We start from the raw sequence: 57,671 nt of genomic DNA on the forward strand, positions 1-57,671 counted from the left end.
AACTCAAATGGTACCTACACTTATACTCCTGTTGCAAACTATAATGGCCCTGATAGCTTTACTATCACCATTAGCGATGGCAATGGCGGTATAACTACAGTGACTATTAATATCACTGTAACAGCTGTAAATGACGCTCCAACCGGTACTGACCAAAATATTACAACTCCTGAAGATGTAACTTATAATGGTAGTGTAGTAGGTAGTGATGTGGACGGTGATGTGCTGACTTACAGCAAGGGAACTGATCCAGCGCACGGTACAGCTACCGTTAATGTAGACGGTACATATACCTATACACCAAATGCCGATTACAATGGCCCTGATAGCTTCACTATTCAAATTAGCGATGGCAATGGTGGTACAGCAACAGTAACCATCAATATCACTGTGACAGCAGTGAATGATGCTCCAACCGGTACTGATCAGAATATTACTATAAATGAGGATACACCATATAATGGTAGTGTAGTAGGTAGTGATGTAGATGGCGATGCCCTGACTTACAGCAAGGGAACCGATCCAGCGTACGGTACAGCTGCCGTTAATGTAGATGGTACATATACCTACACACCAAATGCCGATTACAATGGCCCTGATAGTTTCACTATAACCATTAGTGATGGTAATGGCGGTACAGCAACAGTCACCATCAATATCACTATAACATCAATAAATGATGCTCCAACTGGTACCGATCAGAATATTACTACAAATGAGGATACACCATATAATGGCAGTGTAGTGGGAAGTGATGTGGATGGTGACGCACTGACTTACAACAAGGGGACCGATCCGGTACACGGTATAGCTACCGTTAATGCAGATGGTACATATACCTACACTCCGAATGCCGATTACAATGGCCCTGATAGTTTCACTATCACGATCAATGATGGAAATGGCGGTACAGCAACAGTCACCATCAATATTACTGTAACAGCAGTAAACGATACTCCAACTGGAACGGACCAGAATATTACAACTCCTGAAGATGTAGCTTACAATGGCAGTGTAGTAGGAAGTGATGTAGATGGTGATGCCCTGACTTATAACAAGGGGACCGATCCGGTACACGGCATAGCTACTGTAAACGCCGATGGTACTTACACTTACATACCAGCAACCAACTACAGTGGTCCTGATAGTTTCACTATCACCATTAGTGATGGTAATGGCGGTACAGCAACAGTAACAATCAATATTACTGTAACAGCAGCGAACGATGCTCCAACCGGCACAGACCAGAATATTACAACTCCTGAAGATGTAGCTTATAATGGTAGTGTAGTAGGCGGTGATGTAGACGGTGATGCACTGACTTACAGCAAAGCAACCGATCCAGCGCACGGTACGGCTGCCGTTAACGTAGACGGTACATATACCTACACTCCGAATGCTGACTACAATGGCCCTGATAGTTTCACTATCACCATCAATGATGGTAATGGCGGTACAGCAACAGTCATCATCAATATTACTGTAACAACAGTAAACGATACTCCAACTGGAACAGATCAGAATATTACAACTCCTGAAGATGTAGCTTACAATGGCAGTGTAGTAGGAAGTGATGTGGATGGTGATGCACTAACTTATAACAAGGGGACCGATCCGGTACACGGCATAGCTACTGTAAACGCCGATGGTACTTACACTTACATTCCAGCAACCAACTACAATGGCCCTGATAGTTTCACTATCACCATTAGCGATGGCAATGGAGGCACAGCAACAGTAACAATCAATATTACTGTAACACCAGCAAACGATGCTCCAACTGGTACCGATCAGAATATTACTACAAATGAGGATACACCATATAATGGCAGTGTAGTAGGTAGTGACGCTGATGGCGACGCCCTCACTTACGCCAAAGCAACCGATCCATCTCACGGCACCGTTATTGTAAACTCAAACGGAACATACACTTACATACCGAATGCCGACTACAATGGCCCTGATAGTTTCACTATCACCATCGACGACGGTAATGGTGGCGCTGTAATCATCACCATCAACATCACTGTAACTCCTGTTAACGACGCGCCAACCGCGTTCAACCAGATCGTTACCACTCCTGAAGACACCCAATACGCTGGTAGTGTCATCGGCACCGATGCAGACGGCGACGCCCTGACTTACAGCAAGGCAAGCGATCCTGCTCACGGTACAGCCATTGTCAATGCAGACGGTACATTTACTTACTCACCAAATGCAAACTACAATGGCCCGGACCTGTTTACAATCCAATTAAACGATAACCATGGCGGTACCACTACCGTGACTATCACCATCACTGTTACGCCGGTAAATGATGCTCCAACTGCAGCAGACCAAACCATCACCACCCCTGAAGACACCCCTTATAATGGTAGTGTAACAGGTAATGATGTAGATGGTGATGTGCTGACTTACGCTAAAGCAACTGATCCATCTCACGGCACTGTTATTGTAAACTCAAGCGGAACATACACTTACACACCAGCCACCGACTATAATGGACCTGACAGCTTCACCATCACCATCAACGATGGTAACGGTGGTACCGTAACTGTGACCGTAAACATCACCGTAGTACCCGTCAATGACGCGCCAGCCGCCACCAATCAGACCATCACAACGCCAGAAGATACTCCATACAATGGCAGTGTAACCGGCACTGACGCAGATGGTGACGCGCTGACTTACAATAAATCAACCGATCCGTTACACGGTACAGCCACTGTCAATGCAGATGGTACATATGCGTACACACCAAATGCAAACTATAATGGTGCAGACAACTTTACTATCGTGATAAATGATGGTCATGGCGGCACCACCACCATCACGGTCAACATCACGGTGACACCAGTCAACGACGCACCAACCGGTTCTGACCTAAACATTACCACTCCAAAGAATACCGCTTACACAGGTAATATAACCGGTAATGATATAGATGGAGACGTATTAACTTATTCAAAAGCTACCGACCCATCACACGGTACCGTAGTCGTAAACACCAACGGATCATTCACCTACACACCCGCCACCGGCTACGTAGGAAATGACAACTTTACCGTCGTGATCTCTGATGGCCAGACCAGTACTACTGTAACTGTCTACATCACCGTCACCCAGGTAGTCACCCACCCGGGCATCACACTGGTAAAAACTGCCGTACGCGATGGTAATGTTATCACCTACACATTCACGATCACAAACACCGGCGATGTCGCATTAACCAATGTCATCCTCGCCGACCCAATGATCAACCTGAATGCCTCCATCTCTGCCACTCTGCAGCCCGGGGAAGTAGTTACCCAAACTGCTACTTACACCCTTACGCAAACAGACAAAGAGAACGAATCAGTGACCAACACTGCCACCGTAAGTGGTGTCTCTCCCGATCTGGTGACCGTGTCTGACATCTCCGGTACTACCGCCGGTAATGATACACCAACTACCATCACTGTGCCGGGAGTGCCAAAGGCGAAAAACGATGAGTACGATACCAGGGTGAACACGCGTATCAGCTTCAACCCGGTAGATAATGATAATTTAGGTACGTCAACTTTACAAACCCTCAGTATCGTTACCCAGGTACAGCATGGTACCTTATCGTTCGATGTAAATGGTAACTGCGAATATCTCCCAGACCAGGGCTATGTTGGTGACGATACCTTCACCTATACCATCACAGATGCCGACGGCTATGTTTCCAACGTCGCTACTGTGACCATTCACATAGGTGCTGTCTATATTGCCGTGCCAACCTTATTCACGCCAAACGGCGATGGTAAGAACGACGTATTCGAAATCGTGGGCCTGGACAAATACACAGAAAATGAATTGATCATTGTAAACCGTTGGGGTAACGAAGTATACCGCCAGCATAACTATTCCAATACCTGGACCGGAGACGGATTAAGTGAAGGCACCTACTATTATTTATTACGCGTTAAGAAACAAGGCAGCGCGGAATGGGAGGTCTTCAAAGGATTCACGACCATCCTCCGCAAATTCAAGAAATGATGAAAAGAGGTTTTATATTGTTGCTATGTATAGCGTTGGGCAAATCGACATTTGCCCAACAGGAAGCACAGTTCAGCCAATATATGTTCAACGGCATTTACATCAACCCGGCGTATGCAGGATATAAAGAAGAATTATACCTGCATGCGTTCTATCGGGCGCAGTGGACCGGTATAGAAGGCGCTCCCCGGAGCTTCTCTGTTTCTGCCGATAATATTGCCAATGATGGAAATGTAGGCTGGGGGATCCAGGCAGTTGCCGACAAACTCGGTGCGCAAACCAACCAATCCCTCTATGCCAGTTATGCTTATCGTATACGCCTGAATGAAGACGGTACTTCCCGCCTCGCATTCGGTATCAGTGGTGGCCTGGTGAACCTCGCGGTAAACACTTCGCAGCTCACTACCACCGATCCTGAAGATGATATGCCTGTGGGTACGCTTACCACTACGGTTCCCGATGCCAGGGCAGGGATCTTCTATGCAGATGATAATTTCTATGCAGGCGTCTCTGTAGACAACCTCGTAGCACCGTATATCAACAAGTCGAAGTACGTTTATATTCCTACTCCGCGCCCACACTATTATGTGACTGCCGGTGCTTTGTTCAAACTGAATGACCAGCTTTCTCTCAAACCTTCTTTCTTATTGAAAGATGACAGGGGTGGACCCACCAGTTTAGACATTAATGCTTTCCTGTTGATTTCTGAAAAACTCTGGCTGGGGGGCTCTTACAGAACCAGTGTGTCTCTTTACGATAAAACATACCTGCAAAAGACGTTAGTCTCCAGGGATGCTGCTGTTGCGGCGATTGAAATATTCCCGTTGCCTACCCTCCGTATTGGTTATGCCTATGATTTTTCTATTGGCCCATTGCAGAGTTATAGCAACGGGTCTCATGAAATATCTATCGGGTTTACCATTCCTACGAACAAGGATCATGTAAATTTGCGTAAACTGGGTATCTCTTGTCCTAAAGTATTTTAGCGTAGTTCGGTATTGCGGTCTTCCTTATCCCTGAGAATAATTAATATTTACTTAGAAACAACAACTGCTTTAGCAACATATCTACCTTAGACATATAATACCCTGCTGCCTTTGCCATCGCTACCGGGTTTTCATAAATATATTTCAACTCAAGCGGACGCTTATGATCAAAATCCAGTTTCATACTCGGTGCATAAGGGCGCATCGCTATCGTAAACTGCAACATATCATATACTATTGACGCTGGTAATTGCGCACCACAGGCATTCGCACCATCGACCACCTCTTGCATAATTTCTTTAGACAATTCATAAGTAGCCTTATCAGCCAATAGCTTGTTTGCCGTGGTATTCAATACTACTGACATTCCATTGAAAGTAATATTCCACACCAGCTTTTTCCAACGCAATGTATTCAGGTCTGGTGCTTTTTTAGCAATCAACCCTGTCTTGTCAAATGCGCTTACCACCTGGTCAATAATACCAGTATCCCGGATATTGTAATTGCCTATTTCAATATCTCCATAATCCAGGTGATGCATCTGTCCAGGGCCTACCTTATTCACTGAAATCAAAGCTGTAGCACCCGCTACACCTACACCCGGAAACATAGCTGCTACATCTGCTTCCACGCCAAGGCCGTTTTGGATCAGAATAATGACGGAGTTGTCATGCAAGAGGGGCTTTACTAAAGAAGGCAATAAGCTTTCATTACTGGTTGTTTTTAAACAAACCAATATCACATCACAAACCGGCATGTCTGTCGACTGTTGATATGCGTTTACCTGGTCTAAATGAATATCACTGAATACTTCCGATATTACGTGGAGACCTTCTTCCTTTACCGTAGCATAGTCACTGTTTAATAAAAAGTGTACTTCCTCGCCTGCATTGGCTAACATGGCGCCATAAAACCCTCCAATGGCACCGGTTCCTACTATCGCATATTTCATTGTATCAATTATAATGTGGCTGCTAAGATACAATCTATTACCTTTTCTGCCTGACATCCGTTCAAACCCGCGCCCCAGGCGGCATTGAATTCTAATACAAACCAACCTGCATACTCATTGTAAGCGATATCGACCACTACAGTCGCAGGCAGTGCAAGTTTATATTTAAGTAAAAATTCCTTTAAGAACTCATAGCCACTTTCCAGGTCTGCCTTTCCTTCATATAAGGCCATATCCATTATCTCTCCTTGTAAAACATAAGCTCTCACTTCAGCCTGGATAGGAGAAATGATCTCTGAAGTCAATACTTCCTCAGCTTCTGCCAGGCCGGCTACAACTTGTTTAAAAGAATCATAATCAGGAAATACCCCCGCAGCAAATAATTTAGGAATAACCGGTTTAACAAAAAGAGGGAAGTCTGTTCTTTGTAAAAAGCCAATTGTTGCGAGTGTAATAGTACGCTTTACCCATTGTGGTTCCAATCCCGCTATTAGTGTATCATCAGGAGAAACGAGCGTTTTATTATAAATCTGTGCCAGCACCATGGCAAATGTTTGATTGCCCCATATTGCCAGTGGTTGGTTTATTAAAGATTCATCCTTTATCCAATACTTTCCCAGTCGTTTTATTTTCCCGCCCCTGGCTGTCCAGATAGCTTCCACTGATTCAAACTCTACATCCGTTTTTTCGGGAATTAATAAGATCATATCATTTCATTTCAAAAAAGAAAAACACCACCGCCACCCATTCCTTCCTTATCCCCTCCGCCGTTCCTATCGTCGAATAATCACTTCCCTGCACCGTCCCATCATCCTTTATATACCCTAATGTAGCATAACTACCACTCGTTACCTTCCCCTCCTTACTAATATACCCCACCGTGCTATAATGACTATCCTGCACCTTCCCATCTTTCACATAGCCAATCGTGTTATAACTGCCATCCTGGATCCTGCCATCACTTTTAATATATCCAACCGTCTGATAACTACTATTCTGAATTGTACCGTCACTCTTAATATAACCCTTCACGGCATAGTTACCCGCCCTGATCGTTTGTGCATGCGCACCCACGCCAAACAGCACTGCTAACAGGTATAGACATTTCCTCATTTCAACGTTATTAACTCATTCTTTATCGCAAACAACACCAACCCCGTTCTGCTCTTTATCCCAAACCGCTGAAACAAATCCTGCCTGTAATTATCTATCGTATGCGGACTCAAATTCATCTGATCCGCAATCTCCTTATACGTATACTCCGTACAGCACAACTCAAGAAACTTAATCTCGTTACTACTCAGCTTCTCAGGCGCATTATTCCCCGCCAGATGCCCCTGTATATTCCGCAGCAATTTAAACGACACCAGTTCATTGATATAGAACCCCTGTTCACTAATCGTTCTGATCGCATGCACCACATCCGTCATTTTCGACTCCTTCAGCAAATACCCACCCGCGCCATTCTTCAGCATTTTGATAATCGGCTTCTCCTCCTCAAACATACTCAGCGCCAGCACATGCACATCCGGATAATGCTCCCGCAGCCACCGGGTACTCTCAAACCCATCCATCACCGGCATACTGATATCCATCAAAATTACCTCCGGCAAAGGAAATTTAGTCAGCTTATTCTTCATATCCTCCCCATTGGAAGCATCAAATACAATCGAAATTTCCGGAAATTCGGACAGCAGGCTTATCATCCCCTGGCGGAACAGGGTGTGATCGTCAATAATGGCAATCGTCGTTTGCTTTTCAGCCATAACATTATTTAGTAAGGAATCGTTATCTTAATCGTGGTGCCGGTACCGGGTGTGGACTGAACATGGGCCTGCCCGCCAATCATGCCCGCCCGCTTCTGGATATTTTGTAATCCCATGCCTTTGTGCTGCTTCATGATTTCAGCCACATCGAACCCGCTACCATTGTCCTGTATAGACAAGGTTAATACATTACTAGCAAACGCTAAGTTAATAACAATTTCATTGGCCTGTGCATGCCGCACAATATTATTCAGGATCTCCTGGAAGAGACGGAAGGTAATTGTTGCCTTATCTGCAACGGGAGGGAGAGGGGTATCAGGATAGGTATAGGTAATCCTGAACAGGTCGGACCGTTCCAGGTACTCAAGTTCAAAGGCAATGGCATCCACAAGGCCCCTGCTCAGGAGCTCCTCGCCATGCAGTAACCGGGATAGTGCCCGCAGCTCTTTCACCGCCCTTTTGGCAAGTGCTTCCGCCGCGGCCACCTTTTCGCCGGCCTTCTCTGTATCCTGCATGTTGATAGAACCCAGGGTCATCACCGTAAGGCCCAACAACTGTCCGATATTGTCATGTAAGTCGTAACCAATGGTCTTCAGGGTCTGCTCCTGGACCTCCATCTGGGTTTTCAACAACTCTGTATCAAATGCCTGCTTCAGGCTTTCTTTTTCTTCCGCATGCTTCTTTTTCCGTCGGTTATAGAGGTTCACATATACGATCAGGAACAAGGGGGCGATCAGAAAAATTACGGTCGTTAAACCGATGAGGAATAATACTTCCTTTGGAGAAATCTGCATATAAAAGCGTATGACCAACAGGAGTACAACAACACATTCAGGATTGAAAAGGTGATATACCTGACCGATGAAGAAATAAGCGAGATCTTGTCATGCACCAGATAATCGTTGAATATATTGGTCGCCGTACTGCCAAAGTAAAATATTAGGGTTCCATTCACCCACCAAAAGGGCGCGTAGGTATTCAGAACGATATACTTTTCGTCCCGCAGGATAAGATAATAAAAATAAAGACTTGCCAGTACAAATACTACGGATTCTGTAGAAGCTGTTACGTTTACGAACTTTGCAAAATGAAGGAGTTGGCTTTCCCGTACATACATTGCCAGAAATATACAGAGCCAGAGGATCAGCATACTGCGTTTATTGGTGTATTGCAGGTATAAATAATAAAAGAAATAACTTATAAAACCACATTCTACCAAAAGGTATACATTGTATAAAGGCGCGTTGGACACTTCCGTCGTTTCCCGGATATAGATGCCGGTAAATTCAGTTATACAGGTTAGCAACAAGAAGATGATAAAATACCGCCATATGGGTGTTTTGTCTTTTGCAAGACAAAACACCCCTGTCAACAGGCAGATCAGTTCTGCGACGGTATTTACTGTAAAGTATAATTTCATGCTGTATAGTCAAATCATTGAGTAATTAACAGAGCTCCTGCAGATTGACAGTTAGCAGGCGGAGGACACAACTCACCACGGTTTTCAGCAGCAGCCAGTATAATACGGCCCTTACCTACAGTACCTCTCGGATCATTGTTGAAGTAATCCCAATGGAAAACTTCGCCATTCCTGGTGGAGTCCCTGGTAGTCACCAGCACCAGCGTGTTGCGGTTCCAATATGCTCTCTCCGGAATGTGCGTATGCGTACTGTCGTACTTGTTGTAAGTACTGTCATACGCTGCCAGGTAAAAACGGATACCGTCGCCGCCTTCTGCTTCCAGCTGATCAACGAGTGCCCTCAGTCTTGTAACACTGAACCATACGGTACGTGTGTTGGAACCCATCTTGTGCGGCTTGCCATTGATCATTGTCGTGGAGCCATCCCACGAAGATGAATCCACAGGAATTTTACCAGCACGTTTTGAATAATTTTTCACATAGATTTTTGCAAACTCAACACTGATGGTATCCTTGTCCAACAGCCCGGATGTAGGCGTGTCTTTGTGATCATCTTCCGGTATGGAAGGCGATTGTTTTGGTTGACAGGCAGTCATAGTCATAGCTACCATAGCTATGGAGATAATGGCAACAGGGATGTTCATAACATTAAATGGTTTAAGGTGTACCTAAATGTATAAAAATCTATTTTAATTTTTTTAAAAGGGCCTGCAACTACTTTCAAAAGGCAGTGGAGGGCAGCTACCTAGCCCATGAGCTGCCTTGTCCACGTACCTTTCTGAAAGTAGTGTGCAGGCTACGTTAGTACAGGTTATATCTGAGGGGGTATATAGGGATGAAAGGCCTATTTAAAGCGGATAATGTAATCCACATTTACGTTGATCGGTCTTGACTCCCGGTCGCCACCGGCTACCAGGTGTGTGTGATCGCCATCCATCGAAGTTGCACTCTCTTCTGCATTGAAGGCTGCCAGTTCATAACCATCTGCGGGGTCTATCGCATGCCTTTCGGCAGGCACACGGTAGATGGCATGTGTATGCTTCCCATTGGTGGTTGTGATAATCGGGTTTACTGGTGCACCCGTGGTAGAGATCACCTGTATGGTGCCTACCTTGAGTTTGCCGGCGCCGGTTACAAAATAACCGCGCAGGTCAGGCAGGGCAAAGGTAAGTGGAGCCCCACCGAAGTGCGTGCCGATTATGTCGAACAGTTCGCGGTAAGTATGCCTGCGCAGCGAACTGCCATCACAAGGGAACCAGCCTGCTGCCTGCAATTTAATTTGTACATCCCTGTCCGTTATATCGCCGCCAAAAGGCATGATGGTGCCTATAGGAGGGGCTGCGCCCTCAATGTCTGCTGCAGCGATGAGGAAATCGGCGTAGATATTTTCAGGCCTTGTTTCCTGGTCGCCCCCCCTGATGGTGTGCAGGTGTTCGCCGGCGGTATTTGTGTGTTCGGTATCATCCGTCCATGCAATACAGTTGTAGGCAGTAAATCCTGTGGCGCCTTTGGCCGCAGTATGGGTAGACACGGGCACACTCTCTACCTGGTGACTGTGTGCACCGGCTATAGTGGTGGTAATGCCGGGAGGAGATGTGGTGGCATAATATTCCACTGAGCCGATGTTATCGCCCGTGTTTCCCCCTTTGTTAAGGGCATGGCGGGTATCCGCATCCGGGTCCCTGTTTGTTAAGTGACTAGTACCTCTGAGAAAATATCCCCTTAAGTCCGGGACGTTAATCAATTTAAGACCATCTCCGCCAAAGTTGCCCAGTATCGTATCGGCCAGGGTAGGATGATCCGTATATGCATACGGTTTGCCATCACAATAGAGCCATCCCACAGGAATATGTGGTAACGGGCCTCCAAAGGCGGTAATAGTGCCCGCCGGCAAGATGCCGGCAGGCACTTGTGGTGCACGGCATTTTATGACGAAATATAAAGCTACGTTAATAGGAAGGGTCGCATTGTCAAATCCTGTGAGTGTGTGAAAGTGTGCGCCCGCCGGTTCAGTGGCAATTGTTTGATTACCCCTGGCCATATCATAAGTGGAGCCGCTCCATGCCCTGTGCATATTGGCAGTAAGCCTGCCACAGGTATGACTATGGGCGCCGGTGATAGAGAGGGACCATAGCGATGCCGGCAGACCGGTGGCTGTTCTTTGCAAAGAGCCGGTGTGATTGCCCGTAGCGCCCCCGGGTGCGGCCGCGACCCGGTTTTTGGCGTCTGGGTCTGTACCCCTGGCTTTATGTAATGTCCCTCTCAGAAAACGCCCGATCAGATCGGGAACGTTGAAATATGATTCATCTCCGCCGTGGGCATTGCCAATGGCGGCGTAGAGTTCTGGATATATTTGAGTAGGATATGAGTTACCATCGCAGAGTAACCAACCTTCCTGCTGTAATGCCTGCAACTGATCGCGGTTGGAGAGGTCCCCGCCAAAGGTGGCAATCGCACCTATTGGAAGTCCGCTGGATACAGTTGTAGCATTTGGTAATTTCATGTCCCGAATTGTTTTGATTGATGATACAAAGGTCATCCTAAACGATTCGGGAAAACAGGCCGGAATGTTCCCTTTTAATAGCTGTTTTTAGGGGGTGGAAAAAGTGGTTTTCGGCTTTGCGGAAATTAAGTGATTGATTTTCATGCGTATTCAGGAGGGGTTTTCAGGGTTGTCTACCAGCCACTGGGTAAGTTTGTAACGGGGGAGGACTTCGTCCATCTTTTTTTTGAGCCATTTGGACACGAGTTCGAATACGATGAAGCCAATGACAATACTGATGCCCCATTCCAGGTTGGTGTAGGTGTGTTTGGTCACAATGGTTTTGTGGGTGGTGAGGCCCCAGAGGTTGTGGATGGAGCGGGTGGTGAAGAAGTGGGAGACAAGGCGGGTAGAGATCATGCCGATCACGAAGCCTATAAAGTTGCCGATGTAGTTGGAGTAAAGGTATTCGAGGAATTTTCTTACGACTTTGAGTTTCATAAAAGTTGGCAGGGTTTGTTTGAGACAAGATAGAGAGAAAATAGCAAAAAATCGCTTTCACCTTTGGCGAAAGCGATTTTTTAAAGTGAGATTATACACTATTCCGTTTTTATACTCCTCGCAGGGTTCACTAAGGCCGCACTCACTGCCTGGAAACTGACTGTTATGATTGCTATTCCCACTGCCATTGCCCCCGCCAGCAGGAACACCCCAAAGGATATATTCACCCTGTATGCAAAATCTGCCAGCCACCGATCCATTGCATACCACGCCAGCGGCGTTCCAATCACAATCGCTATCAATACTAATGCAATAAAGTTACGTGTTAATAAGAGTACAATATTCCCCACACCTGCACCTAATATCTTACGCAGGCCGATTTCTTTTGTGCGCTGACGAATACTAAACGCCGCCAGTCCTAACAACCCCATGCATGAAATAAGAATCGCCATCGTAGTCGCTGTATTCAGTATCGCCGCCGTTTTTTGTTCCTTTGCATAGAAACCCGCTATCGTATTGTCAAAGAATTTATATTCAAACTGCTCATTGGGATATACCTTATTATAAGCGTCTGCAATTTGAGAGATATTCGCGCCATGTAGTTTAACACCCAGGTTTATCGCAAACATTTTGGATGCTGTAAAAAATGCAGGCTTAATGGCTTCATGCAGTGACTGCGAATGAAAATCTGCCACTACACCCACTATCGGACATATAGGAGATGCATCATCATTCATCCCGCTTTCTGCTATTTTTCCAATCGCATCTTCCGGATGCGCAAACCCCAGCGCCTTTGCCGCACTCTCATTGATCAAAAATTCCCTCATACTGTCAGACGCCTGCACATTCCTACCCGCCACCAGCTTTAACTGGTACAGGGGTACATAGTTTTCGTCTATCCATTGCAACTGGCAATCCGCTTTCACAGGTTCTTTGCCGCCATTATATTTCAACTCCGTTCCCCAATGCGATGCGGCAGCCGGTGTACCATTGCTCGCACTGACCAGTTCCACTCCCGGTATCCGTCGCAACATATCTGCCAGCACATCCACCTTTGACCGCTCATATGCAGGGCTGGTATTAATAGTAATGATCGCCGCACTCTTAAAACCCAGGTCGGTATGCAGCACATAATCCAGTTGTTTCTGTACCACCAGGGTACCAATGATAAATACCAGCGAAATGGTAAACTGAAACACCACCAGCGCCTTCCGCAAATATCCACGTTCCCTGGTGCTGGTTTTCAAACTGATTGCCGGAATTGTCCCTGACAATACAATAGCCGGATATATCCCCGCCAGCAATGTCGTTACCACCAGCAACCCTGATAGCATCAATATATTTTCTTTACTGAAAACGGTGGCCACTGCACCCGCAGGTACGAAATTCTGCAACACATTTAATAATGGATATACCAGTATCAGCACCAATGCCATCGCGGCCAGCGTAATCAAAAATGTCTCGCTCAGAAACTGGAGAATCAAACTTTGCCTGCTGCTGCCCAATACCTTTCTTACCCCAATCTCTTTAGATCGCCTGATAGATTGTACGGTAGAGAGGTTGACGAAATTTACCACCGCAATCAGGAGTATAAAACCCGCAATGGCCAATAAGCCATACAGCGTAGGCAGATGCACCTGCTTTGAAAAGAAGTCATTAAATCTTACATCAAAATGTAGGTCAGACAATGGTTGTAAAAAGAGGGTTTTCTGTTCGCCTTTTTGCAGGGTGATATTTTGATGCAACAGGGCGGTCATTTGTTGGTTTATCTTTTCTATCCCTGCACCTGGCTGCAGTCTGGCAAATACCTGCGTACGGGCAAAGTACCCGCCCCATTGTTTGGAATATATGCCCTTATCCGCCAGGAAACTATTCGGTACTGTGCTGATAGAAACAAAATCAGTGAACCTGAAATTCGAATTTGCCGCGTAATCTTTTACGATGCCTGCAACCGTAAGTGGCAATGAGTCTGCATAATACAGCGTCTTGCCCACTATATCCTGCAAGGGTATGTAACCGAAATATTTATATGCCTTACTTGCTGTCAATACCACCTTAAAAGGTTCTGACATTGCTTTGTCCGGCGACCCGATCAGCCATTGGTAAGTAAATACCTTAAAATATTCAGGACCTGTTACTATGATATCTGAAGGATGGTCATGAAAGTCTGCTGCCGGAAAGCGCTTCCCATTTGGTACAGCCACTTTGGTGTAAAACGCATGCAGATCAGCTATTTCCGCTATTCCGCTTATATTTCCCCTGATTGCAGCTGCAGCAGGATCGGGTGGCATGGCCATAAAGGCATGCCTGCCTTCAGGAAAGGTTATATCACCAACCACCCTGTAGATGTTCTTCTTACCCGGCTGAAAGTTCTCGTAACTCAGTTCAAACCTGCAGGTCACCCAAATGGCGATACAGGACAAAATTCCGAGTGCCAGTCCTAAAATATTGATGCCTGTGTACAGTCTATTACTGACCAGATTTCTAAAGGCGATTTTGAAATAATTCCTGATCATAAGGACAGAGATTAGCTACCATTTGTATACATGGAGTATGCCTGTTCCCTGTCGCATGATTTTAAGTGATATATGATTATTTAAAAATTGTATATGTTCGTTTTTACCGGGAATAGTGTCCGGTAGCGAACGATTAATTCAAATCAAAGATCGGTTTCCACGGTGCGGGAAACACACCCACCCGTCTCGCATACGCATTCCATATATCACTCAGTTCTTTTACCTTCTCAGGGTATAGGTCTGACAAGTCATGCAACTCACTTCTATCTTTTCGCATATTGTACAACTCCCATTTGCCTTCTCTATAATGTTCCTTATCCTTTAGCAATTCTCCTTTTGAAACCAGCTTCCAGTCGCCCAGGCGCACCGCCCTGTTCATCTCATGTTCCCAGCAAATAGCTTTTCCCCTGTCCAGGGATTTACCTTTAAACAATGGCACCAGGCTCACCCCCTCCAGCGGTATACTCCCCGTATATTTCGCTCCTGTCAGCTCCACTATCGTCGGCATTATATCGATTATATGGCCCACAAAAGGCGTTATCCTATTCTTGCCATTAATTACGCCCGGGTAATTTACAATGAGTGGGGTAGCGATGCCGCCTTCATGCACCCAATGCTTATACTCTCTAAAAGGGGTATTCGACACATTGGCCCAGAACTTTCCATAAGAAATATAGGTAGAATCAGGACCACCACTCACCCCTTTTCCTTTCTGCACCAGCTTTCCATCTCTTGTTATATGTGGAATGGTGGCATAAGAGATTTCCTCTTTTTTCAAAGGCTTCAGCGTTTCAGGATGCTGTGCCCAGTTGCCCGTAGGCCCTGTAGCACCAATGTCTTCTGCACAACCCCCATTGTCCTGCATGTACATGATCACGGTGTTATTGTCAATACCTTGTTGTTTTAGCACCGCTCTGATGGCCCCGATACCCTGGTCCATATCATCTATTATGGCTGCATATACTTCCATCCTTGCCGCCTGTACTGTTTTGTCTATCCCGTTATCCCACCCGGGGTACTCCGCCGGCGCCAACTCTGTATTATTAGATAGCAACCCTTCCTGGCGTAGTTTCCTGAACCGTGCATCCCGTATTACATCCCAGCCTTTGTCGTATTTTCCTTTATATTTTGCAATATCTGCCGGCTTTGCATGCAAAGGCCAGTGTGCCGCTGTATATGTTACATATAGAAAGAATGGCTTGCTGGCATCTCTTTCTTTGATAAACCGGATCGCCTCGTGTGTAATAGCATCTGTGTAGTAAAAGCTATCCGTCTTATATTCCGGATCTGTAAATGGAGAGATCAAATGATTGTCCCTGCACAGGGCAGCAGGATCGAAATAACTACCGGCACCCTGTATGGTGCCATAATACCTGTCAAAACCACGCTGCAACGGCCAGCTTGTCTTAGGCCCGTCGTCTTTAATATTCTGGCTCACATGCCACTTTCCGGCCAGGAATGTAGCGTACCCGGCGGACTTAGCCACCTCCGCCATCGTTGTGGCCTTAGGATTGAGGTCGCCCCTGTAACCGGGCAACTGGTAGTCCGTATCCCGCATCCAGCCCATACCCGCCTGGTGCGGATAGAGGCCGGTGAGCAAAGATGCCCTGGTAGGACAACATCTGGCCCCGTTATAAAACTGTGAAAACCGCAAACCTGTTGCCGCCAGCTGATCCAGGTTGGGTGTATGGATCTCGCTTCCATAACAGCCAATATCAGAATACCCCATATCATCACTCAGGATGACAATGATATTCGGGCGTTGCTGCGCTTTTACAGCGATTCCAAAAAATAAAAAAAGCAGGTGGGCTATACGAAGTTTCATATCAGAATGGTTAGATCGACCTTCGGAAATTACAATAATTTCTTAAGATTACTTCCTTTCCAATACTGGTTTAAAATAATCCCCTTTCAACAATAATTTCCTAAGATTAATTCCCCTTCCCAACACCCCTTTAAAAATATCTCCCTCACTTCGAACTCTTCCAATTGCATTCTTAATATTAAAATCCCTCATCTGCAATCCCCGCTTTACCTCTTCCCAATGCAGCGGCATAGACACCGTCGCTCCCGGTTTGGGCCGTAAACTATACGGCGCCGCCAGCGTAGCTTTCGGCCGGTTCTGCAAATAATCAATATACAATTTCCCTTTCCGGTTCCGGGTCATCCGCTCTATACTCGTAAATTTTGGTAACCGCTTGTGCACCTCCGTCGCGATGATCTTGCCAAACAACTGGCACTCGTCATACGTATATTTAGCACCCAGTGGAATGTAAATATGTATACCTGTAGAACCAGATGTTTTGGGATAACTTTTTATATTCCACTCATCCAGTACCCCCTTCACCGTTTGTGCCGTTTCTATCACCTGCTCAAAGGTATTCCCCTTGTCAGGATCCAGGTCTATCATACACCAGTCAGGATAATCCGGGTTATGGATCGTAGAGTTCCATGGGTTCATTTCTATTGCACCCAGGTTCGCCATATACAGCAAACCAGCAGCATCTTCCGGCACTAAAAAATTCTTATTTTCTCCTTCACTGGTCGTGTACGGATACTGTCTGATCCAGTCCGGCACCTTGCCCGTCACATCTTTCTGGTAAAAACTATGACCTTTAATCCCGTTAGGATAGCGGTTCAGCGACTGTGGTCTGTCTTTGAGATAGGGGAGAATGTAGGGTGCTACCTGGTAATAATAATTCAACAGATCCCTTTTGGTAAATCCTTCATCCGGCCAGTACACTTTACTTAAGTGAGAAAATGTGAGCTGATGCCCCGCTACCTTTTTTACCTGCGTTTCTTCTGATGGATTGAGCAGGGTTTTTAAGCTCCCTGTCACCGCGGGTTTTAACATTTTTAAAGCAGGTGCTGTTTCTTCCGCTACCTCCGCTTTTACCTCCCGGGCCGCTTTATCTGTGCGCATCCCCTCAAAACTGGGGTGCCGCATTACCCCGTCAGCAGTAATTTCTGCATAACTTACTTCGCAAACCAGTGAAGGCTTCAGCCATGTAGCCGTTGCATTTGGCGGGTTCGGTCTGAACCGCGAAGGTTTATTTATATCAGGCTCCCGTACAAACGGACAGGTGCGCCTGATCAATGGTCTGAATGCCGCCATCAGTTGCTTTTGCATGGCCTGGTTAAAGCCAGTGCCTATTTTCCCGGTATATTGTAATTTGCCGTTTTCATACACACCCACCAGCAAACTACTGAATGGTTTCGGCGAATCTTCATTCTGTGTAAAGCCGCCAATCACTACTTCATGTCTCTTATTTGTTTTTATTTTTAGCCAGTTCCGGCTGCGTTCTCCCGGTTCATAAATACTGTTCTCCTTTTTTGCAATAATACCTTCCATACCTAGTTTACCGGCAGCAGCAAGGAACTCCCCGGCCTTGGCTTCAAATGGCTCACTGTAACGGATAATGTCTATGGCCGGTAATTTTGATTTCAACAATGCATGCCGTTCTGATAATGGCAATTTCATGAGGTTGTGTCCTTCCAGCCAGAGCAGGTCAAATACATAATATACCAGGTCTCCATCGGCCTCACTCCGCCAGTTTTGCAATGACCCGAAATGAGAGATCCCCTGCTGGTTGAGCACACAGATCTCACCATCTACTACTGCATTGATGCCCCATGCTATCAGCGCATCGTATACGGGGTAAAATTTTTCATTGAAAGATTTATCATTTCTCGACAGCAGGTTGACCGTGCCTTTGTTACAGTAGGCAATGGCCCTGTACCCATCCCACTTCACTTCAAATGACCAGCCAGGTTCATCAAAAGGCTTGTTGACCAGCGTAGCCAGCATGGGTTTGATAATCTTCGGAAACGGATCTTTTTTCATAATGAGATCCCAATGCAAAAAGTGGTCCCTAACTTGTGGTGATGATATCCATGACAAAGCCCCTTTTTCTCGTTCTGCTGTCAGGCCTCTTTGCCTGTAACCAGCCCAAACGCGATGCGGGTAATCCTGCATTGCTGCTGAAAAACGTCACCCTCATTGATGGCAGTGGCGGTGCACCCATTCTCAATACAAATCTCCTGATCCGGGGCGATACCATCGCAGCTATCGGCGACAAAATGGATGCAGATGGTGCTGCCGTACTGGATCTTTCAGGCAAAACCATCATGCCCGCACTGATCAGTGCGCATACGCACATCGGTACCCTGAAAGACACTGCTAACAAAGGAGAAAATTATACCCGGGAGAACATCCTCCGTCAACTGAAGAAATATGCGGACTATGGCGTGACCAATATACAGGTGATGGGAACCGACCGCCCCATGCTCTTCCATACCGGTTTGCGTGATTCTTCGCAGAATGGCCTGTTGCCGGGTGCCCGCCTGCACTCCGCCGGATATGGTTTCGGGGTACCCAATGGTGCGCCACCTTTGGCCATGGCTATGGATAGTGTATTCAGACCCGCTTCTGCACAACAGGTGGCGGCAGAAATGGATAGTCTTGCCGAACTGAAACCCAGCCTGGTCAAGATATGGGTAGACGACTTCAACAGGAAATTTCCCAAAATGGATACCGCCATCTACCAGGCTATTATCAAAGAGGCTCACAAGCACCACCTGCGTGTAGCAGCGCACTTATACTACCTGTCAGATGCACGGTCGTTAGTAAGAGCTGGTGTAGACGTCATTGCGCACAGCATAAGGGATAGTGTGATCGATGATGCGCTTATCAAAGAAATGCGGGCAAAAGAAGTTGCTTATATTCCAACTTTGTCGCTGGATGAGTACGCCTATATCTACGCCCGCCGCCCGGAATGGATCAATGATGCATTCTTTAAAGCTTCGCTGGAACCCGGTGTGTATGAAAAAATCACTTCGCCCCAATACCAGGAGAATTTAAAGAACGCTCCTGATTATGAAAGAAACGTACATGCATTTGAAACGGCGTTGAAGAATGTAGAAAAACTCTACGCCGCAGGCATCCTCATTGCCATGGGTACAGATTCAGGTGCCACACCTGTCAGGGCACAGGGCTTTAGCGAACACCTGGAATTAGAACTGATGGTGCAGGCAGGACTCAAACCCATAGCTGCAATTACGGCTGCTACCCGCAATGCAGCCAGCGTGCTGGAAATAGACGGGGCATTTGGTACACTCGCCACAGGCAAAAGCGCAGACTTCATGATATTGAATGCAAATCCTGCAGATGATATAAAGAATACCAGGAAAATATTCGCTGTCTATAAAGCGGGGAAGCTGGTCAGCAACGGACCCTTAAATAAATAAAAAAAGAACAGCCGGTGCTAAGCCGGCTGTTTGCATTTGATCATCTGATCTCTTTTACTTATTGATCGCCTGTGTTTGTTATCAAACCAATTAGATAAAAAATTATCCCGTTGGGTTTTTTATTGTGAGTAATTCGAATAATTATCACTGCTAAGGTAGGCCGCTCCGGCGCTATAGGAAATGATCGTTCTCAACGCAAACGATGATCGTGGTCAATTGGCAGCGGACTGAATTGTGGCACAGTATTTTATATCCTTGTTTGTAATGAAGGGACTACTAATAATTACATTAATTACGCTTACAACTGATGCCATTGCCCAGGATTCAATCCCTAGAAGGAGGAGAGATTATGGTTATGATGTAGATACAGTGTCTAAACTGGACCTGATCGACATCTTCAGCAATACTTTTCACATCAGGAGCAGGAAGATACCCATGAAAGGGGACAAGAAGATCTATTATTCATTGGTACCTATTCCTACGAATATTCCCGGTGGCGGCGTGGCGCTGATTACCAGTACCAATGCGGCTTTTTATATGGGACCACGGGCTTCCACCAATTTGTCTAACGTTTCTTTTGCCCCTTCATTTTCATTCGGAGGGCGCTTCTCATTTAGTTTTCACAGTAATATCTGGCTCACGGGCAATAAGGATAATGTAACCGGTGATATGCGTTTCATCATCAACCCACAGTATACATGGGGACTTGGAAAAGGTGTACCGAATGATCAGAAGGAATTATTGTTCAGCAATTATTTCAGGTTTTATCAAACCTGGCTGCACAAGGTGGATGGCGGCAAATGGATGGCTGGTTTGGGTTACATGCTGGACTGGTACTCGTCTATCCGGTTCAAAGACAATGACAGTATATCGCTGCCGGAATTTAGTCATTATGAATATGGCACCCAGCCGGGCCGGCATTCCATGTCGTCAGGTATAGCATTTAATGTACAGAAAGATGCCCGCCAGAACTCCATCAACCCGCAGGCAGGGTATTATTTCAATACCGTATTGCGCTACAACTTTCGCTGGCTGGGCAGTAGCGACAACTGGCCTTCTTTGTACATAGATTATAGAAGGTACCTGCACTTTGGAGATCCTCATAGCCAGCATGTACTGGCATTGTGGGGCTTTTATTGGACAGCACTGAGTAATAAAACCCCATATCTCGATTTGCCCAGTATAGGCTGGGATCCTACTACACATAGTGGCAGGGGAATTCCACAAAACCGGTACAGGGGTAAGGGATTATGGGACCTGGAAGCAGAATATCGACGGGATATTACACGCAATGGTTTCCTGGGTTTTGTGGTTTTTGCCAATGTGAATGCAGTGACAAAGCTGGATAAGTATCGGTTTACCAGTCCGCATCCGGCTGTGGGAACAGGCTTGAGAGTGAAGTTCAATAAGCGCTCTAATACCAACATTGCATTTGACTATGGCATCAGCAGTACAGGTGGACGTTTCACCATGATGCTGGGCGAGGCTTTCTGATTATTCTCCTCCTGATTGTTGCAGCATTTCTGCAAATGCAATCGCCGCTTTTTTTCTATAAGCATTGGCTGGCCAGGAAATGGTGGCCTGTCTGCTCATTTCTTTCCCTGTAATCATCACTGCCTGCACCGCAGTTTGTCCTACCAGCGAAGCCGTGGTCAGGACGGTATACCAGCGCCCTGTTGCCACCAGTTGTAATAAGATACTGATGTCGCTCAGCTCCATTTTGATATCAGGGTAAATCTTATTTTTCTCAAATACTTTGTCGAGGAAACTCCGGGTGTTAAAGCCTTTGGAAGGCATGAGCAGCGGCAGACTTTCCACTTCTTTGATATCAACGCTCCTGCGGGCCGCAAGCGGATCATTGATGGGAACGATCAGGGACAGGCGGGATTCAAACAGGGTTTGTGAAATGAGCACATCATTTTTTTGCGCCGGTGTAAAAGAGAGTACAAAATCCAGTTGTACCTGGCGAAGTTTTTCTAACAGGTCCAGCGAAGTACCCGAGGCCATTACAATTTTTATTTGTGGATAGCGGGCAGAAAACGCTATCAGCGTGCGGGTAACGAGGGCCTGTAGTCCATAAGTGACCCCGATGGCGAGTTCGCCCGTTTCCAGGTCCTGCAGGTCTTCGAGCAGGTGCTGGCCGTCTTCTGCATGCTGAATGCTCTGGCGGGCGTAGGGCAGAAAGAGTCTGCCAGCCTCTGTGAGCATCACTTTTTTGCCAATTCTGTCAAAAAGTGGGGTGTTCAGTTCCTCTTCCAGCTGTTTTACCTGCTGAGAAAGGGTACTTTGACTGATATAAAGCATACTTGCAGCTTCCGTAAAGTTTAGGATTTCTGCAGTTTTCACGAAATAGCGCAATTGACGGAGTTCCATGAGGCGAAGGTAGGTCATCGATCGGTTTTATCAATGATAACCATAGAAAAATACCATGTTTACTAATCGAAGCGGCGTTATAAATTTGTGTAATAAATACGAGGAATTATGCAAGCGGTAGCAGACCCCGGGGTATTCAGAATGCGCCCTGAAAGACAGAAAGCGGTGAAAGGTTGTTTACGTTACACACGTATCAAGTTCGGTATCTTTTTGTCAGGTTTGTCGGTTTTTGCACAGCTTTATTTGTTTCAGCCTATGCTGACATTATTGTGCAAAGAGTTCAACATCACGCCTGCCCATAGTAGTCTGGCAGTATCTGCCTGCACCGTGGGCATGGCCGCAGGATTGTTTTTATTCGCTTTTAAAGCCGACAGGTTTCCAAGAAAAAAACTGATGGTGAGTTCCATGATCATCTCTACCTTACTCACCCTGATATCAGCAGCTGTCAGAAATTTTGAATTGCTCATTGTGATCAATTTCCTGAAAGGGATGGTATTGTCAGGTGTTTCTGCGGTGGCACTGGCTTATTTGTCAGAAGAAGTACATATCAGTTCACTGGGGCTATCAATCAGTTTATACCTGGCCGGTAATACCATGGGGGGCATGATGGGCCGTGTGGGTGCCACCTTAATGTCTGGCTGGTGGGGATGGCAGTGGGCTACCGTAGGTATTGGTGCGGGTAGTTTGCTGTTAGGGTTAGTATTTGCACAGGTGTTCCCTGAATCCAGGCATTTTTCCCCTGCTAAGGTACAGACCAGGCGTAAGCTGGAACATATGGGACAGTTTCTCCGTGATCCATTGATCGTGCGGTTATATTTTGTAGCAGCGTTGATCATGGGAGCGTTTGTGAGTGTCTACAATTATTTAGGTTTCCGCCTCGAAGCAGCGCCATTTTCATTGCCCCATTACCTGATCGCATTTATCTTCCTGATGTATACCACAGGGGTAGCGGGTTCATTGGTAACGGGTAAATGGTCTGACAGGCATCCGGCCGATAAAATTCTCCGTGTGTTCATGTTGCTGCTGGTACCTGGTTTATTGTTCTTACTGACCAAAAGCGTCGGCTTGATAATTATAGGATTGGGCATTTTTACTTTTGCTTTTTTTGGTGCACATACGATGGCGAGCAGGATGGTATCACAACAGGCGAAGCAAGGGAAGAGCACGGCAACTTCATTGTACTGGTTGTTCTATTACCTGGGATCCAGTCTGGTGGGCAGTACTACGGGTATTGCGTTGCAAAAATGGAACTGGGAAGTGTTCATCGGCGTATTATTTTTGCTGGTGCTGGGCTCCCTCTTACTAGTAAGACCTAAAAAATGAATATTATCTACATATTAAATATTTAATACTCTTTCTTTTTTAATTGTTTTTTGTTATATTTGTTACCCTCCCTATTTATTTGGGGAAGTGAGCAGTAAGGCTTTGTGAATGCAAAGGATGCTGACGATGAGTTAATTGTAAGATATAATTTTACAGTAATAGATATCAAGCCTTCTGATGCTTCAGGAGGCTTTTGTATTTTTTGTAACCAAACCAAGAAGTGTATGTTGGAAATTGTAGAAGTAACAAAGGACGATGTAAAAAGACTGGAGCAGGTAAAAGGCCTCTTCAGGGAGTATGCTAACTGGCTGAGTGTAGACCTGAGTTTTCAGCGTTTTGAAGAAGAATTGAGTAACCTGCCGGAACCTGCTTATGTAGCGCCAGAGGGTGCACTGTTTTTGGCGCTGGTAGATGGACAGCCTGCAGGCTGCGTAGGCGTAAGGGCTTTTGAAAATTCAACCTGCGAAATGAAACGCCTCTTTGTAAGAGATGCTTACAAAGGTCATGGAGTAGGAAAAGCGCTGGCAGCAAGTGCCATCGAAGCTGGCCGCAGACTGGGATATAAACGTATCTTGCTTGATACCCTCGCGCACATGCGCCGTGCAATCGACCTTTACACCGGACTGGGATTCAGACCAATCGCCGCTTATTACGACAATCCGATCAGCGATGCGGTTTACCTGTCTATGAGTCTTGAACCAGAAAGTGAGAGTGCAGGTAATGCAGCTTAATTAAGGCTGCCATTTATATTGTAACACCAGTGGTAATACATGCTCAATGATTGCCAGGTGACCGTTATGTGATATTTACGCGCTGAAGCGTACCCACCCCCTTGTGTTTTCCAATTATTGAAATTTTATGACTGACGTACCGCTTAAAAGAGGGTATAGCCTTAGTGCTATAAGGGCACTATATGATCTCCAAAAGGTCACTTCTATATCGATTTGATATTGAAGTGACCTCTTGATGACCTTTTAGTGATCCCCTGGCACTAAGGGATTGCTATAGCTGTCAGGAACGTGGCAGGTGATAGCCGTTGTGATAATGTGCTGAAATAAGCTTATTCCCGGCCTTTTCTTCAAAGCGCTGACGTGCTGCATCCCAATGTAGTTTTAAGCCCGTTTTATAGGCTATATTGCCCATTTGCGCCACTTTTGCCACATGTGCGCCTACCTGTATCGGGGCATGCAGGTCTTCCAGTTTCCGGGATTTGATGACTTCGAGGAAATTGGTCGCATGTTTATCCAGTCCGTTATCAACTTTTTCCCTGCGGGGTACTGCCGGCATTTTCTCTTTGCCGTCTTCTTTTTCAGGTACTACTTCCCAGCCGCCCCTGTCTAAAACCAGGGTGCCGTTATTGCCGATGAAGGCAATGCCATGGTCCCTGTTATAAGGGCCGCCATTGATACCGGTGGCGTGTTCCCACTGGATATTGAAGCCGTCGAACTGGTAAACGGTGGTGAGGGTATCCGGTGTTTCTGCTGCATCGTCCGGGTAAGCGAATTTGCCCCCGGCTGCCATGATGGATTGCGGATCGGTGGCTTTCATGCCAAGCAATGCGTAGTCCAGCAGGTGTACCCCCCAGTCGGTCATCAGGCCACCGGCATAATCCCAATACCAGCGGAAGTTGAAATGAAACCGGTTAGGGTTAAAGGGCCGTTTCTCCGCAGGGCCTAGCCAACTGGTGTAATCCACGCCAGCCGGTGGTTCGCTGTCTGGTTTTACAGGAATGGAATGCATCCAGCCCATATAAGCCCAGGCTTTGACAAGGCGGATCTGGCCCAGCGCACCGCTATGTACAAAAGCGATGGCGTCGTTAAAGTGCTGCATGCTGCGCTGCCACTGGCCTACCTGTACCACACGTTTGGTACGTTCCTGGGCTTCGACCATGGCGCGGATTTCGGAAATAGAGTTGCCGATCGGCTTTTCAACATACACGTCTTTACCGGCAGATACTGCATCTGTCATTTGCAGGCAATGCCAGTGATCCGGTGTACCGATGATGACTGCATCGATGTCTTTGTTGTCGAGCAACTGCCTGTAGTCGCCGTAGGTTTTGACCTGAATGCCTTTGGCAGCCAGTTCACCGGCTCTTTTGTCCAGTACATTCTTGTCTACATCACAAAGGGCAACGCAGTTGGCGGCCGGGTTTTTCAATATGGCTGTCAGGTCAGCCCAGCCCATGCCATTGATGCCGATGGCAGCGATGTTAATGCGATCACTGGGGGCCATGGCGCGCAATGTGGATGGGAGGGAAGCGGCTAGTCCGGCACCCGCTGCAAGGGTCGACGCGGAACGAATGAATTTTCTGCGGGTTATGTTCATAAATGTGGAAATTGAGACGGTATACAAGATATAAAAATATCTTACAGGATGGTATTTAAAACACCGCCGTCTGCACGTAATGCAGCGCCATTTGTAGCAATGGATAATGGAGATGCCAGGTAGGCGGCCAGTTGCGCCATCTCAGAAGGGTTTAAAAATCTTCCGAGTAACGAACCAGGATTGGTCGCATTGAAAATATTTTCTTTTAACTGGTCTGCGGGTATATGCTGCGCAGCGGCAATTTGTTCTACCGCACTTTTTACCCCATCGGAATAGGTTGGGCCACCCAATATTGTGTTTACGGTTACCTGGGTGCCTTTTGTCAGTTGCGCCAGCCCGCGGCTGATCGATAACATGGCCGTTTTAGTCATGCCGTAATGAATCATATTCGCCGGGATATTTACCCCCGATTCACTGCTGATGAAAATAATCCGACCCCATTTCTTTTCCAGCATAAATGGCATCAAGGCACGTGATAACCGTACACTACTCATCACATTTACATTGAAAAAATGTAGCCAGTCCTCATCCGTCAGATCAAAGAATGATTGCAGGTCAAAGATGCCCACATTATTCACCAGTATATCTACCGGCGGTATTTCATTCACTATGGTCGCAATATCGCCTGCAATGCCCGAAACCATACCCAGTGAGCGTAACTGTGCGACCGCCTGGTCTAATTTTTCCTTATTTCGCCCATTGATAATCACCGCAGCACCTTCCTGCAGCAACTGCTCCGCTATGGCAAAACCGATCCCCTGCGAAGACCCGCTGATGAAAGCAGTCTTCCCTTTTAATTGTAAATCCATGTATGTAAGTTGATTTAAGTGAGTATTTCCAGTTGCATGTCTATTTGCTTTGCCAGGATGGTATTGTCAGGATACATGCGCCTTGTTACATTCATCCCGTTCCAGAGCGTGATGAGATAACGGCCTAATATTGCAGGATCTGTCTGGTTCCTGATCGTGCCACTTTTTTGTGCAGCCGCAATGGTTTCGGTGAACATGGCTTCTACTTCTTTCAATATAGTGACCGCTTCTCCTTCCAGTTCTGCATCCAGGTTTGCCATTTCCACAACGGTATTGACGATGATGCAGCCCTGCATATGGGTGTGCTGATCGGCAGCAGCTATACTGCGAAAGAAATCTTTAATGAGGTCTAATGGTACTGGCGCTTTTTTTAGCTCCGTTTTAAATGCCGCAAAAGCCTCCCGGCGCTGTTGTATCGCTTTGCTGAACAGCTCTTTTTTACCTCCTTTGAAGGCATTGTAGAAGCTCCCGGCGCCTATGCCGATGGCCTGCAGGATATCAGGGAGTGAAGTGGCTGTATATCCTTTATTCCAGAATACCTGCTGTGCTTTGGTCAGTGCTTCCTTGTTATCGTAAATGGTCGGTCTGCCTCTCATTTGTATTTTTGTAGTAATCATTACAAAAATAGGGAATCCTTATTAAAACAACAAACCCCATCAATTGATGGGGTTTGTTTTATGAGGTAAACCTAATTTTAGAAATCTTCAGATTCTTCTTCTTCTTCACCGGCGCTGGTACCAAAGTTCATCATAGTACCCAGCAGGTCGCTGAACCTTGTTTCATTTTCCACCACCTTCTTACTGATTAAGGAATAAGAAGCCAGGCCATGCAGCACAAATTCCATCAGCAGCAGTTGCTCCTGTTTGTTTGCCTGCGGGAAGCGGACTTTGATCAGCTCTTTCAGCCCATCTACTTTTGACAGGGCGGTTTCGTACTGCTTATCGCTCACGTCCTGCAGCAGCTGTACGGCATTGCCTTTATCGAACCACTGGATCACCTGCCGGTATGGGTTTTCGGCCTGCTGTACCTGTTTGCTGCGCTTCTTGAACGAATCCGGGTTTGGGAAGTAGGTAGCAAAGAGCGTACGGATAGATTTGTCCAGGAGGTTCACTGCTACCTGCAGCGGCCCTTCCTGTTCGCCTTCGTATACCAGTTCAATCTTGCCGGTGATGGCAGGAATAATACCCTGCAAGTCGGCAATGCGGACAAAGGTGGATTTTTCGCCATTGATGATGGCCCTGCGTTCGCCGGCGCTCACCGCATTTTCGTACGCAGCGATGGTGAGACGGGCAGAGACACCGGATTTTTTATCTACATATTCGCTGTTGCGCGCTTCAAAAGCTACCTGTTCGATCATGCGCTTGATCATATCACTGATCTGTACATGTGATTGTTCTGCATGTACATTGGCTTCCTGTTCCGTGATGAGCAGGGAGTTCTCCACGCTCTTGGGATAGTGGGTAATGATCTGGCTTTCGATACGGTCTTTCAGCGGCGTTACGATAGAACCGCGATTGGTGTAGTCTTCCGGGTTTGCGGTGAAGATAAAGAGGATATCCAGTGGCATACGTACTTTGAAACCACGGATCTGTATATCGCCTTCCTGCAGAATGTTGAACAGGGAAACCTGTATACGTGCCTGCAGGTCGGGGAGTTCGTTGATGACAAAGATGCCGCGGTTAGAGCGGGGAATGATACCGAAGTGGATCACTCTTTCATCTGCGTAGTTCAGTTTCAGGTTAGCCGCTTTGATAGGATCGATGTCACCTACCAGGTCGGCTACAGATACATCCGGTGTAGCGAGTTTCTCGCCATAGCGGGCTTCTGCCGGCAGCCAGGAGATGGGGGTGGCATCACCGAGTTCAGCGACCATATCCCTGGCGTATTTGGAAAGGGGGTCGAAGGGGCTGTCGTTCACTTCAGAACCTTCCACAATGGGTATGTATTCATCCAGCAGGGAGATCATCTGGCGGGCCATACGGGTTTTTGCCTGACCGCGCAGACCGAGGAAGAGGATATTGTGCCTGGACAGTAATGCTCTTTCTGTGTCGGGGATAACGGTATCTTCGTAACCGATGATACCTGGGAAAGTGATCTCTTTTTGTTGTAACTTTTTAATCAGGTTTTGCCTGATCTCTTCTTTTACTGATTTAGGTTTATATCCACTCTTCTTTAACTCACCTAGCGTTCTGATGTTAATATTCATTAATTGATAAGATTTACTGATTACAATTGAGTTTACAGCACTTTTCTTTTCCCGTTTTCGAAGTCGAAGAAGAGGAACTGGCCTAGTTTGTCAAGACCGGAGAAGAATGCTTTCCCGTTGTTGGTTTCGGTGAATTCAGTCACGAACTTTTGCAACCACGGGTCAGTGGCTACCATGAAGGTAGTAATGGGAATTTTCAGCTTTTTGCATTGTGCCGCGAGGTTCAGTGTGCGGTTCAGAATTTTGCGGTCCAGGCCAAAGCTGTTTTTGTAATACTGTTTGCCGACTTTGAGACAGGTAGGTTTCCCATCGGTGATCATGAAGATCTGTTTGTTGGGATTCCGGCGTCTGCGCAGGATGTCCATGGCCAGTTCCAGGCCTGCCACCGTATTGGTGTGGTAAGGTCCTACCTGCAGGTATGGAAGGTCTTTGATCTCTATCTGCCAGGCGTCGTTGCCGAAGACGATAATATCCAGCGTGTCCTTGGGGTAGCGGGTGGTAATGAGTTCACTCAGTGCCATGGCTACCTTTTTGGCGGGGGTGATGCGGTCTTCGCCGTAGAGGATCATGGAGTGGGAGATGTCTATCATCAGGGCGGTAGACGTTTGTGTTTTGAAATCCGTTTCCTGTATTTCCAGGTCGTCCTGATGTATGGAAAAGCTCTCGACACCATGATTGATCTGGGCGTTGCGGATAGACGCTGTCATATCGATCTGCTCCAGTGCGTCACCAAACTGGTAAGGCCGGGAGTCGGCATTCAGTTCATCGCCCTGCCCGGATTTACGGGTGTTATGGTTGCCCACGTTTGACTTTTTCAGCTTGCCAAATATTTCTTCGAGGGCACGTTTGCGGATGTTCTGTTCGGTTTTTCCGGTAATCTGAATACTGCCGTTTTCTTCGTTTTCGCGGATGTATCCTTTTTCCCTGAGTTCCTGTATGAAGTCTCCGATACCGTATTCATCGTTGGTCAGCTGGTATTCTTTGTCCAGTTCAGTCAGCCATTGCAGTGCTTCGCTGACGTCGCCGCTGGTGTAAGTCAGCAGTTGGGTAAACACGTCCAGTAGTTTCTCAAATGGCGATTTTCCCTGCTCGTCGGGTTCAAATTTGGAAAAATGTAAGCCTCTCATAATAGTTCTAAATTAGTGATTTTAGTTGACAGTCAAAGACAGCATTAGGATGTACGGGATTTTTTTAATTTTATGTTTATGTTAAGATCGATATTTCCTGCATTGGTCCTCATTTTCCATTGCACCATTTCCACGGCCCAGACTGTAAAAACAACCCGCGGTTACATTAAAGGCATCGAAGAGCAGGGCATCTTCGTTTTCAAGGGAATTCCCTATGCCAGCGCAGCGCGCTTCAAGGCGCCTACTCCCAGACCCGCCTGGAAAGATACTCTTTCGTGTACAGCATTTGGTCCCATAGCCCCGCAGTGGAATGGGAAAGTAGTGGGCGAAGAAGATTGTCTGCGGCTGAACCTGTATACCCCAGGTTTGAAAGGAAAAAAGCCGGTAGTAGTATGGGTACACGGCGGCGGTATGACAGGCGGCACCGGCATGTGGATGAACGGTCATGCCTTTGCAGATCATGACAGTATTGTTACAATTACCATCAATTATAGACTAGGCGCCCTGGGATTTCTTTATTTAAAAGACATTCCCGGGTATGAGACTGCGCCGAACAATGCAGTGCTGGACCTGGTCGCTTCCCTGCAGTGGATAAGGGAAAACGTTGCTGCATTTGGTGGCGATCCCAATAAAGTAACTGTGATGGGTGAATCGGCAGGTGCAAAACTAAGCAGCGTACTGCTCGTGACACCTGCTGCCAAAGGTAAATACCGGCAACTGGTGCTGGAAAGCGGTGGCGTAAACTGTATCAGGGATACTACTACGGCCATTGCTATCCGTCAGCGCCTGATGGATACATTGAAGATCACTGATCCCAGGCAATTCCTGACCTTATCAGTCAGCGATATTATTGCTGCACAGGCAAAGGTGTTAAAAGGTGCATCCGGTACAAACTACTTTGGGCCGATGGCCGATGACAGGATCGTGTACGGCGATGCGTACAACTGGCTGAAAAAGCATCCTGTCAAAAATGTAAGGGTCTTACTCGGCAGCAATAAAGCCGAAGCATTGGTATTTATGAACCTGGACAAGCGCCTCTACGATGAGGATAGACAGGCACTCAGGGATTGGTTTGGGAAAAACGGCGACCTGGTACAGGTGCCACCGGATACTGCTGGCAAAGTGCAAACCCTGAGCCGTATCATGTACCAGCTGCATACTTACCGGCTGGCAAATGTACTTGGTGCGCAAAAAGCCAATGTATGGCTGTACTCATTCGAACAGCCCCCTGCTACTCATGGTCAGGAGCTGGCATACATATGGCGCAGCCGGCAGGCGCTGGAAAATCCTGCGCTGCAGGTAACTATCCATCGGGACTGGGTGAACTTTATCAAAGGAAAAAATCCATGGACAAAATACGACAGTCGTAAGCTGGGAATGATTTACGGGGAACCTACCCATGAAGATAAGATCCCCGGTTATGAAGATCCGAACTATCCCGCGATGGGCTTTTTGCTGGATTGATTCGCTAATATAATTGCAGTTACCAGCTGCGCATTGACCAGTTCTGCCGGGTGTGGGGTATGGGGAAGTACACCCAAACCTGCATCCGGCAGTAGTTTATAGGTTTGCAGGGTTTCTTCAAAAGAGACCATCCGATCGCGGTCGCCCAATAAAATCAATGTAGGCGTGGAGATGTTTTTAAAATCATCTGGCTGTAATGGATTCTCTGCACCCATTGCAAGCATCATCTGCGCCGTTCGTTCCACCACCACTTTCCAGTCAGTAGGCGCGTGCATTTTTTCCAGCGCCTGCGCAAACCCCGGTACTTTCACCAGCATTGTTTCGGGTTGCAGTAGCTGCGTTTCCTTTTCTGCTGTAGCCGGATCCCAGTGAAATTTGGTGCCGAGGGTAATAATCCTGTCCACCAGTTCCGGATGATTTTTAGCCAGATAAAGCGCCACATACCCACCCATACTGGCGCCAAAAATTGTGAGATTTTCCAGTTGCTGCTCACGGATATAATCCGCTACTGCTGCAGCAAAAAAAGAAATAGAAAATGGACCGGCTGGTAGCGGTTGCCCGCCATGTCCCGGAAAGTCATACAGGTGAATGGTGTAGTGTGCTGACAGCGCTTCGGCAATAGCCTGTAGCTGGTGAGATGCGCCAATGGCGCCGTGGAGTAATAATAATTGGGGCTTTTTCATACCCGCAAATATAAAGAAAAGGCCGGAATGCCTACCCAATAAGCATCCCAGCCTTTGCTGTTTATTTGTAACACGAGACTATTAGTAGCGATAACCACCGTGATAATGATGATGATGATATCCATGGGGAGGACCGTAACCAGGGCCACGCTCTACCAGGCAGCTACTTAAGCTGATGGTGCCAATAAACAATGTTGCGATGAGGAAATATTTTAAATTTTTCATGATGATTAGGTTTGAATAAACTGTGATCAATAACTGTTGTTTAAGTTGGCGTCTGCAGGCGTTTTTTAAACTTCTGATATAGTAAATGAGAAAAGTATGCCAGAGTCAGAATCGGATTGTTATTTACTGTTAAAATGCCTGTAACCCGCTGTGGATGAATGATCACCGTCATAGTTTACACCGGTTTTTTCAGATAGGTTTGTTGTTATGATGCAAATTCCTTTCAATTTAATGGCAAAACCTGCGGGTGCAACCTGCAATCTGCAATGTTCCTATTGTTATTACCTGGAAAAGGGCACACCTTATATGGATGATACAGTGCTGGAAGCATACATCCGGAATTATATCCGGGAGCAACCCAGCCAGCAGGTAGATTTCGTGTGGCAGGGTGGTGAAGCGACCCTGCGGGGAATTCCTTTTTATAAAAAGGCATTGCAGTTACAAAAGCAATACGGAAATGGAAAGGTGATTACGAATTCGTTTCAGACGAATGGTACGTTGTTGACTGACGACTGGTGTCGTTTTTTTAGAGAGAATAATTTCCTGGTAGGGATTTCTATTGATGGTCCGGCAGAAGTGCACGATCCTTATAGAGTGAATAAGGGCGGAAAGCCGACTTTTAAGCAGGTGATGCGGGGATTACAGTTGTTATTGAAGTACAGAGTAGAATTTAATACACTGACCGTTGTGCATGATTTGAATGTGCAAAAACCTTTAGAGGTATACCGGTTTTTGAAACGGGAAGGAAGTGAGTATATGCAGTTTATTCCGCTTGTTGGCAAAAAAGAAGCGGTACATCCGCTGGAATTTGGGCGCTTTATGACCAGCATCTTTGACGAGTGGGTAAAGAGAGATGTGGGGCGGTATTTCGTGCCTGTTTTTGACGCGGCATTGGCAAATGAAGTGGGTGTACCGGCAGGGAGTTGTGTGTTCAACGATTATTGCGGACAATCGATTGTGATTGAGCATAACGGTGATGTATATGCCTGCGATCATTTTGTGGGGCCGCAATATAAAATCGGGAATGTACTGACAGGGAGTTTGCAGGAGATGATGCGTTCAGAAAAGCAGCAGACGTTTGGGGTGAATAAGTTCAGGCAGCTGGCCGCAGCCTGTGGCTCCTGTGACGTGTATAAATATTGCAGAGGAGAATGCCCGAAGAACAGGCAGCCAGATGGTCTGAATTACCTTTGTGAAGGTTACAGGCTGTTCTTCAGGCATATCCGTCCATATTTGCAGTTTATGGCCAATGAGCTGGCCCAGCGGCGGTCTCCGGCGAATGTAATGCGTTATGCTTCAACAAATTTTCCGCCTTTGAACTGAGGTGGCAGCAGGCTGATTTGGTGACTGATAGTTTCAGCAATATGTCTGCCCTGTTCGCTCAGGTGTGATTCGTCGTAAGTAGGTGCACCTTCCGTATCAGTTTGCTGCATTTCAAATCCTGCAGGGATCTGATCACTGAAATGCTTGTTTGGGGTGACATGGTAGACGATGGAATGATTGCGTTGTTCAAATTCCAGGTCCAGCATGAACTGTTGTCCATCTAAGTTGATTGTGATTTGCCTGGTCATATGATTGAGTTTATGGTTGTAGGGCAAAAGGCAGGCCATATGTCAGCAATTCTACAGCAGGAATGGCCTGTATTTTTATAGTAAAGTAATTACTATGAAAAAACTGTTACTCTTTGCATGCTTATACATTTCCCATACTTTATCTGCTCAAACGTTATCTTTCCCCGGGGCGGAAGGTTTTGGCCGTTTTGCCACCGGCGGACGGGGAGGAGATGTGTACATTGTGACCAACCTGAACGATAGCGGCAGCGGGTCTTTTCGTGATGCCGTGAGCCAGCCCAACCGGATTGTGGTGTTTGAAGTGGGCGGGATTATTCATATCAGTTCCCGGATTGTGGTGTCTCAAAACATCACCATTGCGGGGCAGACTGCCCCCGGAGATGGGATTGTGATTTATGGGAATGGGGTGTCTTATTCCAATGCCAGTAATACCATCACACGGTATCTGCGCGTGCGGATGGGGGTGAATGGAGATAGTGGAAAAGATGCGCTGGGAATTGCCAATGGCATCAATATGATTTTTGATCACGTTTCTGTGAGCTGGGGCAGGGATGAGAATTTTTCAATCAGCTGGGATAATAAAAACTACGAGCCGGGGAATATTACTATTCAGTATTCTATTATCGGACAGGGATTGTGGAGCCACTCCTGTGGAGGTTTGATCCAGACAAATGGGGGGGTGTCACTGTACCGCAATTTGTATATTGACAACAAAACACGGAATCCAAAAGTAAAGGGGAAGAATGAGTTTGTCAATAATATCGTCTACAACTGGGGCGATGGGGGAGCATATATATTGGGCGATTCAGAAGGCGCTTCTGCAGCGAATATTATCAACAATTTCTTTATTGCGGGGCCGACGGTCAATAATCATACAGCTCCTTTTATCAGGGGGAATCTCAATTTCAGTACGTATGGTGCAGGGAATTATTATGATAGTACGCTGGATGGTACATTGAGTGGCAGATTGCTGGAGCAGTTTGACTACGGCGTGGGCGATAGGGCGGTGAACTGGATGACGGTGCCGTTTGCATATCCGATTCAGCCGGATAGCGGGAATGTGGTGAGTGCACAGCAGGCTTATAATATTGTATTGCAGGGCGCAGGGGCGAATATTCCCAGACGGGATCAGGTGGATTCTATTATGATCAGTGAACTGGCGTCGCTGGGAACGGGTGGAATTACGATTGGTACATTTACGAATGAGAATCTGTTACCTACAGGCGGACCGGGTGTGGTGAATGGCGGCGTGGCGCAGGCGGATACGGATAGAGATGGGATGCCGGATGCGTGGGAACTGAGGTATGGATTGAATCCTGATAGTGCGGCAGATGGGAAGACGCTGAATGCGGATGGGTATACGAATTTAGAGCATTATATTAATGGGTTGGCAGATGGGGGACTGATGGCAGCGAAGAAGGTAGCAGATGAGGGTTTTAAGGTATTCCCCAACCCGGCTACCAATTCAGTGACTGTGCAGGTTGGAGAAAATACCCCTTATCGGGTGGACGTGATCAATATGAATGGAAAAATTTTAAGAAGTACGAATAGTACAGGGCCGATATTTAATATCAGCACCGCCGATCTGCCTTCGGGTAATTACTTTTTAAGAGTGGGTACCCGGGTAAGGAAGATCGTCGTAGTACATTAATGCCTGTTTTTTTCGAAATGCTCCCACAGGTATTTAGATACTTTCCGGATCAGGTTTGCCGCTTCGTTATCGTCTGTCCAGCTTTGGTCGGCGATATTTTTGGTGCCGATATAGAAAGCGTATTCCCCATGTGGGGCATTCACATATACGACTTCGGACCTGGATGCGTCTATGGCGCCGGACTTATGGGCTGCCTGTACATAGGGTGGAATGGCGGAGATAGCGCCTTCGTCGTAGTAAGGATGGGTCATGAGCCGATACATTCTTTCGGAGGCGGATTTGCTGATGACTACTCCATCGCGGATTTTGATCATCAGGGTGGTTATTTCACGGGGTGTGGTCATGCCCCAGCCGTAGATTTTCCATATTTCCTGGCGGCCGGCGGTACGGGAGTTTACCCTTGTTACATGCAGACCGTATTGTTCCATGAGCTGGTTAATACGTTCGCCACCACCCGCGAGGGCCTGGTTCCAGAGCGAAGCGGTGTTGTCACTGTACGACATCATGAGGGCGAGGAGCACGCTGAGGTCTGTGTCTGTACTGTCTTTGAAGTACTGCATAATACCTGAGCCGCCGTATTTGATACTGTCCCTGTATACGAGTGGCTGGTGGTATTGTAGTTCTCCCTTTTCTATCTTGTCGAATACCCCTACCAGTATGGGCACCTTGACGATGCTGGCGGTAGGGAAGATGCTGTCGGCATTGATTTCGGCGTAGTGGCCGGTTTTCAGGTTGCGAACATAGATACCTACGTCTCCGTGAAAACCGGAGATCACATCGCGAAGGCCCTTTTCCAGTTTTAGATCATGCTGGGCAAAGGCAAGGGATGGGAGCAAAAGTGCAAGTAAGAGGAACTTCATGCCCTTAAGATAAAAAATCCTGCTGAATTATTCCCCATTACCGTTTGAAGTCAGCACCTCACTCATATAATCAAAAAACGGCCGCATTGCCTTAAATGTCTTATTCGCTTCTTCCAGAAAGGATGCTTCCATCACGGCTTCGTCCGGAAATTTCCTGATCAGCAGGTATTGCTTATAGCGCAACAGGTCGATGGCTTCATGATCGGCAGGATAGCCTTTAGGGGCTGTTTTTAACTGTTCGCCCTGCAGGGTGCCAAAAGAAGACGTAAATACCTTACTATGAATAATTTTCTGCAAAGGTGCCGGGTCAAAAGCAATATCATCCCTGATCAGTTTCAGATCGGCCGGCACAGGGCCAAAGAAGCCACCTGCTACAAAGCTGTTCCCCTTTTCGATATGAAAATAATACCCACCCCTGCGCTGTTTGGTCGCGCGCTTAAAGCTACCGCTCCAATGTGTTTTGTAGGGTGTTTTATCGTGTGAAAAGCGGGTATCCCTGTAAATGCGGTAAATGCTTTTTTTGCCTGAAGGGGTTTCAATCAGGTCGTGTGTATTCATCTTAGCCAGCAGGGCTTCAGCAAAGTTTTCAATATGCTGCAGTTCCTGCTGGTAAATTGTTTTATGTTCATTAAACCATTCACGGTTATTGTTCTTCCGTAATTTTTCCAGGAAGTCGAATCCAGATGCAGGTATAACAACCTGTGATTGTTTTGCCATGACAATGATAATTGAATGGCAAAGATAATCTTAATGAGCAGTTTTTTTATTATTCAGGATATCCAGTACTGCGGTCTTCAGGTCTTCATACTTTGAATTATCATCGAAGCCCAGGGCATAGTTGAAATGGGTGTCTCCTTTATTGCCACAGAGGATATACGTCTGACCGCCCAATTCCTCACTGATAGGAGAGTATTCTGTCTGGATTGTTCTTTCAGCAAAGCCGGCTTTGTCTACTACCACAAAAATGATCTTATTGTAAATGCGGCTGGATTTACCATGCTCATATCTTTCATACACCATCACCTCTTTGTCTGTCCATTTAAATTTGTCAAAGCAAAACCGGTCGTTCAGGTAGCGGTTATTTATAAATTTGCCATCCCGCTGTGCGGCATACATTTTTGCTTTTAACTGTTCCCCTTTCACATAGTCCTTATTGTGATACTGAACCTGGATCAACCTGGTGAAGGCTTCATAATCGGCAGAGTCAGTAGCCAGCATTTCTTCTATGATGGGTAGCGCCTGGTCCGTGCGGCCTTCCTTGTTTTCCAGGTCGATGATGTCGTAGAGAACAGTCTTATAATGTTCATCATCTTTATTCATGGTTTCTTTGAGTTTGTAATAATGCGCCAGTGCTTTTTCATTTTCATTCTGGGCGATATAAATCTGGCCAATCATGAAACCGGACCGGCTATCTGCATCCGGCAGTTCTGTTGCTTTGGTAAACACTTCCATGGCCTGTGGGTATTTTTTCAGGTAGTAATAGGCAATACCCATTCCCTCATAGCTTGCCGCGTTGATATCGCAAGCCAGTGATTTTTGAAACATGGGTATGGCTTCTTCGAACTTTTCCTCGTAGTTGAGGAGGGAACCTTTCAGGTAGTAATTCCTGTAATCTTTAGGTGATTTGGCACAGGCCATGTCCAGCGTTTTTTGTGCCATGCTGTCCTTTGACATGATATGATAAGCCAAAGCCAGGTAATACAATGCGGGAGATGAAAGGGTATCGGGTTGGGTAGTAAAATTGATCATGTCATTGTATTGCTCACTCTGGGCCAGAAATTTGAGACGGATGCTGTCCTGGGCGTAACCCTGGTATAGTGCACAGCAGCAGCAAATGGTTACCATTAACTTTTTCATATATAGGGTGATTTTTGTCCCGTTTAACCGATCAGTGTATTCAATGTCATCAGATTGGTAATTGCATCCCCGATGGTGTTATTGAAATACACATACACCTCTTTCCCTTTCTCCATCCATTCTTTGATCTGTAAAGCATGTTGTTCCAACTGAACCTGGGTATAACCTCCTTTGTAGTCGCCAGCCGGACCGTGAAACCGAAGGTAAACAAAATCTGCCTTGTTATTTAACCGGGTATTCCTGGATTTTGGGATATCGTGCAGGACTATACTGGCACCATATTCATCGGCTAACTCAAACGTTTCGCTGATATACCAGCCCGGATGCCTGAATTCCAGCGCTACCTTCCACCCTGAAATGAGCTCCAGCAGCGCTTCTACCTGGCTAAAACCATCGATGGTCAGGGAAGGGGGAAACTGTACCAGCAGACAGCCTTTCTGGTCTCCTACCTGGTCAATGACGGACATAAAATTTAACACATCTTTGGGATTAAAAGCTAACCCCTTTACATGGGTAATTTCCCGCCAGAGTTTAAAGGTAAATACGAAATGAGGAGGCACTTCTTCCGTCCATTTTTTTACCGTGCTTTCTTTAGGTACTTTATAAAATGAGCTATTGATTTCAATGCTGTTAAACAAACTGGAATAGTAAGTAAGCCGGCTCTTGTCACGATACGCCGGCGGGAAAGAAGCCTTGTTGGGTACGGGTAGTACCAGCCCGCTGGTACCCGATTTATACAGGCGGTTCATACAATTATCCTGTTTGATTATATATTATAAACAATTATATTTGGATGATACCTATGTTCATCAATTTCCCTCATTCAACAGTAAAACCATTAAACATCTCACGATGCAAAAACTCAAAGTAATCATTCTTTTATTCCTCGTCATGCTCTCTGTGAAATGCTTCTCACAGGTATCATGTTACAACATCGTAGGGTATTATCCTTCGTGGGTAGCTGGCGGCAGCTATTACATCAACAGCCCTTCGAAAATCGACTACACAAAGTACACGCATATTATGTATGCTTTTGCCATTCCCGGCACGGATGGTAAGATTGGATCTGTAGACAATAGTGCTTCATTGACCGACCTTGTGACCCGCGCACATGCTGCCAATGTAAAAGTGCTGTTGTCTATCGGTGGCTGGCTGGATTCATCCCCCAACAATACACCGTTTGAGACCATATCCGGCAATACCACTTACATCAATAACCTGGCCACGGCCTGCGGAAACCTCATCACGCAGTACAACCTGGACGGAATTGACCTGGATTGGGAATACCCCACTACCAAGGCAAAGTGGAATGCACTGGCCACAGCCCTGGGTACTAAGATCCACGGCATGGGTAAACTGTTTACCGCAGCAGTTTCTGAGAGTGCCAGCAACAACGGCGATCACTATGACGATGTCTCCATGCTGGATCTTGTGAACATTATGTGCTACGGTAATTACAGTCTGGCCAGCAGCTCCATGTCTTACTGGACATCAAGGGGCGTACCACAAAGCAAGCGTATGCTGGGCGTGCCCTTTTATAGTTCAGATAATAATACATCTGAGCACATCCAGAAAGCCACTTTGGCAAAATCCACAGCAGGTGGAATTATGATCTGGGATATCGCTTCTGAATATGGTGATATCAATGCTATATACAGCACATTGGGTACTGTATGTTCAGGTAGTACACCGGTGCCGCAGAACCTTGCCAAGGGTAAAACTGCCGTAGCATCTTCGGTAGAAACGGGTACGACCTATGTAGCTGCCAACGCGACGGATGGTAGTTACACTACCCGCTGGTCTTCGGCCTTCAGTGATCCACAGTGGGTGTATGTAGACCTGGGTGCAAACTATGATATCAGTGAAGTGAAGATCACCTGGGAAACAGCATCTGCTACTGCTTACCAGGTACAGGTGTCAGCAGATGCGGGCAGCTGGACCACGATCAAATCTGTGAGTGGCAATACGACCCTGACGAATGACCTGACAGGCCTGAGTGGTACTGGCCGCTATGTACGGATTTATGGTACGGCCAGGTCTACCGCATATGGCTACTCTGTTTATGAACTGGAAGTATATGGCAGTGCTGCGCAAAGCCCATATAGTGGGAGCGCCTGGCCCATTCCCGGGAAGATTGAAGCGGAGAACTTTGATAATGGAGGTGAAGGCGTGGCCTATCATGACCTGGATGTCAGCAACACCTTAGGTCAGTACAGAACGACGGAGGGTGTAGATATCGAAGGCTGTACAGATACCAATGGGGGATATGATGTAGGGGCTACGCATACCAGTGAATGGCTGGAATACACTGTCAATATTACGAAAGCAGGGGTATATACTTTCCAGGCACGCGTTGCAACTACAGCTACCGGCAAGGCTTTCCATGCAGAACTGGATGGTCAGAATTTTACCGGCACCATCAGTGTGCCTAATACTGGTGGCTGGCAGACATGGACTACCGTAAACGTGACTACGCCGGTGCTGACTACTGGTAAGAAGGTGTTAAGAATCTATATGGAAAGTGATCAGTTCAACCTGAACTGGGTAAACTTTGTATTACAGTCAGAAGATTTAGCTGCGGGTAAAAAGGCCGTTGCCTCTTCTGTAGAAACAGCAGATTTCCCTGCCAGCTATGCATTTGACGGCAATGATTCTACTACCCGCTGGTCATCTGCATTTAAGGATAGTCAATGGGTAAGCGTAGAACTCGATACCATTCGCGCAGTATCGGAGGTGGTGCTTAAATGGGAAGCTGCGTATGCAACCAGTTATCGTATTGAGACTTCTTTAGATAGTATTAACTGGACTGTACAACAAACTGTGACGAATGGCGCGGGTGGTACGGAAACGATTAGTTTTCCGGCAGTGAATGCGCTTTTTGTACGCGTGTATGGTTTGAAACGTGCTACTGCTTATGGTATATCACTCTGGGAAGTGGTGATTCATGGCAGTGATGCAATAACAGCCGCCCGCAAGATTTCGGGGACTGTCGATTTCGCCCTGCATGCCTATCCAAATCCAACGACCAATTTACTCAATGTACAGGTACAGGGCATCAAACTGCCCACTGTACTGCGGGTATACAGTATGAACGGAACAGCTATGTATACTACACTCCTCACACAGGATGTAAACCAGTTACAGCTGAACGTTTCAGGTTGGCCAAGGGGTATTTACATTATACACGTTAATGGCCGGACCCAAAAGATTGCAGTACAATAAAATTGTTTGAACATAGGTCATATACCGTCCCGGTGATTGTGCCGGGGCGGTATTTTATTTTAGGTAAATCGTAATGCAATATTGATCGTGAGAAATTTATTTTAGTTCAATCGCCCTGACTGCGCGTACTGCTTCCAGGAAATACTGATCGTGAGAAATAACGATCAATGTGCCATCGTATGCATTGATGGCTGCTGTGAGAATGTCCACATTCTGAATATCCAGGTTATTGGTCGGCTCGTCCAGAATGATCATATCAGGCGGCTGTTGGTCAATGGTCAGACAGCAGAGCAGAAGGCGCATTTTTTCGCCGCCGCTGAGGGTGTTGCAAGGTTTATCCCAATACTCTTTAGTAAAGAGAAAACGGGTCAGGCGAATTTTTATTTCATGCTCCTGCAGGGCGGAATGATTGAATAATTGCGCCTGGTCGTATACGCTCAGCTGGTTATGGATCAGCGAATAATCCTGGTCGATATATACGGTTTTACCCGCCTGGCTGGCGAGTGTACCAGTGCCCGGCGTCAGTTGTCCAAGGATCATTTTGATCAGGGTTGTTTTTCCCGAACCGTTCAGTCCTTTGATGGCCAGTCTTTCTCCGCTATTGATCTGGAAGCTGAGTGGCTGTGACCAGAGGAAGGTTTGTAGGTAGCTGGAATTGATTACATGTGGTAGTTGCTGATAACTGAAATTAATATCCTGTGCGTTGATGAGGAGTTTGCCTTTGTGCAGGTTGGCATTTTCAAATCCCAGTTTCATTTTGTCCATGTCAGGAAGTTCTTTGCGCAGGTCCTGCAGGTCTTGTGCAAGCTGGCCCACTTTCTCTTCGTGTGCGCCTTTTACACGGGCGGTGCTCTTCTCTGCATTGTTGCGGAAGGTATTCAGGGAGATGGTGGGCAGCCCTTCTTTTTCCTGTTTCTTTCTGCCGCGGGCATCTAATTTTTGCTGTCTTTCATTGGTTTCCCTTTCAGTCTCCCTGGCTTTGCGGAGGGCTTTTTCCTTGCTTTTTAAATCCTGTGCAAGGGCATTGTTTTCTATCTGCTTTTGCGCAAGATAGAAGTCGTAGTTACCGCCATAGATGCTAATGCCTTTTTTACTCAACTCAAATACCTGGTCGGGGAGTTGTAGTAATTGCCGGTCATGACTGACTACTACGATGGTGGCGGCTGTATGTTCGATCAGGTCATACAGCAATTCACGGCCATGACTATCAAGATGATTGCTGGGTTCATCCAGCAGGATGATGTCTGGCTCATGGATGCCAATGCCGGCCAGGAAGACTTTAGTTTTTTGTCCGCCACTGAGAGTGCGTATGGGCTGGGAGAGGGGAAAGTCCTGCAGGCCCCAGTGTAAGAGCGCGGTGGCGGACCGTTCTTCAATGGTCCAGTCGTCATCCAGCAGTGTCATATTGGATTCGGAAACATCGCCTTCCAGGATGCGATGTAGGGCGTTTATTTTATGATCGATATGTAAAGCCTGTGCAATTGTGAGCTCATTATACTGACCAAAATGTTGTGGTATATAATACGGCCGGGTACCGGTATGAATGGTACCGGAAGCTGGTGTAAGCAGGCCTGCCATGAGTTTGAGCAGGGTGGATTTACCTGCACCGTTATTTCCAATCAGAGCGCATTTGGCATGTGTTGGAATGGTGAGGTCAATATGATCGAATAGCAGATCCTTATCAGGATGCAGATAGGTTACCTGTTGTAAAGTGAACATGGACTATTTTCTTCAGTAAAGATTAGTGAAGTGGGTTGATTACTGGTTATTGGCAGAAAATAGATCTCACATTGTAGTAGAAGTAATTTTTTGCAAATGTAGGGAAAAGGTTCTATTTTTCAGCGAAACCATTCTTTATTTTATGTCAGCAGAAGAATACAAGCGTTTGTTTACCGGGGATGATACTGTGGGCTGGACTGCCATTGACAATGTGTTTGATAAAATTTACCCGGGGCAGGAGCCCACACATTATGCCCCGCCCTTACATTACATAGTAGGAGGGAATGATCCCATTGACGGAGTGAGCATTTACAAAAGTAGCAGGCAGGAGGAACATTTTCATTTTGTGAGTTATGGTATGTCTGAATTGTATTACAATGAAAAGGCAGCGGGGGGTACTTTCAGTAAATGGGGATTTGAATTTACGATGCGGGTTAAGCCGTTTGCAGGGGATGCAGATAAGCCATTGTGGGTGATCAGTATGATGAATAACCTGGCAAGGTACGTATTCAATAGCGGTAAATGGTTTGAAGAGTTTCAGTATATACCTGCCAATGGACCGATCCGGCTGGATACGGATACTGATATTACGGCGTTGGCTTTTGTGAGGGACCCGGAGGCGGGACGGATTGATACACCACATGGAGAGGTGACTTTTTTACAAATGGTAGGATTGACCACAGCTGAGCTGGAGCGATTGAAGAAAGTCAATACCAGGGCGGCTGTGGAGGAGTTACTGGTGGAATTAGCGCAGGGAAATCCCTTGTTGATTACAGATTTGGAAAGGCGGTCGTAGATGCTGATTAGAACGACCAGTCGAAACCGGATTATACAAAAAAGCGCCTGCACAAATGACAGGCGCTTTTCTTCAAAACTACAACAGATTATAGGTCTACCTGATAGTAAGTTTTCCATCGATGTTGCTCAGTGACTTACCGATAGCAGGTGATAAGTCTACCTGATATTTACCAGTACTTTGATTACTCCGGTACCGTTTCCATCAAAGTTGCTCAATGCTTTACCAATTACCTGGCCGGGTTTCACCATGTCGAGGTCAGCTTTCATTGCATGGCCTGCCTTGCTGGAAGTCACCAGCAGATCGCCACGTTTGATAGCTCCGTTTTCACCACATACTTTGGTAGGGATCACACCGATTACCCCCATCGGAACTTTATCCACCAGTTCATCGCCAGTGTCTTCATCTTCGGTTAATATTACGCCTGGTTTGGTGGCATATACACCAGCTACCAGGGTAGAGTAAGGCTCGGAAGAAAGGGCTACAGTACGATCGTCTTCAGTAGAGATCACGAGTACATCGCCGGGAGTGTAGGCGGAGACATGACCTTCTACAGCAAATGCTTCGGCAACGTCCGCACCGCTGTTTTGTGTGCCGCCGTTGAAGAAGCCACGGCCTGCTTTGTTTATACGCGCTACGTTTACTCCTGCACTTTGCACGACCAGCACGCTGCCCGATGCACCGGTGTGGTTCACCAGGATGGCGGTGCCGGTACCCGCATTGGTCACATGTACTGCCGGCTGAGTATTAGCTGAATTGAAGTTGGCGAAGCGACCTGCTTTACCGGTACCGAAGTTAGGTACCCAGCCATAAATGGCGTTACCGGTACCATCACAACTAGCTTCCACCCCATCTCCGGTACCACCGGCATTGGCAGTAATACCATTGCCATTGCCTTCGGAGAGTGAGAGTAAGGCAGGACCATTACCAGCAGGATTGGAGGCATAGAACAGACCTGCATAACCACCGGTTCCGGAAGATAAGCCGTATATACCGGCAGTACCGAAGTTTGCAAAGATGGAATTCACTTCTCCTTTTACCGCCGGAGAGGTACCTGTAGTGCGGTCTACCTTGAAATTGCCAGCGATACCATTACCTACAGTTGTTACAGTGATCACATCGCTCGTGTTGTTATCATTGAAGATGTTAAACCTGCCTGCGCGCCCGGTAGCAAAGCTGGGCACCCATGCATACAGTGCATTTCCGGCACCATCAATATTGGCTTCAATGGCGTTGCCATCTTTCGATGTATTGGCAGTGATGGCATTGCCATTTCCATCATTGATAGCTACCAGGGCAGGACCATTACCAGATGTGTTGGAAGAATGGAATAAACCGGCAAAACCACCGGTGCCGGAAGATATACCAAAGATGCCGGCAGCGCCGAAGTTGCCGAAGATAGTTTTTACTTCACCTCTTACGGCGGCGGCTACACTGTTCGTATTGTTAACGAGGAAGGAGGCGGCATTGCCCTGTGTATTGTCAGGGATGTTGCCATTGCCGTTGGTTTCTACCTCCAAGGTATTTACCAGATTGGTTGTATTGTAATTTTCAAAACGACCTGCGCGACCGGTACTGTTGTTCAAACCTACCTGTCCGAATACACCGATACCGGTACCTGTTGTATTGGTAGCGATGAAACCTCTTATACCGTAACCACCGCCATCGTTTCTACCTACAACTGCACCGGCTATATCGCTGGTGGTGCGGCCTACCACGGCTTCACCCCCGCCATTGTTATCACCCACGACGCCTGCAGATGTTAGTTGGCTGGTGATACCATGTACACCAAAACCTGCAACTGTAGAACTGCGAACACCTGCACCATTTCCGGTGGTAGTTACATTAACGACTGTACCATTACCAACGGTGTTTACACTCAGGGCGTTATTAGTGTTTGCATTGTTGAAAATGGAAATGCTGGCAGGAATACCATTATTAGAAGTGGCGGTAAGACCGGTGCCGGTATTACTGTTTGCATATACACCGGTACCGTTGGCAGAAGCGTTGCCATATACACCTAAGCCATTTGGGGTTACGCCATATACGCCCCAGCCGGAACCCGCCTGAGAGCCATATACGCCGATACCTAAACCACCGGTACCATTGTTGATACCCCGTACGGCGGCGGAAAAACCACCAGGTGCGGTTGAACTGACGATACCTCTTACGGCAGCTACGTTGGAGGTAGTGGTATTGTTGGTGCCTTCGATACTTGTACCATCACCGTCGTTGGTGATAGAGAAGAGGGTGGCTGCGTTGTTTTCGACGGTACTGTATGGCAGGGAAAATCCACCACCGGCTGCGGAGGGCATCCAGTTGGTACCATCGAAGCGTAAGATTTGTCCGGCGAGTGGCGCGGTAACAGATACGGGAATGGTTTGGAGTTTGGTGACGGTTGGGTTAGGGTAAGTACCACCCAGGTCGCCGCCGGCAGGACCGGTAAGGCTTCCGGCAGGGCCTTCAGGACCTGCTGGACCAACGGGGCCTTGTGGACCGGCAGGTCCAGCTGGACCAATAGGACCGGCAGGACCAGTAGCGCCATCAGCACCGGTTGCCCCGGCAGGACCTATAGGGCCAACAGGGCCAGCAGGACCGGCAGGACCAACGGGACCGGCTATACCTTGCGGTCCAACAGGTCCAGCGGGACCAATAGGACCGGCAGGACCAGTGGCGCCATCAGCACCGGTTGCCCCGGCAGGACCTATTGCCCCAGCGGGGCCTACCGGACCAATAGGACCAGTAGCACCCGCAGGACCAACGGGACCGGCTATACCCTGAGGACCGGCAGGACCAATAGGACCTGTCGCCCCCACAGGGCCTGTAGCACCTGCATCACCCTTAGGACCCGCAGGCCCTACAGGACCAATAGGACCAGTTGCCCCCGCAGGGCCAATAGGACCTACCGCGCCAGCATCACCTTTAGGTCCCGCAGGCCCAGCAGGCCCAGTCGCCCCCACTGGACCAGTCGCACCTGCATCACCCTTAGGACCTACAGGTCCCGCTGGACCTTGAGGCCCCGCAGGCCCGGCAGGGCCTGGATTTGCCGCATACATTGCATAAGGCACACTCATCAACTGGGTAGTACCCAATACAGTATACCCCTGGCCAATATTGATTTCTACTTTTAAATACTGGTTTGCATTACTCCACGGCACACCCGCAAATGTGCCATTGCTGGCATTTCCCTTACCAACCTGGATCGTAAACAGACCTAATGCATTGGTCGTTACCTCATGCGTTTCTTCATACTGTAGCGTACCATTGGCAGAACCACCCAGTATAGACGTACGAACCGTCATACTGGTATTCGGCAATACTGTTCCATTTGCATTACGCACCACCGCCTGGTAGTTAGTACCCGTAAGCCCATCCTGGGCAAAAGCACCTGCGTAAACAACGAGGATAAATATTATGCTGAGATAAAATTTCTTCATGATAGCGAATTTGTTGTAATTGATCTTTTAGTGCTTTTTTAACTGGCCAGTAGTGGCTTTACTATTGGCCTTTGGCTCTTCGCCCTGTGTAGGCAGTGTAAGCGTCGGAATCGTCGTAGTCTTTGCCTTCTCTTTTTCAAGCGCCGTCTGCGCGCTGATGTCAGAAGCCAGGGCGTTCGATTGCTTACGACTTTGTGCTGCCAGTGGCTGGGCTTTCTGGTTAGCAGACTGTGCCCGGTAGTTTGTAAAGATCATTTCTTTGGAAGACCGTCCATTTTGTTTGGGGGCAGAGTTATCTTCTTTGGCCGCTTTCGCATCCATTTTCGCTTTGTCTTCTGCAAAATGTGGGAAGAGCACATCCCTGGTACGGCTTTGTGCTACCGTGATAGTCGTGGTTGCAGTGATTAAAAAGATCAGGAACAGAATTGGTTTCATATGCCGGGGTTGAATTGTTTAAAAGATTAAATAGCTTTTTTATACCGGCCAAAGTTGTACCCGACGGTAAACTTCAGTGTACGACGGGGATACAGGCTATTGCCAGTAGGAATGATATAGGCCATATCTACGCTCAGACCCTGAAATTGCAGGCCTATGCCGGAGCTGAAGTGCTGGCGCCAGCCTTTGGTCGAAGACTCGTAGAAATAACCCGTACGGATATACAACTGGTGCTTATAACTATATTCCAGCCCGCCTGCTACCGTGATCTCTCTCATTTCTTCCGAGAAGCCGCCGGGAGCATCATAAAAGGAAGTGAAGATCGCTTCCGGAATGCCCCTGTCAGGATCTTTTCCCTTCAGAATTTCGTCGGTGACAGCACCGCTGGAATCCGTTTTATAAATGGGAGGAGTGGGAATAAGGAGTTTTTGGATATCGGCGAGCACTGTGAACTGATGCTCAGGCGTATTCACAAAAGTGTAGCCACCGCCGATGCGCAGGTTCATGGGCAGGAAAGTGCGGCGATTGGCATTGTCCGTGTACTTTAATTTACTGCCCAGGTTTGTGAAGCTGATACCCCAGCAATAGCGGTTACCCGCGGGGTCAAACTTTGCATAGTTTTCGTAGTAGAGCGAAACATCGCCAGCGATGGCCGTAGCGGGTCGCTGGTTCAGGCTATTGTAGCTGCCCTGGCCCAGGTCGCTTCGAATGTAGCGGGCGCCGATAGCGATAGAAAAGCGGTCCCCCAGTTTACGGGCATATGTCGCGTCAATCGCATATTCCTTAGGGTGATATTGTTGCATTTCCATCCCGTTCTGATCTCTGAAAGTGACGGTGCCATGCGAGAAGTAGCGCATGGAGATACCTACTGCTTCGTTGTGATCATTGAACGATTTGAAGGCGGCAAGATGACCGAGGTTTACCCGCTGGTCATTGTTGTTCAGGTCCCACATCCATGGGGAATAAGAGGCACTGACACCCATATCGCCGGCAAATACCAGTTTGGCGCCATTTGCAAACTGTGAGTTCACATCGCTTTCCAGTCCGGTCAGGGCATCGCCGGTGCCGGTACTGCGGGCATCAGGATTCACTAACAGGAAGGCTGCCCCGGGATTGAGAGGTGTCTGGGAGCTCTTCTGCGCCTCTACCACACAGGGGAGTACCAGGCAGGTAAAGACTCCTATACACAGTGTAGAGATTTTTTGCATAATAAAGATGGTTTAAGGGGTAATACATTACTGTATGATCAGCTTATCCTGGAAGGCATAGCCTCCGGCCTGGATACGTACAGTATAAATGCCTGCAGCAAAGTGATTGACGGGAAGTGTGATGACAATCCTGCCAGGAGCGTAGTACCTGTTATCCTTATAAATCAGTTGTCCGCTACTATTTACGATCATGAGATAGACAATGTTGGTTGACAGCATATCGAACTCAATTTTCACGCTGGTAGCTGCGGGATTGGGGTAAAGGATCATATTTATGACCGGATGCGTACCTGGGGGAACGGGAGGCAGTTCTTCGGGTTGCTGGAAGCCCTGCGTGAGCATCAGTGAGCCTTTGGAAAGAGTGGTGGTTGCAAGGTCTCCGATTGTAAACTGGAAGTCTTTGTCGTTGATCTTGCCAACACCTCCCGAGCTGGCAGTGACCTGACGGTTCAGCGTTTGTGCGCCGGCCGTGGTGACGGCACCGATGAACAGGAACAACGCCAGCATACATTTGTAAAGTGTGTGCATGTGCGGATATTGGGGTGAATAAAAGGTTACCTATTTTGTCGCTTAGAATATGGTTGATCTGATCCGATGCTACTTCATTTGCTAACTACAACTGATTGCAAATATGTTACAATTGCCTGCCGGGGTCAATGTTCAATTCTTACATGGCGGTAATCATTTTTTAAATGGCAGGCTAGAGAGGACAAATGGTTATGAGGTAATGAAAAGAAAAAGGGAATGTATCAAAATTGTGATACATCCCCTTTTTATGCGGATACCTGATGCTAACAGGTTAATCTCTTCTATTATGATTTACGAACATATTTGGTAAGAATCACAATTGTTTGTTCATTGATCTTTCCTTCTATTTGTTCCGGATTGTCACTTACCAACCTGATTTTACGTACAATCGTTCCTTTTGGTGCCATAAAGTTGGCGCCCTTTACATTCAGGCCCTGGGTCAGTACTACGGTATCGCCATTTTCCAGTTCAGTGCCATTGCTGTCGCGATGTACTGCTTTTACTTCAAATGCGCTCAGTGCCCAGTGGCTCACAGTTTCATCTATTTCCACACCATTTATGATTTCGGCCGCCCATTCCTGGTCTTTATACTTGTAGAGCAGGCGATAACTCAGCGCCTGTACGCTGGGCTCCGGGTTCCAGATGCTACCTGCCAGGCAATGCCAGTGCATAGCGGCAGCTTCATCTTCCATAGCAGCCGCGCAGGTGTTGCAGATCGCTACTTCATTTTCAATCGCATCATTGTTCTTGGGGCTCACTGCAAAGGCAATCGAGGCGTCTTCACTGGCACACAACTCACAGGTACCGTTGCTGCGCTCTTTTAATGCAGGCGTGATAATTGTACTCATAAATGGTATTTTTTCTATATAAAAGGTGCAAAGATAAGCGCATATTCCGGATTTTTTGTAATGACAGGAATCAGGAAATTTGTATTATGAAAACACAGGAGCATATTAATTATTCCCGGATTGCGGAAGCAATTGATTATATCAGGAACCATTTCAGGGAGCAACCCAACCTGGATGCGGTAGCTGAAAGTGTTCACCTGAGCCCGGCTCATTTTCAGCGGATGTTTACTGAATGGGCGGGAACCAGTCCCAAGAAATTTCTGCAATATATCAGTTTGCAGTATGCCAAGGGCATGCTAAAAGAAACGACCATTTTTGATGCGGCATACGAAACAGGATTGTCCAGTACCAGCCGTTTACACGATTTATTTATTGCAATTGAGGGTATGACCCCGGCAGAATATAAACATGGGGGAAAGAACCTGGTGATCAATTACAGTTTTGCAGAGAGCCCGTTTGGAAGTCTGATTGTGGCGTCTACACAAAAAGGAGTGTGTTATATGGCGTTCGATACCGACGAGGTACGTGCATTGGAAGACCTTCGTGAAAAATTCCCCAATGCGGTTTTTCATCAAAAACTGGATCTGTTGCAACAGCATGCATTGTTCATTTTTCAGCATGACTGGAGTAAACTAGGAGAGATTAAGCTTCACCTGCGGGGAACAGACTTTCAACTCAAGGTATGGGAAAGTTTATTGAAGATCCCTTTCGGGAAATTGGCTACGTATGGTACGATTGCGGCCAATATCGGGCACCCCGGTGCATCGCGGGCAGTGGGAACAGCGATTGGCAATAACCCGGTGGCCTATTTGATTCCCTGCCACAGGGTGATACAATCCGGTGGTACAGTTGGAGAATATAACTGGGGGAGTACCCGCAAAACGGCGATCATTGGCTGGGAAGCGGCGAAGGCTGCCCCTGAGGTGTAACAATATCTTTCTGTGAATATTTGAAGAAATTGTGAGCCGTATGGAACAAGTTATTATATCTTTGGTGCAAAATTGATCCATATGTTCGAGCAATTATCAAATCTGATCCAGGAGCATAGCCAGCAAAGCGTAGCTGACAATCCTGCAGTCCCCAATGAGCACAACCAGAACGTGGTTGAAGAGCTGAAGAGCGTTATCATCTCTAAAGTAACTGGCCTGGCAACCAGTGGTCAGGCAGACAAAATCTCTGAAATGTTGTCTACCAATGGCGATACGCCGGAATCAAAAGATATGGAGAACAACTTTGCCACCAACATTATGGAAAAGTTTGGCATCAACAGCCAGGCAGCTTCTTCCATTGCTGCTACAATGATTCCTGGTATCCTGAATGCCGTGCGCGGGCAGGGTGGTATCCAGGAAATCCTGGCCTCCTTTGGTGGCGGTGGTGGCCTGAGTGGCTTAAGCAGCTTAGGTGCAAAAATGGGCCTGGATAAAGATGGCGACGGAGATGTAGATCTGGGCGACTTAGGCAAGATGCTTAAGTTTTAACATTTAACTTATATTATGATGAAACCCGCTTTGGCCAACGGCTGAAGCGGGTTTCTTACTTAATATATCGTGTTGATAGACTTAGGAGGATGATTTTTTATATCAAAGATTTATTTTAATATCGCAACCATATTAATTAACCACCACGAAAGAACTGATACCACCAATCAGTCCTGATTATCCATCTTTCTTTTATTATTTACTAAAACGCTATCCCCATGGCAGATTCAAAGACCAGGCAGCAAACTGCTTTAGGTGACGTGGCCGCACGGCAATTGGCTATCGCGACCCGTACCGTACCCCAGATGAGCACTATCACCCCCCGGTGGCTGACACATTTATTAAGCTGGATACCCGTAGAATCTGGTATTTATCGCCTGAACAGGGTGAAGGATGCTACCCAGGTAGAAGTAGACTGCGGCGGCCGGGATGAACGTACGCTTCCGCAAACATTCGTAGACTACATCGAAGATGCGCGGGAGTATATGTTGACAGCAGTGAACACGGTGCTGGATGTACATACCCGTGTATCAGATCTGTATAGTAAACCCTATAATCAGATCAGTGAACAATTACGCCTGACCATTGAGGCCATCAAGGAACGGCAGGAAAGCGAATTAATTAACAACAAAGAGTATGGCCTGTTGAGCAGTATTGCGCCTACTCAGCGCATCAAAACCCGCACAGGTGCACCTACACCTGATGACCTGGACGACCTGCTTGTAAAAGTCTGGAAAGAGCCAGGTTTCTTCCTGACACATCCACTCGCCATCGCCGCATTTGGCCGGGAATGTACCCGCAGAGGTGTACCTCCGCCTACTATTTCCCTCTTCGGCTCACAATTCCTCACATGGAGAGGTGTACCACTGATTCCTTCTGATAAAGTACCGGTAGAAAAAGGTAAATCCAAGATCCTCCTGATCCGTACAGGCGAAAGCAGGCAGGGTGTAGTAGGATTGTACCAGCCAAACCTGCCGGGCGAACAGTCTCCGGGTTTATCCGTGCGGTTTATGGGTATCAATGAACGCGCCATTGCTTCATACCTGGTATCCCTGTATTGTTCGCTGGCAGTATTGGTAGACGATGCCATTGCTGTACTTGATGACGTTGAAATCGGTAAATACCATGAGTACAAGTAATCCAATAGATACAGCCTTCCTCGAGCAACTGGCCAATCAATATTACCAGGCGCAACCGGGGCAACAGCCTGCATCTACTCATAACGACATCCTGCTGCAGCATGGGGAGACCGTCAATATGGAGGAACCCCAGACGAGCCTGCACGATCCGCACTTTCCGGGAGGCAGAGGGCCTATTCCACATTCTGTGGCCGGGAGTGGAAAATCACCCTCTGCACAGCAACTGGGTGAAGATCCGCGGATCGGTGGACCAGGAAACCAGGTGGATACCTCTACACTTTCTTCTGTGGGCGGTGGCAGAACACCTGCTTCTTTGCCACTGGAATATGATAATACATTTGAAGATCAGCTGCAGGCAGCATTAAAAGCTATTTCGCAGTATGTGCCTACAGGGCAGTTTCCTTTTTCGGGTGCAATGCAAAGTATACCTGCAGGACAATTACCCTTTGCCGGACCTTCCTATTATTTCATGCCATCCGATGCGCAGTCAGTAATAGCGGCTGCTCCTTTTGATGTGAACAAGGTGAAAGCCGATTTTCCTATTCTCAATCAACATGTGGATGGCCGCCCGCTGATCTGGCTGGACAATGCTGCAACTACGCAAAAGCCCCGGCATGTAATTGAAAGACTCAGCTATTTTTACGAGCATGAGAATTCCAATATCCACCGCGGCGCGCATACGCTGGCAGCCAGAGCCACAGATGCATATGAGGAGGCCCGTACAAAGGTGCAGCTCTTCCTGAATGCGGCCAGTCCGAACGAAATAGTGTTTCTGCGTGGTACCACAGAAGGCATCAATCTCGTAGCACAAAGCTGGGGTGATCAACACATCAGGGCTGGCGATGAGATTGTGGTAACACACCTGGAGCATCATGCGAACATCGTTCCATGGCAGCAGCTGGCAGCGAAGAAAGGCGCGGTACTAAAAGTAGCGCCTGTGGATGACGACGGACAAATTATTCTGGAAGAATATGCCCGCCTGCTGGGTCCCAAAACCAAACTGGTTTCTTTTACGCAGGTGAGCAATGCCCTTGGTACCGTCACTCCTGCAAAGCAGATGACAGACCTGGCACACCAGGCAGGGGCAAAGGTGTTGATAGACGGGGCTCAGTCCGTATCGCATATGAAAACGGATGTACGCTACCTGGATGCCGACTGGTTTGTATTTTCAGGGCACAAGGTATTTGGGCCTACAGGTATCGGTGTACTGTATGGCAAGGAAGCATTGCTGAATGATACCCAGCCCTGGCAGAGTGGAGGCAACATGATCAGTGATGTAACTTTTGAGCATACAAAGTATCAACCAGCACCTGCGCGTTTTGAGGCAGGTACGGGTAATATAGCCGATGCGGTCGGATTAGGTGCCGCCCTTGATTATGTAAACAGTATAGGCATGGAAGTGATACACCAGTACGAGCATTATTTATTGCAATATGCTACGCGCTTACTCAAAGATATTCCCGGGTTAAGGCTGATTGGTACGGCGCCAGACAAGGCGGGTGTGCTGTCGTTTGTACTGCAGGGATTCCGGACTGAGGAAGTGGGAACAGCATTGAGCAGGAATGGTATAGCCGTACGTTCGGGGCATCACTGTGCGCAACCGATATTGCGGCGGTTTGGATTGGAGAGTAGTGTGCGGCCGTCACTGGCGTTTTATAATACCTGTGCGGATATTGATGCACTGGTAGAAACGGTTAGAAGATTAAGAAGCGCCTCACCTTTGTGAGGCGTTTCTTTTACACTTTCAATGAGCCACGAAAACCGCGGGCAGCATAGTAAGATTGTGCGCCATTGTGATAGGTGAATACATGATTGTACCTGCGGTCACCAAAGATAGCGCCGCCGAGTTTACGAATGGCAGGAGGGGTCAGGAGCCAGCTGGAGGTTTTGAGATCGAATTCACCCAATTCCTGCAGGGCTTTGTATGCTTCTTCAGTGAGTAGTTCTATGCCAATAGCAGCCGCCATTTCGGTAGCGCTGTCAGCTGGCTTTGCTTCTTTTCTTTCATCCAGCGCCTGCTGGTCATAGCATACACTTCTGCGACCTTTGGGGCTTTCTGGTGAACAATCTACGAAGGTAAATTCACCTGTTTTTTTATCGTAGGCAATTACATCCGGTTCTCCGCCAGTCTCTTCCATGATGCCGAGCACTTTTAGTTTTTTGGGATTGGCAGTTAGTTTTGCTTCTACCTGTGCCCATTCAATTCCCTTATGGCGGTTTTTGTGTTTTTCAAAACGGGCTTTTAATATTTTCAGCAGTTCAGTACTCATACGGTTATTTTAATTTGGTTACGACTTCCTGTAAGCGGTTGTGTGCCATATTCAGGCCTTGTCTGAAGGGCAGTTTCAGCATCTGGTCTCTCAGTGCACCGGACCTGTATACAATCTGCATGGTGAGTTTACTATTGTCTTCATCCAGTGCTTCAAATTCAAGAAATTCCAGCTGTACGTCAAAAGGGGCATTGCCCATTTCGAAGGTGCGGGTTATTTTTTTATTCGGTACAAACTCATGATAAACACCACTGGCAGTGAATGCTATATTGCCCTTATCATCACAGGTATCAAACTGCCAGCTACCGGATCTTTTATTTTCCAGTTTTACGACTTTCGTGTTCATCCATTGTGCTACAATATCAGCGTCTTCATATGCCCTGAATAGTAGTGCTACAGGTAGTTCAAACTCCCTGGTGATGGTGAGTTGCTGTTGACCGTCTTCTGCGTGGATTTGCGTTTTCATTTTTTAGGTTTGTAGGTTTTCATAATATCTTCCAGTTTATTGAACCGGTCATCCCATAACTTGCGGAAGGGTTCAATAAAGTCTGCGATTTCTTTCATTTTATTTGGATTCAGGTGGTAGTAAATTTCCCTGCCATTTTGCTGCTGTTCAAGTAATTCGCATTCAGTGAGAATAGCGAGGTGTTTTGATACGGTAGGCCTGGCAGTGTTGAAGTTGGCGGCAATGGATCCGGCCGTCATTGCCTGTGACGCCAATAGTATGAGGATGGCCCTCCGGGTGGGGTCTGCAATGGCCTGAAATACGTCTCTTCTAATGATCATGGGTGAAGATATTTGTCTGCAAATATATGCGTAGTCATTTAACTACACAAATGTTTTATATTTGGGATCACAAATGTCAGGGGCTAAATATGGTCTGAAGTTTGTCGTTAAAATGCCATTATGAGAAAACCTAATCTGGCCATTTCTTTTTGGGCCTTATACACGTTAGCCTTTACCGTCGGTCTCCCTATGATCATCTATTATTCTTCCGGTTCTGCACCGGACTTCCCCGGGGAACCAACTAACTTCACCTATATCTCTATTGGTCTTGCAATAATAGGGTGGGCCTTGTTGCTTGCATTTTACGGGCGGTTTTATGTAAAGACAGTGTTTACAGGTAAATCTGAAATTTTAAAGGGTGCCGAAGAAGGAAGCACCATTATAGCCACTGTGATCAATAAGGTGCAGGAAGACATGATTAAACAAATGGCTGTGTTACAGCTTCGCCTCGCATTTACAAATCTTGCTGGCACACCGGTGGAAGTGGGGTATGAGCTAATGGATAGTAAACCTGCTGAAAGGAGATATGAAAAAGGCAGTCAGATTGAATTGATTGTGAATATGAAGAAAAAAGGAGGACTGGTAGTGCCAAAAGGTGTGCAGGTAGTACGCAATGAACCGATGGTATTCCTGTATACATTTATATTCCTGGTATTGATTGGGGTAGCGGTGTATTATCCTGTGTTTGTTGACTGGCGTTATTTTATATTGCCACATCCGTGGACATTGATACCGTTGATTAATTTAGGTACCGCAATTTTCATCGGGTTTCTAATTGGACTGATAGGGAAGGCGTCAGGTGTTTCAACGCACTCCCTGCGTATGGTGATGTATGGCGTGAGGGTGCAGGGAGAGATCGTGAGTTATCGCCAGACAGGGATGTATATCAATGAACAGCCGCAGGTAGCGTTTAATATAGAATATACCGATAAGCAGGGAATGCAGCATAGCATTGTTATAAAGAAGATTGTGTCGCTGCTGGAAACACATAAGTTGGCTACAGGCCCCGTAGAGATCATGTACCTGCCGGAGGACCCCGGGAAGGTGGTATTTTTTGCTGATCTGAGTTTATAGCAGGGATGAAAAAGCAACCTTTTTACATAATCGCTGTCTTTTAACTAAAAAGGTCATGACAAGACAAATATGCCTGCTTACCTGTTTAATACTTTCCCCGTTTTTAGGTTTCACCCAACAAACTCAGTTGGCGACCCTGATAGCCGATGATGGCATTCCCGGTATTCAACTGGAATATCATAAAGGCCCACAGGTACGTACTGTCTATTTAGGTACCGTACGCCGGGATACCACCCAGACGGTGACAGCGAATACTATTTTTGAGGCAGCTTCGCTCAGTAAGCCGGTATTTACCTATGCGGTATTAAAACTGGTTGACAGGGGCGTATTGAACCTGGATACGCCGTTGCTGCATTACCTGGGGCGC

Annotated in this window: 51 protein-coding genes (1 of these 51 running past the window's edge); 17 read left to right on the top strand and 34 right to left on the bottom strand. The window is 47.0% G+C overall.

Annotated elements, in window-relative coordinates; all coding sequences use genetic code 11:
* Nucleotides 1–4,020: Ig-like domain-containing protein (locus tag ABDW16_RS09180; RefSeq protein ID WP_343669209.1), on the top strand; the 4,020-nt coding region annotated here is incomplete at its 5' end.
* Nucleotides 4,017–5,006: a type IX secretion system membrane protein PorP/SprF gene (locus ABDW16_RS09185; RefSeq protein ID WP_343669210.1), complete on the top strand. Its 990-nt coding sequence runs from the start codon at nt 4,017–4,019 to the stop codon at nt 5,004–5,006. The genes ABDW16_RS09180 and ABDW16_RS09185, both read left to right, overlap by 4 nt.
* Nucleotides 5,007–5,046: 40 nt before the next feature.
* On the opposite strand, the gene ABDW16_RS09190 is transcribed toward ABDW16_RS09185, so the two are convergent.
* From ABDW16_RS09190 to ligD, 12 genes are all read right to left on the bottom strand, one after another.
* Nucleotides 5,047–5,958 carry a putative 2-dehydropantoate 2-reductase gene (locus ABDW16_RS09190; RefSeq protein ID WP_343669211.1) on the bottom strand — a complete coding sequence of 304 codons (912 nt, stop codon included), beginning with the start codon at nt 5,956–5,958 and terminating at the stop codon, nt 5,047–5,049.
* Nucleotides 5,959–5,966: 8 nt separating this feature from the next.
* Nucleotides 5,967–6,665, bottom strand: coding sequence for an ATP-grasp domain-containing protein (locus tag ABDW16_RS09195; RefSeq protein ID WP_343669212.1), 699 nt, complete (start codon nt 6,663–6,665; stop codon nt 5,967–5,969).
* Nucleotide 6,666: 1 nt separating this feature from the next.
* Nucleotides 6,667–7,071: a 5-fold beta-flower protein gene (locus ABDW16_RS09200; RefSeq protein ID WP_343669213.1), complete on the bottom strand. Its 405-nt coding sequence runs from the start codon at nt 7,069–7,071 to the stop codon at nt 6,667–6,669.
* Nucleotides 7,068–7,724: a response regulator transcription factor gene (locus tag ABDW16_RS09205; protein WP_343669215.1), complete on the bottom strand. Its 657-nt coding sequence runs from the start codon at nt 7,722–7,724 to the stop codon at nt 7,068–7,070. Before ABDW16_RS09205 ends, ABDW16_RS09200 begins: the two co-directional genes overlap by 4 nt.
* An 8-nt stretch (nt 7,725–7,732) precedes the next feature.
* On the bottom strand, nt 7,733–8,518 hold the full coding sequence (locus tag ABDW16_RS09210) for an ATP-binding protein (protein ID WP_343669216.1): 786 nt from the start codon (nt 8,516–8,518) through the stop codon (nt 7,733–7,735).
* A complete protein-coding gene (locus ABDW16_RS09215; RefSeq protein ID WP_343669217.1) occupies nt 8,476–9,144 on the bottom strand; it encodes a hypothetical protein in 669 nt (222 codons plus the stop codon). Before ABDW16_RS09215 ends, ABDW16_RS09210 begins: the two co-directional genes overlap by 43 nt.
* Before the next feature lie 14 nt (nt 9,145–9,158).
* Nucleotides 9,159–9,788, bottom strand: a complete 630-nt coding sequence (locus ABDW16_RS09220; protein WP_343669218.1) for a hypothetical protein — start codon at nt 9,786–9,788, stop codon at nt 9,159–9,161.
* 200 nt (nt 9,789–9,988) lie between these two features.
* The gene (locus ABDW16_RS09225) at nt 9,989–11,647 is read right to left on the bottom strand and encodes a phage tail protein (RefSeq protein ID WP_343669219.1); all 1,659 of its coding nucleotides are present in this window, start codon (nt 11,645–11,647) and stop codon (nt 9,989–9,991) included.
* Between the two features lie 150 nt (nt 11,648–11,797).
* Nucleotides 11,798–12,127, bottom strand: a complete 330-nt coding sequence (locus ABDW16_RS09230; RefSeq protein ID WP_343669220.1) for a hypothetical protein — start codon at nt 12,125–12,127, stop codon at nt 11,798–11,800.
* Between the two features lie 98 nt (nt 12,128–12,225).
* Nucleotides 12,226–14,643: an ABC transporter permease gene (locus tag ABDW16_RS09235; protein ID WP_343669221.1), complete on the bottom strand. Its 2,418-nt coding sequence runs from the start codon at nt 14,641–14,643 to the stop codon at nt 12,226–12,228.
* 133 nt (nt 14,644–14,776) lie between these two features.
* Nucleotides 14,777–16,468, bottom strand: a complete 1,692-nt coding sequence (locus tag ABDW16_RS09240) for an arylsulfatase (RefSeq protein WP_343669222.1) — start codon at nt 16,466–16,468, stop codon at nt 14,777–14,779.
* A 48-nt stretch (nt 16,469–16,516) separates the two neighbouring features.
* On the bottom strand, nt 16,517–18,487 hold the full coding sequence (gene ligD, locus ABDW16_RS09245) for a DNA ligase D (protein ID WP_343669223.1): 1,971 nt from the start codon (nt 18,485–18,487) through the stop codon (nt 16,517–16,519).
* Between the two features lie 50 nt (nt 18,488–18,537).
* Here ligD and ABDW16_RS09250 point away from each other — a divergent pair, with 50 nt between their 5' ends.
* The gene (locus ABDW16_RS09250) at nt 18,538–19,890 is read left to right on the top strand and encodes an amidohydrolase family protein (RefSeq protein ID WP_343669225.1); all 1,353 of its coding nucleotides are present in this window, start codon (nt 18,538–18,540) and stop codon (nt 19,888–19,890) included.
* Between the two features lie 264 nt (nt 19,891–20,154).
* The gene (locus ABDW16_RS09255) at nt 20,155–21,384 is read left to right on the top strand and encodes a hypothetical protein (RefSeq protein ID WP_343669226.1); all 1,230 of its coding nucleotides are present in this window, start codon (nt 20,155–20,157) and stop codon (nt 21,382–21,384) included.
* Here the strand turns inward: ABDW16_RS09255 and ABDW16_RS09260 are convergent, their stop codons facing one another.
* Complete coding sequence (locus ABDW16_RS09260) at nt 21,385–22,263, bottom strand: LysR substrate-binding domain-containing protein (protein ID WP_343669227.1); 879 nt, start codon at nt 22,261–22,263, stop codon at nt 21,385–21,387.
* A gap of 108 nt (nt 22,264–22,371) precedes the next feature.
* Here ABDW16_RS09260 and ABDW16_RS09265 point away from each other — a divergent pair, with 108 nt between their 5' ends.
* Complete coding sequence (locus ABDW16_RS09265; RefSeq protein WP_343669228.1) at nt 22,372–23,586, top strand: MFS transporter; 1,215 nt, start codon at nt 22,372–22,374, stop codon at nt 23,584–23,586.
* Nucleotides 23,587–23,810: 224 nt separating this feature from the next.
* A complete protein-coding gene (locus ABDW16_RS09270) occupies nt 23,811–24,317 on the top strand; it encodes a GNAT family N-acetyltransferase (RefSeq protein ID WP_343669229.1) in 507 nt (168 codons plus the stop codon).
* A 280-nt stretch (nt 24,318–24,597) separates the two neighbouring features.
* Here the strand turns inward: ABDW16_RS09270 and ABDW16_RS09275 are convergent, their stop codons facing one another.
* From ABDW16_RS09275 to ABDW16_RS09295, 5 genes are all read right to left on the bottom strand, one after another.
* On the bottom strand, nt 24,598–25,911 hold the full coding sequence (locus ABDW16_RS09275) for a Gfo/Idh/MocA family oxidoreductase (protein WP_343669230.1): 1,314 nt from the start codon (nt 25,909–25,911) through the stop codon (nt 24,598–24,600).
* Between the two features lie 41 nt (nt 25,912–25,952).
* Complete coding sequence (locus ABDW16_RS09280; RefSeq protein ID WP_343669232.1) at nt 25,953–26,720, bottom strand: SDR family oxidoreductase; 768 nt, start codon at nt 26,718–26,720, stop codon at nt 25,953–25,955.
* A 14-nt stretch (nt 26,721–26,734) separates the two neighbouring features.
* On the bottom strand, nt 26,735–27,316 hold the full coding sequence (locus tag ABDW16_RS09285) for a TetR family transcriptional regulator C-terminal domain-containing protein (protein WP_343669233.1): 582 nt from the start codon (nt 27,314–27,316) through the stop codon (nt 26,735–26,737).
* Nucleotides 27,317–27,414: 98 nt separating this feature from the next.
* Nucleotides 27,415–28,926, bottom strand: coding sequence for a magnesium chelatase (locus tag ABDW16_RS09290; RefSeq protein WP_343669235.1), 1,512 nt, complete (start codon nt 28,924–28,926; stop codon nt 27,415–27,417).
* Nucleotides 28,927–28,958: 32 nt separating this feature from the next.
* Nucleotides 28,959–30,053 (bottom strand): VWA domain-containing protein, encoded by a 1,095-nt coding sequence (locus ABDW16_RS09295; RefSeq protein WP_343669236.1) that lies wholly within the window; start codon nt 30,051–30,053, stop codon nt 28,959–28,961.
* A 78-nt stretch (nt 30,054–30,131) separates the two neighbouring features.
* Between ABDW16_RS09295 and ABDW16_RS09300 the strand changes: the two genes are divergently transcribed.
* Nucleotides 30,132–31,517, top strand: a complete 1,386-nt coding sequence (locus ABDW16_RS09300; protein WP_343669237.1) for a carboxylesterase family protein — start codon at nt 30,132–30,134, stop codon at nt 31,515–31,517.
* Here ABDW16_RS09300 and ABDW16_RS09305 read toward each other — a convergent pair.
* Complete coding sequence (locus tag ABDW16_RS09305) at nt 31,487–32,200, bottom strand: alpha/beta hydrolase (protein ID WP_343669239.1); 714 nt, start codon at nt 32,198–32,200, stop codon at nt 31,487–31,489. The two genes, ABDW16_RS09300 and ABDW16_RS09305, sit on opposite strands and share 31 nt — an antisense overlap.
* A gap of 81 nt (nt 32,201–32,281) precedes the next feature.
* Entirely contained in the window at nt 32,282–32,425 is a 144-nt protein-coding gene (locus ABDW16_RS09310) for a hypothetical protein (protein ID WP_343669241.1), read from the bottom strand.
* A gap of 231 nt (nt 32,426–32,656) precedes the next feature.
* Between ABDW16_RS09310 and ABDW16_RS09315 the strand changes: the two genes are divergently transcribed.
* On the top strand, nt 32,657–33,748 hold the full coding sequence (locus ABDW16_RS09315) for an anaerobic sulfatase maturase (RefSeq protein ID WP_343669243.1): 1,092 nt from the start codon (nt 32,657–32,659) through the stop codon (nt 33,746–33,748).
* Here ABDW16_RS09315 and ABDW16_RS09320 read toward each other — a convergent pair.
* Nucleotides 33,715–33,996, bottom strand: coding sequence for a hypothetical protein (locus ABDW16_RS09320; RefSeq protein WP_343669245.1), 282 nt, complete (start codon nt 33,994–33,996; stop codon nt 33,715–33,717). The two genes, ABDW16_RS09315 and ABDW16_RS09320, sit on opposite strands and share 34 nt — an antisense overlap.
* Nucleotides 33,997–34,090: 94 nt before the next feature.
* On the opposite strand from ABDW16_RS09320, the gene ABDW16_RS09325 reads away from it, so the two are divergent.
* On the top strand, nt 34,091–35,647 hold the full coding sequence (locus ABDW16_RS09325; RefSeq protein WP_343669246.1) for a T9SS type A sorting domain-containing protein: 1,557 nt from the start codon (nt 34,091–34,093) through the stop codon (nt 35,645–35,647).
* Here the strand turns inward: ABDW16_RS09325 and ABDW16_RS09330 are convergent.
* From ABDW16_RS09330 to ABDW16_RS09345, 4 genes are read right to left on the bottom strand one after another with little or no spacing between them, the layout of a single operon-like run.
* A complete protein-coding gene (locus tag ABDW16_RS09330; RefSeq protein ID WP_343669247.1) occupies nt 35,644–36,507 on the bottom strand; it encodes a serine hydrolase in 864 nt (287 codons plus the stop codon). The genes ABDW16_RS09325 and ABDW16_RS09330 overlap by 4 nt on opposite strands.
* Nucleotides 36,508–36,534: 27 nt before the next feature.
* On the bottom strand, nt 36,535–37,224 hold the full coding sequence (locus ABDW16_RS09335; protein WP_343669248.1) for a DUF2461 domain-containing protein: 690 nt from the start codon (nt 37,222–37,224) through the stop codon (nt 36,535–36,537).
* A 30-nt stretch (nt 37,225–37,254) separates the two neighbouring features.
* A complete protein-coding gene (locus ABDW16_RS09340) occupies nt 37,255–38,364 on the bottom strand; it encodes a hypothetical protein (RefSeq protein ID WP_343669250.1) in 1,110 nt (369 codons plus the stop codon).
* A 23-nt stretch (nt 38,365–38,387) separates the two neighbouring features.
* Complete coding sequence (locus ABDW16_RS09345; RefSeq protein ID WP_343669252.1) at nt 38,388–39,113, bottom strand: DUF72 domain-containing protein; 726 nt, start codon at nt 39,111–39,113, stop codon at nt 38,388–38,390.
* A 103-nt stretch (nt 39,114–39,216) separates the two neighbouring features.
* Between ABDW16_RS09345 and ABDW16_RS09350 the strand changes: the two genes are divergently transcribed.
* A complete protein-coding gene (locus tag ABDW16_RS09350; RefSeq protein WP_343669253.1) occupies nt 39,217–41,586 on the top strand; it encodes a discoidin domain-containing protein in 2,370 nt (789 codons plus the stop codon).
* 96 nt (nt 41,587–41,682) lie between these two features.
* On the opposite strand, the gene ABDW16_RS09355 is transcribed toward ABDW16_RS09350, so the two are convergent.
* Complete coding sequence (locus tag ABDW16_RS09355) at nt 41,683–43,305, bottom strand: ABC-F family ATP-binding cassette domain-containing protein (protein ID WP_343669255.1); 1,623 nt, start codon at nt 43,303–43,305, stop codon at nt 41,683–41,685.
* A gap of 142 nt (nt 43,306–43,447) precedes the next feature.
* Here ABDW16_RS09355 and ABDW16_RS09360 point away from each other — a divergent pair, with 142 nt between their 5' ends.
* Nucleotides 43,448–44,101 carry a suppressor of fused domain protein gene (locus ABDW16_RS09360; RefSeq protein ID WP_343669256.1) on the top strand — a complete coding sequence of 218 codons (654 nt, stop codon included), beginning with the start codon at nt 43,448–43,450 and terminating at the stop codon, nt 44,099–44,101.
* Nucleotides 44,102–44,259: 158 nt separating this feature from the next.
* Here ABDW16_RS09360 and ABDW16_RS09365 read toward each other — a convergent pair whose 3' ends face one another.
* The 5 genes from ABDW16_RS09365 to ABDW16_RS09385 all read right to left on the bottom strand — a co-directional run bounded on the left by ABDW16_RS09365 (nt 44,260) and on the right by ABDW16_RS09385 (nt 50,557).
* Nucleotides 44,260–47,538 carry a hypothetical protein gene (locus tag ABDW16_RS09365; protein WP_343669258.1) on the bottom strand — a complete coding sequence of 1,093 codons (3,279 nt, stop codon included), beginning with the start codon at nt 47,536–47,538 and terminating at the stop codon, nt 44,260–44,262.
* Nucleotides 47,539–47,565: 27 nt separating this feature from the next.
* Entirely contained in the window at nt 47,566–47,973 is a 408-nt protein-coding gene (locus ABDW16_RS09370) for a hypothetical protein (RefSeq protein WP_343669260.1), read from the bottom strand.
* A gap of 26 nt (nt 47,974–47,999) precedes the next feature.
* On the bottom strand, nt 48,000–49,181 hold the full coding sequence (gene porV, locus ABDW16_RS09375; RefSeq protein WP_343669261.1) for a type IX secretion system outer membrane channel protein PorV: 1,182 nt from the start codon (nt 49,179–49,181) through the stop codon (nt 48,000–48,002).
* Between the two features lie 27 nt (nt 49,182–49,208).
* Nucleotides 49,209–49,709, bottom strand: coding sequence for a T9SS type A sorting domain-containing protein (locus ABDW16_RS09380; protein ID WP_343669262.1), 501 nt, complete (start codon nt 49,707–49,709; stop codon nt 49,209–49,211).
* Between the two features lie 284 nt (nt 49,710–49,993).
* Entirely contained in the window at nt 49,994–50,557 is a 564-nt protein-coding gene (locus ABDW16_RS09385; protein ID WP_343669263.1) for a PhnA domain-containing protein, read from the bottom strand.
* An 86-nt stretch (nt 50,558–50,643) separates the two neighbouring features.
* Here ABDW16_RS09385 and ABDW16_RS09390 point away from each other — a divergent pair, with 86 nt between their 5' ends.
* The 4 genes from ABDW16_RS09390 (at nt 50,644) to ABDW16_RS09405 (ending at nt 54,900) form a co-directional block, all read left to right on the top strand.
* The gene (locus ABDW16_RS09390) at nt 50,644–51,486 is read left to right on the top strand and encodes a methylated-DNA--[protein]-cysteine S-methyltransferase (protein WP_343669265.1); all 843 of its coding nucleotides are present in this window, start codon (nt 50,644–50,646) and stop codon (nt 51,484–51,486) included.
* Nucleotides 51,487–51,567: 81 nt separating this feature from the next.
* On the top strand, nt 51,568–52,035 hold the full coding sequence (locus tag ABDW16_RS09395) for a hypothetical protein (RefSeq protein ID WP_343669267.1): 468 nt from the start codon (nt 51,568–51,570) through the stop codon (nt 52,033–52,035).
* 218 nt (nt 52,036–52,253) lie between these two features.
* On the top strand, nt 52,254–53,174 hold the full coding sequence (locus ABDW16_RS09400) for a family 2A encapsulin nanocompartment shell protein (protein ID WP_343669268.1): 921 nt from the start codon (nt 52,254–52,256) through the stop codon (nt 53,172–53,174).
* Complete coding sequence (locus ABDW16_RS09405) at nt 53,161–54,900, top strand: family 2A encapsulin nanocompartment cargo protein cysteine desulfurase (protein WP_343669270.1); 1,740 nt, start codon at nt 53,161–53,163, stop codon at nt 54,898–54,900. Before ABDW16_RS09400 ends, ABDW16_RS09405 begins: the two co-directional genes overlap by 14 nt.
* A gap of 10 nt (nt 54,901–54,910) precedes the next feature.
* On the opposite strand, the gene ABDW16_RS09410 is transcribed toward ABDW16_RS09405, so the two are convergent.
* Genes ABDW16_RS09410 through ABDW16_RS09420 form a run of 3 tightly spaced genes read right to left on the bottom strand, consistent with a single transcriptional unit; the run spans nt 54,911 to nt 56,230 of the window.
* Complete coding sequence (locus tag ABDW16_RS09410; RefSeq protein WP_343669271.1) at nt 54,911–55,444, bottom strand: DUF4256 domain-containing protein; 534 nt, start codon at nt 55,442–55,444, stop codon at nt 54,911–54,913.
* 4 nt (nt 55,445–55,448) lie between these two features.
* Complete coding sequence (locus ABDW16_RS09415) at nt 55,449–55,910, bottom strand: SRPBCC domain-containing protein (protein ID WP_343669272.1); 462 nt, start codon at nt 55,908–55,910, stop codon at nt 55,449–55,451.
* A complete protein-coding gene (locus tag ABDW16_RS09420; RefSeq protein ID WP_343669273.1) occupies nt 55,907–56,230 on the bottom strand; it encodes a metalloregulator ArsR/SmtB family transcription factor in 324 nt (107 codons plus the stop codon). The genes ABDW16_RS09415 and ABDW16_RS09420 overlap by 4 nt, the downstream gene beginning before the upstream one ends.
* 120 nt (nt 56,231–56,350) lie before the next feature.
* Between ABDW16_RS09420 and ABDW16_RS09425 the strand changes: the two genes are divergently transcribed.
* Nucleotides 56,351–57,304, top strand: coding sequence for a hypothetical protein (locus tag ABDW16_RS09425; RefSeq protein ID WP_343669274.1), 954 nt, complete (start codon nt 56,351–56,353; stop codon nt 57,302–57,304).
* A gap of 55 nt (nt 57,305–57,359) precedes the next feature.
* On the top strand, nt 57,360–57,671 hold the start of the coding sequence (locus tag ABDW16_RS09430; RefSeq protein ID WP_343669275.1) for a serine hydrolase. The gene runs 1,041 nt beyond the window's last position; 312 of the gene's 1,353 nt are visible here — the first part of the coding sequence; its start codon is at nt 57,360–57,362; its stop codon lies off the right edge, out of view.

Origin of the sequence: Chitinophaga sp. (assembly GCF_039596135.1) — a bacterium.
GTDB lineage: Bacteria > Bacteroidota > Bacteroidia > Chitinophagales > Chitinophagaceae > Chitinophaga.

Bases quoted from the DNA above. Each gene is read 5' to 3' on its own strand.
- ABDW16_RS09185 (WP_343669210.1), top strand. From the start codon at position 4,017: ATGATGAAAAGAGGTTTTATATTGTTGCTATGTATAGCGTTGGGCAAA.
- ABDW16_RS09190 (WP_343669211.1), bottom strand. From the start codon at position 5,958: ATGAAATATGCGATAGTAGGAACCGGTGCCATTGGAGGGTTTTATGGC.
- ABDW16_RS09195 (WP_343669212.1), bottom strand. From the start codon at position 6,665: ATGATCTTATTAATTCCCGAAAAAACGGATGTAGAGTTTGAATCAGTG.
- ABDW16_RS09200 (WP_343669213.1), bottom strand. From the start codon at position 7,071: ATGAGGAAATGTCTATACCTGTTAGCAGTGCTGTTTGGCGTGGGTGCG.
- ABDW16_RS09205 (WP_343669215.1), bottom strand. From the start codon at position 7,724: ATGGCTGAAAAGCAAACGACGATTGCCATTATTGACGATCACACCCTG.
- ABDW16_RS09210 (WP_343669216.1), bottom strand. From the start codon at position 8,518: ATGCAGATTTCTCCAAAGGAAGTATTATTCCTCATCGGTTTAACGACC.
- ABDW16_RS09215 (WP_343669217.1), bottom strand. From the start codon at position 9,144: ATGAAATTATACTTTACAGTAAATACCGTCGCAGAACTGATCTGCCTG.
- ABDW16_RS09220 (WP_343669218.1), bottom strand. From the start codon at position 9,788: ATGAACATCCCTGTTGCCATTATCTCCATAGCTATGGTAGCTATGACT.
- ABDW16_RS09225 (WP_343669219.1), bottom strand. From the start codon at position 11,647: ATGAAATTACCAAATGCTACAACTGTATCCAGCGGACTTCCAATAGGT.
- ABDW16_RS09230 (WP_343669220.1), bottom strand. From the start codon at position 12,127: ATGAAACTCAAAGTCGTAAGAAAATTCCTCGAATACCTTTACTCCAAC.
- ABDW16_RS09235 (WP_343669221.1), bottom strand. From the start codon at position 14,643: ATGATCAGGAATTATTTCAAAATCGCCTTTAGAAATCTGGTCAGTAAT.
- ABDW16_RS09240 (WP_343669222.1), bottom strand. From the start codon at position 16,468: ATGAAACTTCGTATAGCCCACCTGCTTTTTTTATTTTTTGGAATCGCT.
- ligD (WP_343669223.1), bottom strand. From the start codon at position 18,487: ATGAAAAAAGATCCGTTTCCGAAGATTATCAAACCCATGCTGGCTACG.
- ABDW16_RS09250 (WP_343669225.1), top strand. From the start codon at position 18,538: ATGACAAAGCCCCTTTTTCTCGTTCTGCTGTCAGGCCTCTTTGCCTGT.
- ABDW16_RS09255 (WP_343669226.1), top strand. From the start codon at position 20,155: ATGAAGGGACTACTAATAATTACATTAATTACGCTTACAACTGATGCC.
- ABDW16_RS09260 (WP_343669227.1), bottom strand. From the start codon at position 22,263: ATGGAACTCCGTCAATTGCGCTATTTCGTGAAAACTGCAGAAATCCTA.
- ABDW16_RS09265 (WP_343669228.1), top strand. From the start codon at position 22,372: ATGCAAGCGGTAGCAGACCCCGGGGTATTCAGAATGCGCCCTGAAAGA.
- ABDW16_RS09270 (WP_343669229.1), top strand. From the start codon at position 23,811: ATGTTGGAAATTGTAGAAGTAACAAAGGACGATGTAAAAAGACTGGAG.
- ABDW16_RS09275 (WP_343669230.1), bottom strand. From the start codon at position 25,911: ATGAACATAACCCGCAGAAAATTCATTCGTTCCGCGTCGACCCTTGCA.
- ABDW16_RS09280 (WP_343669232.1), bottom strand. From the start codon at position 26,720: ATGGATTTACAATTAAAAGGGAAGACTGCTTTCATCAGCGGGTCTTCG.
- ABDW16_RS09285 (WP_343669233.1), bottom strand. From the start codon at position 27,316: ATGAGAGGCAGACCGACCATTTACGATAACAAGGAAGCACTGACCAAA.
- ABDW16_RS09290 (WP_343669235.1), bottom strand. From the start codon at position 28,926: ATGAATATTAACATCAGAACGCTAGGTGAGTTAAAGAAGAGTGGATAT.
- ABDW16_RS09295 (WP_343669236.1), bottom strand. From the start codon at position 30,053: ATGAGAGGCTTACATTTTTCCAAATTTGAACCCGACGAGCAGGGAAAA.
- ABDW16_RS09300 (WP_343669237.1), top strand. From the start codon at position 30,132: ATGTTAAGATCGATATTTCCTGCATTGGTCCTCATTTTCCATTGCACC.
- ABDW16_RS09305 (WP_343669239.1), bottom strand. From the start codon at position 32,200: ATGAAAAAGCCCCAATTATTATTACTCCACGGCGCCATTGGCGCATCT.
- ABDW16_RS09310 (WP_343669241.1), bottom strand. From the start codon at position 32,425: ATGAAAAATTTAAAATATTTCCTCATCGCAACATTGTTTATTGGCACC.
- ABDW16_RS09315 (WP_343669243.1), top strand. From the start codon at position 32,657: ATGGCAAAACCTGCGGGTGCAACCTGCAATCTGCAATGTTCCTATTGT.
- ABDW16_RS09320 (WP_343669245.1), bottom strand. From the start codon at position 33,996: ATGACCAGGCAAATCACAATCAACTTAGATGGACAACAGTTCATGCTG.
- ABDW16_RS09325 (WP_343669246.1), top strand. From the start codon at position 34,091: ATGAAAAAACTGTTACTCTTTGCATGCTTATACATTTCCCATACTTTA.
- ABDW16_RS09330 (WP_343669247.1), bottom strand. From the start codon at position 36,507: ATGAAGTTCCTCTTACTTGCACTTTTGCTCCCATCCCTTGCCTTTGCC.
- ABDW16_RS09335 (WP_343669248.1), bottom strand. From the start codon at position 37,224: ATGGCAAAACAATCACAGGTTGTTATACCTGCATCTGGATTCGACTTC.
- ABDW16_RS09340 (WP_343669250.1), bottom strand. From the start codon at position 38,364: ATGAAAAAGTTAATGGTAACCATTTGCTGCTGCTGTGCACTATACCAG.
- ABDW16_RS09345 (WP_343669252.1), bottom strand. From the start codon at position 39,113: ATGAACCGCCTGTATAAATCGGGTACCAGCGGGCTGGTACTACCCGTA.
- ABDW16_RS09350 (WP_343669253.1), top strand. From the start codon at position 39,217: ATGCAAAAACTCAAAGTAATCATTCTTTTATTCCTCGTCATGCTCTCT.
- ABDW16_RS09355 (WP_343669255.1), bottom strand. From the start codon at position 43,305: ATGTTCACTTTACAACAGGTAACCTATCTGCATCCTGATAAGGATCTG.
- ABDW16_RS09360 (WP_343669256.1), top strand. From the start codon at position 43,448: ATGTCAGCAGAAGAATACAAGCGTTTGTTTACCGGGGATGATACTGTG.
- ABDW16_RS09365 (WP_343669258.1), bottom strand. From the start codon at position 47,538: ATGAAGAAATTTTATCTCAGCATAATATTTATCCTCGTTGTTTACGCA.
- ABDW16_RS09370 (WP_343669260.1), bottom strand. From the start codon at position 47,973: ATGAAACCAATTCTGTTCCTGATCTTTTTAATCACTGCAACCACGACT.
- porV (WP_343669261.1), bottom strand. From the start codon at position 49,181: ATGCAAAAAATCTCTACACTGTGTATAGGAGTCTTTACCTGCCTGGTA.
- ABDW16_RS09380 (WP_343669262.1), bottom strand. From the start codon at position 49,709: ATGCACACACTTTACAAATGTATGCTGGCGTTGTTCCTGTTCATCGGT.
- ABDW16_RS09385 (WP_343669263.1), bottom strand. From the start codon at position 50,557: ATGAGTACAATTATCACGCCTGCATTAAAAGAGCGCAGCAACGGTACC.
- ABDW16_RS09390 (WP_343669265.1), top strand. From the start codon at position 50,644: ATGAAAACACAGGAGCATATTAATTATTCCCGGATTGCGGAAGCAATT.
- ABDW16_RS09395 (WP_343669267.1), top strand. From the start codon at position 51,568: ATGTTCGAGCAATTATCAAATCTGATCCAGGAGCATAGCCAGCAAAGC.
- ABDW16_RS09400 (WP_343669268.1), top strand. From the start codon at position 52,254: ATGGCAGATTCAAAGACCAGGCAGCAAACTGCTTTAGGTGACGTGGCC.
- ABDW16_RS09405 (WP_343669270.1), top strand. From the start codon at position 53,161: ATGAGTACAAGTAATCCAATAGATACAGCCTTCCTCGAGCAACTGGCC.
- ABDW16_RS09410 (WP_343669271.1), bottom strand. From the start codon at position 55,444: ATGAGTACTGAACTGCTGAAAATATTAAAAGCCCGTTTTGAAAAACAC.
- ABDW16_RS09415 (WP_343669272.1), bottom strand. From the start codon at position 55,910: ATGAAAACGCAAATCCACGCAGAAGACGGTCAACAGCAACTCACCATC.
- ABDW16_RS09420 (WP_343669273.1), bottom strand. From the start codon at position 56,230: ATGATCATTAGAAGAGACGTATTTCAGGCCATTGCAGACCCCACCCGG.
- ABDW16_RS09425 (WP_343669274.1), top strand. From the start codon at position 56,351: ATGAGAAAACCTAATCTGGCCATTTCTTTTTGGGCCTTATACACGTTA.